38 protein-coding genes and 1 pseudogene are annotated in these 53,151 nt (G+C 71.5%); 24 read left to right on the top strand and 15 right to left on the bottom strand.

Features of this window, described 5'->3' with window-relative positions; translation table 11 throughout:
• Positions 1–925: methylmalonyl Co-A mutase-associated GTPase MeaB (gene meaB / locus BN12_RS06205; protein WP_048550940.1), on the top strand; the 925-nt coding region annotated here is incomplete at its 5' end.
• A gap of 381 nt (positions 926–1,306) precedes the next feature.
• On the opposite strand, the gene BN12_RS06210 is transcribed toward meaB, so the two are convergent.
• The 3 genes from BN12_RS06210 to BN12_RS06220 form a co-directional block, all read right to left on the bottom strand.
• Entirely contained in the window at positions 1,307–2,248 is a 942-nt protein-coding gene (locus tag BN12_RS06210) for an endonuclease domain-containing protein (protein ID WP_048550942.1), read from the bottom strand.
• A gap of 129 nt (positions 2,249–2,377) precedes the next feature.
• Positions 2,378–3,673, bottom strand: a complete 1,296-nt coding sequence (lysA, locus tag BN12_RS06215; protein WP_048550945.1) for a diaminopimelate decarboxylase — start codon at positions 3,671–3,673, stop codon at positions 2,378–2,380.
• Positions 3,674–3,931: 258 nt separating this feature from the next.
• Entirely contained in the window at positions 3,932–7,306 is a 3,375-nt protein-coding gene (locus BN12_RS06220; RefSeq protein WP_162233056.1) for an Ig-like domain repeat protein, read from the bottom strand.
• Positions 7,307–7,541: 235 nt separating this feature from the next.
• Here BN12_RS06220 and BN12_RS06225 point away from each other — a divergent pair, with 235 nt between their 5' ends.
• The 12 genes from BN12_RS06225 to BN12_RS06280 all read left to right on the top strand — a co-directional run bounded on the left by BN12_RS06225 (position 7,542) and on the right by BN12_RS06280 (position 19,407).
• Positions 7,542–8,051, top strand: a complete 510-nt coding sequence (locus BN12_RS06225) for a phage tail protein (protein WP_048550949.1) — start codon at positions 7,542–7,544, stop codon at positions 8,049–8,051.
• 441 nt (positions 8,052–8,492) lie between these two features.
• Positions 8,493–10,172: an FAD-dependent oxidoreductase gene (locus BN12_RS06230; RefSeq protein ID WP_235432315.1), complete on the top strand. Its 1,680-nt coding sequence runs from the start codon at positions 8,493–8,495 to the stop codon at positions 10,170–10,172.
• A 107-nt stretch (positions 10,173–10,279) separates the two neighbouring features.
• A complete protein-coding gene (locus BN12_RS06235) occupies positions 10,280–10,582 on the top strand; it encodes a thiamine-binding protein (protein WP_048550953.1) in 303 nt (100 codons plus the stop codon).
• A gap of 4 nt (positions 10,583–10,586) precedes the next feature.
• Positions 10,587–10,967 carry a GNAT family N-acetyltransferase gene (locus BN12_RS06240; RefSeq protein ID WP_053079965.1) on the top strand — a complete coding sequence of 127 codons (381 nt, stop codon included), beginning with the start codon at positions 10,587–10,589 and terminating at the stop codon, positions 10,965–10,967.
• Between the two features lie 66 nt (positions 10,968–11,033).
• On the top strand, positions 11,034–11,576 hold the full coding sequence (locus BN12_RS06245) for a MarR family winged helix-turn-helix transcriptional regulator (protein WP_048556055.1): 543 nt from the start codon (positions 11,034–11,036) through the stop codon (positions 11,574–11,576).
• 12 nt (positions 11,577–11,588) lie between these two features.
• Positions 11,589–13,382: an acyl-CoA mutase large subunit family protein gene (locus tag BN12_RS06250; RefSeq protein WP_048550956.1), complete on the top strand. Its 1,794-nt coding sequence runs from the start codon at positions 11,589–11,591 to the stop codon at positions 13,380–13,382.
• Positions 13,383–13,655: 273 nt separating this feature from the next.
• A complete protein-coding gene (locus BN12_RS06255) occupies positions 13,656–14,285 on the top strand; it encodes a hypothetical protein (RefSeq protein ID WP_048550958.1) in 630 nt (209 codons plus the stop codon).
• Positions 14,286–14,296: 11 nt separating this feature from the next.
• Positions 14,297–15,280 (top strand): hypothetical protein, encoded by a 984-nt coding sequence (locus tag BN12_RS06260; RefSeq protein ID WP_048550960.1) that lies wholly within the window; start codon positions 14,297–14,299, stop codon positions 15,278–15,280.
• A 37-nt stretch (positions 15,281–15,317) separates the two neighbouring features.
• A complete protein-coding gene (locus BN12_RS06265; protein ID WP_048550961.1) occupies positions 15,318–16,241 on the top strand; it encodes a tetratricopeptide repeat protein in 924 nt (307 codons plus the stop codon).
• Positions 16,242–16,243: 2 nt separating this feature from the next.
• The gene (locus tag BN12_RS25745; protein WP_048550963.1) at positions 16,244–17,326 is read left to right on the top strand and encodes an alpha/beta hydrolase; all 1,083 of its coding nucleotides are present in this window, start codon (positions 16,244–16,246) and stop codon (positions 17,324–17,326) included.
• Between the two features lie 27 nt (positions 17,327–17,353).
• Positions 17,354–18,100: an esterase family protein gene (locus BN12_RS06275; protein WP_048550965.1), complete on the top strand. Its 747-nt coding sequence runs from the start codon at positions 17,354–17,356 to the stop codon at positions 18,098–18,100.
• Positions 18,101–18,156: 56 nt separating this feature from the next.
• On the top strand, positions 18,157–19,407 hold the full coding sequence (locus BN12_RS06280; protein WP_048550967.1) for an ATP-grasp domain-containing protein: 1,251 nt from the start codon (positions 18,157–18,159) through the stop codon (positions 19,405–19,407).
• A gap of 153 nt (positions 19,408–19,560) precedes the next feature.
• On the opposite strand, the gene pgm is transcribed toward BN12_RS06280, so the two are convergent.
• Positions 19,561–21,225 carry a phosphoglucomutase (alpha-D-glucose-1,6-bisphosphate-dependent) gene (gene pgm, locus BN12_RS06285; protein WP_048550969.1) on the bottom strand — a complete coding sequence of 555 codons (1,665 nt, stop codon included), beginning with the start codon at positions 21,223–21,225 and terminating at the stop codon, positions 19,561–19,563.
• Positions 21,226–21,551: 326 nt separating this feature from the next.
• Here pgm and BN12_RS06290 point away from each other — a divergent pair, with 326 nt between their 5' ends.
• Complete coding sequence (locus tag BN12_RS06290) at positions 21,552–22,949, top strand: chymotrypsin family serine protease (RefSeq protein ID WP_048550972.1); 1,398 nt, start codon at positions 21,552–21,554, stop codon at positions 22,947–22,949.
• Between the two features lie 39 nt (positions 22,950–22,988).
• On the opposite strand, the gene glgB is transcribed toward BN12_RS06290, so the two are convergent.
• From glgB to BN12_RS06310, 4 genes and pseudogenes are all read right to left on the bottom strand, one after another.
• Positions 22,989–25,196, bottom strand: coding sequence for a 1,4-alpha-glucan branching protein GlgB (gene glgB / locus BN12_RS06295; RefSeq protein ID WP_048550974.1), 2,208 nt, complete (start codon positions 25,194–25,196; stop codon positions 22,989–22,991).
• Positions 25,193–26,689, bottom strand: a complete 1,497-nt coding sequence (locus BN12_RS25030) for a maltokinase N-terminal cap-like domain-containing protein (RefSeq protein ID WP_162233057.1) — start codon at positions 26,687–26,689, stop codon at positions 25,193–25,195. The genes glgB and BN12_RS25030 overlap by 4 nt, the downstream gene beginning before the upstream one ends.
• Complete coding sequence (gene treS, locus BN12_RS06305; RefSeq protein ID WP_048550976.1) at positions 26,682–28,406, bottom strand: maltose alpha-D-glucosyltransferase; 1,725 nt, start codon at positions 28,404–28,406, stop codon at positions 26,682–26,684. Before treS ends, BN12_RS25030 begins: the two co-directional genes overlap by 8 nt.
• A 7-nt stretch (positions 28,407–28,413) precedes the next feature.
• Positions 28,414–30,448: pseudogene (locus tag BN12_RS06310) on the bottom strand (alpha-1,4-glucan--maltose-1-phosphate maltosyltransferase).
• Between the two features lie 153 nt (positions 30,449–30,601).
• On the opposite strand from BN12_RS06310, the gene glgP reads away from it, so the two are divergent.
• Both glgP and BN12_RS06320 read left to right on the top strand, forming a co-directional pair.
• Complete coding sequence (gene glgP / locus BN12_RS06315; RefSeq protein ID WP_048550979.1) at positions 30,602–33,184, top strand: alpha-glucan family phosphorylase; 2,583 nt, start codon at positions 30,602–30,604, stop codon at positions 33,182–33,184.
• Positions 33,185–34,120: 936 nt separating this feature from the next.
• On the top strand, positions 34,121–34,894 hold the full coding sequence (locus tag BN12_RS06320) for a hypothetical protein (protein WP_048550981.1): 774 nt from the start codon (positions 34,121–34,123) through the stop codon (positions 34,892–34,894).
• 1,098 nt (positions 34,895–35,992) lie between these two features.
• Here BN12_RS06320 and glgX read toward each other — a convergent pair.
• Positions 35,993–38,164, bottom strand: coding sequence for a glycogen debranching protein GlgX (glgX, locus tag BN12_RS06325; protein WP_048550982.1), 2,172 nt, complete (start codon positions 38,162–38,164; stop codon positions 35,993–35,995).
• A gap of 150 nt (positions 38,165–38,314) precedes the next feature.
• Here glgX and BN12_RS06330 point away from each other — a divergent pair, with 150 nt between their 5' ends.
• The 4 genes from BN12_RS06330 to BN12_RS06345 all read left to right on the top strand — a co-directional run bounded on the left by BN12_RS06330 (position 38,315) and on the right by BN12_RS06345 (position 41,717).
• Positions 38,315–38,818 carry a hypothetical protein gene (locus BN12_RS06330; protein ID WP_048550984.1) on the top strand — a complete coding sequence of 168 codons (504 nt, stop codon included), beginning with the start codon at positions 38,315–38,317 and terminating at the stop codon, positions 38,816–38,818.
• Positions 38,815–39,603, top strand: coding sequence for an enoyl-CoA hydratase/isomerase family protein (locus BN12_RS06335; RefSeq protein ID WP_048550986.1), 789 nt, complete (start codon positions 38,815–38,817; stop codon positions 39,601–39,603). Before BN12_RS06330 ends, BN12_RS06335 begins: the two co-directional genes overlap by 4 nt.
• Positions 39,604–39,931: 328 nt before the next feature.
• On the top strand, positions 39,932–40,711 hold the full coding sequence (locus BN12_RS06340) for an electron transfer flavoprotein subunit beta/FixA family protein (RefSeq protein WP_048550987.1): 780 nt from the start codon (positions 39,932–39,934) through the stop codon (positions 40,709–40,711).
• A gap of 49 nt (positions 40,712–40,760) precedes the next feature.
• Positions 40,761–41,717, top strand: a complete 957-nt coding sequence (locus BN12_RS06345; protein WP_048550989.1) for an electron transfer flavoprotein subunit alpha/FixB family protein — start codon at positions 40,761–40,763, stop codon at positions 41,715–41,717.
• 148 nt (positions 41,718–41,865) lie between these two features.
• Here BN12_RS06345 and BN12_RS06350 read toward each other — a convergent pair whose 3' ends face one another.
• Genes BN12_RS06350 through BN12_RS06360 form a run of 3 tightly spaced genes read right to left on the bottom strand, consistent with a single transcriptional unit; the run spans position 41,866 to position 45,224 of the window.
• Complete coding sequence (locus BN12_RS06350) at positions 41,866–42,882, bottom strand: TIGR03842 family LLM class F420-dependent oxidoreductase (protein ID WP_048550991.1); 1,017 nt, start codon at positions 42,880–42,882, stop codon at positions 41,866–41,868.
• Between the two features lie 31 nt (positions 42,883–42,913).
• Positions 42,914–44,347, bottom strand: a complete 1,434-nt coding sequence (gene hydA / locus BN12_RS06355) for a dihydropyrimidinase (protein ID WP_048550994.1) — start codon at positions 44,345–44,347, stop codon at positions 42,914–42,916.
• 28 nt (positions 44,348–44,375) lie between these two features.
• Positions 44,376–45,224 (bottom strand): nitrilase-related carbon-nitrogen hydrolase, encoded by an 849-nt coding sequence (locus BN12_RS06360; protein WP_048550996.1) that lies wholly within the window; start codon positions 45,222–45,224, stop codon positions 44,376–44,378.
• 106 nt (positions 45,225–45,330) lie between these two features.
• Between BN12_RS06360 and BN12_RS06365 the strand changes: the two genes are divergently transcribed.
• Positions 45,331–46,674 carry an aminotransferase-like domain-containing protein gene (locus BN12_RS06365; protein WP_235432316.1) on the top strand — a complete coding sequence of 448 codons (1,344 nt, stop codon included), beginning with the start codon at positions 45,331–45,333 and terminating at the stop codon, positions 46,672–46,674.
• A 98-nt stretch (positions 46,675–46,772) separates the two neighbouring features.
• Here the strand turns inward: BN12_RS06365 and BN12_RS06370 are convergent, their stop codons facing one another.
• The gene (locus BN12_RS06370) at positions 46,773–47,624 is read right to left on the bottom strand and encodes an aldo/keto reductase (protein WP_048550999.1); all 852 of its coding nucleotides are present in this window, start codon (positions 47,622–47,624) and stop codon (positions 46,773–46,775) included.
• A gap of 894 nt (positions 47,625–48,518) precedes the next feature.
• Positions 48,519–49,034 carry a hypothetical protein gene (locus BN12_RS24355; RefSeq protein WP_157635379.1) on the bottom strand — a complete coding sequence of 172 codons (516 nt, stop codon included), beginning with the start codon at positions 49,032–49,034 and terminating at the stop codon, positions 48,519–48,521.
• A gap of 271 nt (positions 49,035–49,305) precedes the next feature.
• Between BN12_RS24355 and BN12_RS06375 the strand changes: the two genes are divergently transcribed.
• The 3 genes from BN12_RS06375 to BN12_RS06385 are packed head-to-tail and all read left to right on the top strand — an operon-like array spanning position 49,306 to position 51,964.
• Complete coding sequence (locus BN12_RS06375; RefSeq protein WP_235432317.1) at positions 49,306–50,493, top strand: cysteine desulfurase family protein; 1,188 nt, start codon at positions 49,306–49,308, stop codon at positions 50,491–50,493.
• Positions 50,490–51,599, top strand: a complete 1,110-nt coding sequence (mnmA, locus tag BN12_RS06380) for a tRNA 2-thiouridine(34) synthase MnmA (RefSeq protein WP_048551002.1) — start codon at positions 50,490–50,492, stop codon at positions 51,597–51,599. The genes BN12_RS06375 and mnmA overlap by 4 nt, the downstream gene beginning before the upstream one ends.
• Positions 51,599–51,964 carry an MmcQ/YjbR family DNA-binding protein gene (locus BN12_RS06385; protein ID WP_048551004.1) on the top strand — a complete coding sequence of 122 codons (366 nt, stop codon included), beginning with the start codon at positions 51,599–51,601 and terminating at the stop codon, positions 51,962–51,964. The genes mnmA and BN12_RS06385 overlap by 1 nt, the downstream gene beginning before the upstream one ends.
• A 158-nt stretch (positions 51,965–52,122) precedes the next feature.
• Here the strand turns inward: BN12_RS06385 and BN12_RS06390 are convergent.
• Positions 52,123–53,151 (bottom strand): aminotransferase-like domain-containing protein (locus BN12_RS06390; RefSeq protein WP_048551005.1); only part of this gene is annotated, 1,029 nt, incomplete at its 5' end.

Here is a 53,151-nt window from a genome sequence, read left to right on the forward strand (position 1 = left end):
GGCGGCCCGGGACGGGTCGCCGCGCGCCGTCGCCCGCCTCGTGTCCCTCGTCGAGGACGGGCACCCGGCGCTGCGGACCGTCATGGCCGCCCTCGCTCCCTACACCGGCCGGGCGTATGTCATCGGCATCACGGGTGCGCCGGGTGTCGGGAAGTCGACGACGACGAGCGCCCTCGTCTCGGCATACCGCGCCCGTGGCCTGCGGGTGGGGGTGCTCGCCGTCGACCCGACGTCCCCGTTCTCCGGAGGCGCGCTCCTCGGCGACCGCGTCCGGATGCAGGACCACGCGCTCGACCCCGAGGTGTACATCCGCTCGATGGCCTCGCGGGGGCACCTCGGCGGCCTGTCGCGGACGACGCCCCAGGCCGTCCGGGTCCTCGACGCGGCGGGGTGCGCCGTCGTCCTCGTCGAGACGGTCGGCGTCGGGCAGTCGGAGGTCGAGATCGCCGCGACGGCCGACACGACGCTCGTCCTCCTGGCCCCCGGCATGGGCGACGGCATCCAGGCGGCCAAGGCGGGGATCCTCGAGGTGGGCGACGTGTTCGTCGTCAACAAGGCCGACCGCGACGGGGCGGACGCGACGGTTCGCGACATCCGGCACATGATCTCGCTCGGCGACCGCACCGCGCCGGGGCTGTGGCGGCCGCCGGTCGTCAAGACCGTCGCGTCGTCCGGTGCCGGGATCGAGGAGGTCATGGAGGCGATCGACAAGCACCTGGCCTGGCTCACGGCCCACGACGCGCTGCGGCGCCGGCGGGTCGAGCGGGCCGCCGAGGAGGTCTCGGCGATCGTCCTCGAGGAGCTGCGCTCGCGAATGGGCGACCTGCGGGCCGACGCCCGGCTCTCGACGCTCGCCGGGAAGGTCGTCGACGGGACGACCGATCCCTACGCCGCCGCCGACTCCGTCCTCGCCGCCCTCACCTGACTCCCCGCGCTGGCTCCCCCGCGGGCTCCCTGCGCTGGCTCCCCGATCCCCACGCCCCGCCCAGGGCGGCCGGCGACGTGGCGGTCTGCCACCCGATCGGGGTCTGTGCACCACCTCGCCCATGACCCACCCGTCCGGCGGCGGCCGGCGGCGTGGCGGTCTGCCACCCGATCGGGGTCTGTGCACCACCTTGCCGATGACCCACCCCTCCGGCGGCGGGCGGCGTGGCGGTCTCCGGCGGCGGGCGGCGGCGGCGGTCTGGCACCCGATCGGGGTCTGTGCGCCATCTTGCCGATGACCCACCCGTCCGGCGGCGGGCGGCGGCGTGGCGGTCTGCCACCCGATCGGGGTCTGTGCACCACTTCGCTTCGTGCTGCGGGCTCAGGCCACGGCGGCGTGATCGGCGAAATACCGCCTCCAGCGATGGGAGAGCGCGTGGGGCACCGGCACGTCCCGTTCGCGCATTGCGCAGCGAAGCCGCTCAAGGGTCTGCTCGGGCGCCTCGTAGAGGTCATCGGAGCGAACGACCTCGAACCGCCACCCCTCCGTCGTCAGCTCGGCCCGGCGGGCGTTGTCGTGCAGCACCTGCTCGGGCGTCTCGTGCCAGTGCCCGTCGTACTCGATGGCGAGCAGCTGCTCCGGGTAGGAGAGGTCCAGGCGGTAGCGCACGGATCCGTCCGGGTGGAGGAGGCTCTCGTTGACGATCGGCTCGGGCAGGCCCGCGAGCACGATGAGCAGCCGAAGGAAGGTCTCCGACACCGAGTCCACCCGGGGCCGAACGAGCTCGGCAGCGCGCCGAGCGTTGACTCCACCCTGCCGGTGCCACATCTCCGCATACGTCCGAAGTCCCTCGACCGTGGTCACCGCATCCGGACCGCGCTTGACGAGCCGGTCCCCGAGAGCCACGAGGTCGACGAGATCGAGTCCCACGGCGCAGTGCACGAAGGTCTGCTCGGGCGTGGTGACCGGGAGGCCGTGCCGGTGGCACGTCGCGAACGGCTCCTTGAAGCGATGGGTGAGTATGCCGTCCGTCCGCGAGTGGACATCCCTGGTGTATGCGAGGTGGATCCGTGAGTCCTTGACGTTCGTCGCGCCCCACAGCCGGGCCGCCGTGGCATGACTGACGGTCGCCCGGGCCGGTGCGACGAGCAGCGCGGCCCGCGTGCGGACGACGATGGTGTCCGGGACCGAGGCATCGATGTAGACCCCGGTGAACATCTTGCGGTAGGCGTCGCTGCACAGGATGCGATGGTGTAGACCGGCTTCGCGCGCCTGAGCGGCGGTGAAGGGCCGAAGGGTGTCGAGGTCGAGTCGCTGCGCCATATGCCAAGAGTGGCGCACGAGCCGACTTTTCCTCTGTCGTTATCCACAGGCTCCGCACACGGTGGTGCAGAGGCCCCGATCGGGTGCCAGACCGCCAGGCGGGAGGGTCGGTCGGAGGTGCGCGGTCGGTCAGGGGAGGTGCTGGAGGGCCAGCTGGGACTCGACGGTCTCCCGGCGGACGACCTCCCGGGCGCGGCCGTCGGTGCAGAAGACGACCGCCGGCCGGACGGCGCCGTTGTAGGTGTTAGCGAGCGTGTATCCGTACGCCCCCGCCGTCGTCATCGTGACGAGGTCGCCGACCCGGGGGTCGGCCATGGGGTAGTCGGCCCGGATGAGGTCGCCCGACTCGCACTGCCTCCCGACGAGGTGGACCGGCTCGCCGAGCGGGTCACCGGCCCGGTCCGCGACGAGGGCCTCGCACCGTTGGCCCGTCATCGCGATATCGGGGTAGTCCCCGATGCCCCCGTCGACGGCGACGAACGTGTGGCCGGTGCGCTTCACCGTCGTCACCGTGTAGAGGATCACGCCGGCCCGCGCGACGAGGGACCGCCCGGGCTCGATGGACAGTGTCGCCTCGCCAGGGAGAACCGTACGAGCGGCGTCCGTCACGGCATCGAGGAACGCCTCGAGGGGGACCTCGGGCTCCTCGAGCGTGTAGCGCACGCCGTACCCGCCGCCGACGTCGTAGACCGGGAAGGAACCGGCTGCTCCGACGGCCCGCACCGCCTCGGCGAAGGACTCCGGCTCGAAGACCTGCGAGCCGATGTGCAGGTGGACGCCGCGCATCCGCAGCGTGGACACGGACTCGATCCGCTCGACGAGGGCCGGCAGCTGGCCGAGCGGAATGCCGAACTTCGAGCCCGACCCGCCCGTGGACTGTGAGGCGTGCGTCGTCGGGTCGACGGCCGGGATGACGCGCACGAGGACGTCGAGACCGCGCGACCCGAGGCAGCCGGCGCGACCGAGCGCGGCGAGCCGCACGACGTCGTCCGGCCCGTCGACGACGACCATGCCGACTCCGGATTCGACAGCCAGCCGCAGCTCCGCGTCGGTCTTGGCGTTGCCGTGCACGTGGATCCGCTCGGCGGGTACGCCTGCGGCGAGCGCGAACCGGAGCTCGCCGTAGCCGGCGACGTCCACCCCGAGCCCTTCCTCGAACGCCAGCCGGTACATCGCGACGGCCGGGAAGGACTTCGACGCGAAGAGCACCTCCGAGCGGGGCCAGCGCTCGCGCATGCCGCCGACGAATCGACGCGCCTGCGCGCGCAGGCCACCCTCGTCGTAGACGTAGAGCGGCGTCCCGAACCGTGCGGCGAGCTCCCGGACGTCGCATCCCCCGATCGTCAGGGCGCCGTCCGACGTCAGCCCTGCCCCGTGCGGGAGCACCGGCCGGAGTCGTTCGTATGCCGTCGCCTCGCGTGTCACGGAGCAAGCGTGCCGTATGCGACGCGACGGACCGCGGCGGCGGGTGCGGAGTGGTGCACAGGCCCCGATCGGGTGGCAGATGGTCGGCTGGGTCGAGGTTGGCGGGTGCGGAGTGGTGCACAGGCCCCGATCGGGTGACAGATGGCCAAGGTGGACGTGATGGGCAGGTCGCCAGGTGGTGCACAGGCCCCGATCGGGTGGCAGATGGCCAGCTGGGTCGAAGGGTCGAGGGTCGGCGGGTGCGGGGTGGGGCGAGGGTCAGTCGTGGCGGCCGGTGGAGCCGCGGCGGCGGCGGGCGAGCCCGAGCGCCAGCGCACCCGCGAGGACGAAGACGGCCGCGACGAGGAGCGGACCGAGGGTGTCCGTCCCGGTGAACGCCAGCGATCCCCCCGATCCCGAGCTCGTCGAGGACGGCAGCGACGGCTCTGTCGTCGACGTCGGACCGGTCGACGACGTGCCGGTGGAGCTCGTCGTCGAGGACGAGGTGCTCGTCGAGGTGGTGCTGCTCGTCGACGTGGTGGTGGCCGCAGCCGCTGTCACGGTGACCGATGTCGGCTCGCCGGTGCCGCCGTCCTTGTCCTGCGCGACGAACGATGCGGAGTAGTCCCCGGCCGTGGCATACGTATGCGTGACAGGCGGATCCGCCGGGCCCGTCACCGTCTCGACGGGGGAGCCGTCGCCCCAGTCGACGGTGTAGGTGAACGACGCCGCGAGGTCGGCCGACGAGGGGTCCTCGGCACCGACCTTGACGGTGAATGGCTGCCCGGCGGTGGCCATGAGGTCGCCCGTCACGGTGGCCGTCGGAGGGGTGTTCGTCACCGTGAGGCTTGTCGTCGCCGTGGAGGTGAGCGAGCCGAGCGTGATCCGGGCCCTGACCGTACGGGTCGACGGTCCGTCGTCGATGCCCAGGGCCTCGAGCTGGTCCCAGGTCACCGTCGGCGAGACACCCGTCGCGTCGGTGAAGTCGCCGTCGTCGTTGAGGTCCCACGCGACGGTCGCGCCGGTCGTGGAGCCACTCGCGTCGAGGCTCAGCGTGCCGCCCTCCGCGACCGCGTACGCGCCGCCCGCGTTCGCCTCCGGCGCGACCCCTTGGTCGAGGCTGTCCTCGCTCGACAGGTAGATGTCGGTACCCGAGTAGGCGGCGAGGACGGAGTGCATTCCGGGAGTGGGTGCCGCGAGGGTCGTCGTGGCGGTCCCGTCGGACGCGACGGTGACCGGCGGTCGGTCGACGCCGTCGACGGTGAAGACGACCGTGCCGGCGTCGACCGGCGAGCCCCCCGCGGTGACGGTGGCCGTGATGTCCACAGGATCGCCGGCTGCCGAGGGGTTGTCGCTGGAGGTGAGCGTCGTGACCGTCGCGAGGCCCTCGACGACCTGCTCCGCGCCACCCGAGCTCTCGGCATACGTCGACGTGCCGGAGTAGCGGGCGGTGAGGGTGTGGGACCCGACGGCGAGCGGGGACGTCGTCGTGAAGCTGGCGGACCCGCTGACGACGGGGGCCGATCCGAGGCTGGTGGCCCCATCGAAGAACTCGACCGTCCCGCTCGTGACCGGGTCGCCGCCCGCGGTGACGGTCGCCGTGAGGGTGACCGACTGGCCTACCGTCGAGGGATTGGGATCGGTGGTGAGAGTCGTCGCCGTGTCGACGAGGTCGACGACCTGGTCGAGGCTGTCGTCGCTCGTCGCGAGGGTCGCCGAGCCGTCGTAGTGCGCGACGGCGGTGTGGGTTCCGGCGTCGAAGGTCGGGACGAGGAGGGTGGCCGTGCCGTCGCCGCCGAGCGCCGTCGGGGCCCCGTCGACCCCGTCGACGGAGAAGGTCACCGTCCCCGTCGTCACGGGGTCGCCCCCGGCGGTGACGTCGGCGGTGAAGGTGACCGGCTGGCCGACCGTCGAGGGGTTGAGGGTCGAGGTCAGCGTGGTCGTCGTCGCGGTCTTCTCGACGACCTGGGTCACCGAGCCGCTGCTCGCCGCGAAGGTCCCGAACCCCCCGTATGCGGCCGTGATGGCGTGGCTCCCGACAGTGAGGTCCGACGTCGTGAAGGTCGCGGTGCCGTCCGCGCCGACCGCCACCGGCGTTCCGAGATCCGCCGCGCCGTCACGGAACTGGACCGTGCCGGAGGTCACCGGATCGGACCCGGCGTTGACGGTCGCCGTGAAGGTCACCGAGGATCCCGACGTCGAGGGGTTGGGGTCCGCGGTGACGGTCGTCTGCGTCGCCACCTGCGAGGTCACCGTCAGGCACCATCCGTCGGCGATGGACCCGGAGTCGCCGGTCGCGTCGTCGTTGACCCACAGGCTCCACTGGCCGTCGGCGCTCGACCCGTCGAAGGTCGACAGCGTCGTCGCTCCGCTCGACGCGGGAGCCGGGGCGGGGAAGGTGTCCGACCCGCCGTCCTCGTCGTCGTCGGTCGGCCGGAACGTGCCGCTCGTGAGGGGCACGGGGACCGCTCCCGCCGCGTCGTCGTCGAAGCCGACGGTGAGGTCGCTGACGGGGTTCTGGCCGCCGGTGTCGCTGAGCAGGAGGAGGTTGCGGCTCGGGTCGGGGCCGCTCAGCATGACATCGAGGTCGATGGGCGCCTGGTGGGAGAGCCCCTTGAGCGTCGCGGTGACCTTCGTGACGGTGCCGGCCTGGCCCGAGACGGTGATGTGGGACGGGTAGGGCTGAGCCGCGCCGACGCTCGGGACGGTGATGGGTCCGGTGTTGCAGAAGGTGTCCCCGTCGGCCACCGTCGCGTTGTCGACGCGCTGGCTCACCGTGCCGTTGCTCGTGAGGAACCCGGTCGCGCCCGAGTAGGTCGCCCGGATCTCGTGGGTGCCCTCGGTCAGGTCCGACGTCGTGATGGACGCGGTACCGGAGCCACCGAGGTCCACCGGTGCGCCGAGCGACGTGGTGCCGTCGACGAACCGCACCGAGCCGCTCGTCACGGGGGTCCCGCCTGCTCGGACGGTCGCCGTGAAGGTCACGGGATCGCCTGTCGTCGAGGGTGTATGCGACGTCGCGACGGTCGTCGTCGTCGCGACGGCCGCGGTCTCCGTCGTCACCGTGAGGGACCAGCCGTCCGTCATCGTGCCGGTGTCCCCCGAGCCGTCGTCGACGACGTAGAGCCGCCACGTGCCGTTGGGGTCGATGCCCGTGAACGCGCCGGCGAGGGTCGTCTCGTTCGACGGGGTGGGCGCCGGGGTGGGGAAGGTGTCGGTGGAGGTTCCGTCGGCGTTGACGTTGTTCGTCGGCCGGTAGCTGCCGGAGGGGATGTTGCCCGTCGGGACCGGCCCGGCGGCCGCGTCGTCGAAGGTGAGGTTCACGTCGTTCGCGAAGGCCAGCGTCGACGGGTCGCCGACGTCGGACATGACGATGAGGTTCTCGCCGCTCGGGGCGACGACCATCGCGTCGATGTCGTTGACCGTGCTGTGGGTGAGCCCGCCGAAGGTGACCGTCACCTTCGTCACGCTGCCCGAGAGCCCGGAGACCGCGATGGTCGAGGGGTAGGGGCTGGCGGGACCCATCTGGTCGGTCGACCCGGTGGCGGGGATGGCGATCGAGGTGGAGTTGCTGAAGGTCGTCGGGCCGTCGGCGGACGCGGCAGGGGTCACGGCGACGAGCCAGCCGACGACGAGGGCGATGACCGCGGGCACGACGACGAGGGGGCGTCGGAGAGAGCGAACGGCCGTGCTCCGACGAGCCGGTGCCTGGGTCCTCACCATCCGCCTCCTCGGAGATGTGTCGTCCCGTTGCGGACGGGGGCTGGTGGACACTCCGTCGCCAGTGCACACTATGTCGGGTTCCGGCCGGATTGACCAGAGTGTGCCGGAGTCATCCCACTGGCTGGCGACGAGCGCGGCTGTCACCGGCCCTCCCAGGAGGTATGTCGTGGACCAGTACATCGGCGAGATTCGCCTGTTCGGCTTCGGTTTCGCCCCGGTCGGCTGGGCGCCGTGCAACGGGCAGCTGCTCGCCATCGCGTCGAACAACGCGCTCTTCTCCCTGCTCGGCACGACGTACGGCGGGAACGGGACGACGACCTTCGGGCTGCCCGACCTGCGTGGGCGCGCCCCGCTCGGGCAGGGCCAGGGCGCGGGCCTCTCATCACGGTCCATGGGGGAGGCGGGGGGCGGGGAGGCAGTGCGGATCCAGGGGGCACAGCTGCCCGGACACACCCACACGGTGGCCGCATCGTCGGCGGCGACGGGCAAGAGCCCCGCCGGTGCCCTTCCCGCATACACCGGCGGCGCCTCCTCGTACGGCACGACGGCCGACCTCGCGATGAGCCCGACGATGGTGGGCGGTGGCGGGCAGGGCCTCCCCCTCGGCACGATGCCGCCCTACCTCGTCCTCAACTGGTGCATCGCCGTGGAGGGCGTGTACCCGTCGCGGAGCTGACCACGGGGACGGCGGAGCTGACCATGTCGTCGCGGAGCTGACCATGTCGTCGCGGAGCTGACCATGTCGTCGCGGAGCTGACCAGGACGACGGCTGGTCGCGCGGAGGTGGTGCACAGGCCCCGATTGGGTGCCAGATCGCCAGGGTGGTGGTGCACAGGCCCCGACCGGGTGCCAGGTGGCCAGGGTGGTGGTGCACAGGCCCCGATCGGGTGCCAGATCGCCAGGGTGGTGGTGCACAGGCCCCGATCGGGTGCCAGATGGCCACACCTGGGGGTCGGTGGGTGTGCGCGGGCGGGTCGGGGTGGTGCACAGGCCCCGATCGGGTGCCAGATGGCCAGGGTGGTGGTGCACGGGCCCCGATCGGGTGCCAGATGGCCAGGGTGGTGGTGCACAGGCCCCGATCGGGTGGCAGATGGCCGGGAGGAGGGAGGATGGCGAGGTGACCCAGCCGGCCGTGCGACCCACCCCTGCGATCGTCGTGCTCGGCGACGAGCACCGGGAGCGCATCGTCGAGGAGCTCTCGGCGCGGTATGCGCGCGACTACGACATCGTCGCGCCCCCGAGCCTGCGCGAGGGCAAGGCGCTCCTGAAGGACTTCATGGCCCAGTGGCATCCCGTCGCCATGATCGTCTGCGAGTACGCCATCGAGGAGCACACGGCGATGGAGGTCTTCGCATGGCTCCAGCCGGTCCTCGCGACGGCGCGCCGCCTCGTCATGGTGCCCACCGACCGGTTCCGCGAGTCGGTCACCGCGATGCGAGAGAGCCTCGCGAACGGCGAGATCGACGGGTACGTCACGATCCCGCGAGGTCCTCGCGACGAGGAGTTCCATGCCGCGCTCATCGACCTGCTCTCGGACTGGGGGTGGTCGGTCAACACTCCCGAGGTCGACGTCGCCCGGGTCGTGAGCGACGGCCCGAGCCCGGAGACGACCCGGGTCCGGGACTTCCTCGACCGGATGGGCATCCCCACCCGGGTCTACGCGCCGGACTCCCCGATCGGCCGGGAGCTGCGGGCCACGGCCGGCCCGGACGCGGCATACCCCCTCGTCCAGGCGATGGGCGGGCCGGTCCTGTCCCGGCCGACCCTCGGCGACCTCGGTGGGACGATGTACGGCTCGCCCGAGGACCTCGACCCCTCCCACGTCTACGACCTCGTCGTCGTCGGCGCCGGGCCGGCGGGCCTCGCGGCGGCCGTCTACGGCGCGTCCGAGGGGCTGTCGACGCTCGTCGTCGACGCGGACGCCATCGGCGGCCAGGCCGGGACGAGCTCGATGATCCGCAACTACCTCGGCTTCCCCCGGGGGATCTCCGGTATGCGACTGGCCCAGCGGGCGCGCGGCCAGGCGACCCGGTTCGGGGCCCGGTTCCTCGTCGGGTGGCCGGTCCGTCGCCTCGAGCTCGCGGCCTCGCCGGCGGGCGCGCACACCGTGCACGTCGGCACGGCGCGGGTCCGGTGCCGGACCGTCCTCATCGCGAGCGGGGTCGTCTACCGCCGCCTCGGGGTCCCGGCCGTCGAGGAGCTCGTCGGGCGGGGCGTGAACTACGGCGCCGCGACGAGCACGGCCCGGGAGATGAAGAAGAAGGCCGTCTTCGTCGTCGGCGGCGGGAACAGCGCGGGGCAGGCGGCGGTCCACCTGTCGCGGTTCGCCCGGAGCGTCACCGTCCTCATCCGCCGCCCGGACCTGTCGGCCACGATGTCGGACTACCTCGTCCGCGAGCTCACCGGCCGCTCCCGGATCACCGTCCGCCCGTGCACCGCCGTCGTCGGTGGCGGTGGTGAGGGCCACCTCGAGTGGCTTCTCCTGCGGGACCTCACGACCGGCGTGGAGGAGCGGGTCGAGGCGAAGGGCCTCTATCTCCTGCTCGGTGCGGAGCCCAGCTGCGGCTGGGTCCCCGAGGAGGTATGCCAGGACGACCGCGGGTTCGTCCTCGCCGGCCGCGACGTGCCCGAGGCCTCGTGGGTCGACGGTCTGCCACCGGTCTCGCTCGGCACGGCCGTGCCGGGCGTCTTCGTCGCCGGGGACATCCGGGCCGGCTCGATGAAGCGGGTCGCCGCAGCGAGCGGCGAGGGCTCGGCCGTCGTCGCCCTCGTCCACGACCACCTCGCTCATCTCTGACGGCGGCCGCCCCGCCGATCGTGCCTCGGAGTGCAGGAGGTGTCGCTGCGGCTCGTGCGGTAGCCGCCCCGGGAGACTCGCCGAGGGCACGGCATACGGTATGGATCATGCTCGTCGCCTTCTCCGTCGCCCCGTCCACCTCCGACGACACCGGGTCGGTCCACGCCGCCGTGGCCGAAGCGGTCCGCATCGTCCGCGACTCGGGGCTGCCGAACCACACCGACGCGATGTTCACGACGGTCGAGGGGGAGTGGGACGAGTGCATGGCCGTCGTCAAGGCGTGCTGCGAGGCGATGGAACGCTACGGCTCACGCGTATCGCTCGTCCTCAAGGCCGACATCCGCCCCGGGTACACCGGTCAGCTGACGGCGAAGGTCGACCGTGTCGAGCAGGTCCTCGCCCGGGACTGAGCAGGTGGCCGGGGACGCGTCCGACTGGACGCTCGTCCGTGAGGTCGCGCTGTCGGACGCCGTCCTCGTCGTCGCCCGCGACGCGACGGGCGAGGTCGCCGGGTTCGCCTCGGCCGGCCCCCCGACCGATCCTCTCGCCCCGGCGGCGTGGGAGCTGTATGCCATCGACATCGTCCCCCACGCCTACGGGACCGGGCTCGCGGCGGATCTCCTCTCGGCCGCCGTCGGCGACCGGCCGGTCCTCGTCTGGGTGCGCCGCGACAACGGCCGGGCGCGTGCCTTCTACGCCAAGGCGGGATTCGCCGCCGACGGGGCGCGGCGAGCGGGTGAGACGACCGGCCGGCCGGAGCTGCGCCTGTGGCGCCCCGGCACGGACGGGACGTGAGCGGGCCGGGTCCGGGTGGTGATCGGTCCGAACGGGGCCGCGGGCGCCGCCGATACGGTATCCGCCGTGTCGCCTCGTGGTCCGCTGCCCTTCGACCCGATCGAGCGGGCCGCCCTGCTGTGGCGGCGCCGCTGGGGGACACGGTCACGGGCGCAGTCGATGGCGACGGCGACGTCCGTCATGCGCGTCCAGCAGCTGCTGCTCACCCGCTTCGACGCGGTCGCTGCCCGGCACGAGCTGACCTTCGCGCGCTACGAGGCGCTCGTCCTCCTCGCGTTCTCCCGCGAGGGCCGGCTGACGATGAGCAAGGTCGGCGAGCGGCTCATGGTGCACCCGACGAGCGCGACGAACATCGTCCAGCGGCTCGCGGCACAGGGCTTCGTCGAGCGGGTGCCGAACCCCGACGACGGTCGCGGCACGTTCGCCGTCATCACCGACACGGGGCGGGAGGCGATGGAGGCGGTCACCCGCGACCTCGAGAAGATCGACTTCGGCCTCGGGATGCTCACGCCGGAGCAGCACGACGCGCTCTTCGCCCTGCTCCGCGAGGTGCGGGTGGGCAACGACGACTTCCTCGACGGCGATGTGACAGATAGTAGGACGTCCTAGTAAATTGGGTCCATGAGCGCGGAGACCCCGACAGCGACCGACCGTCCCGACCCCGACCCCAGCGCCGACCGCAGCCCGGGCGCGGCACGATGGCGCGCGGCATACGACGCGGCGGAGGCGGCCGGACGGGTCCGCGACGCGGACTTCACGACCCTCTCCGGGATGGAGGTCGACCCGGTCTACGGCCCGGCGGACGGCTCGGAGATCCCCGAGTCCATCGGGTGGCCCGGCGAGTTCCCCTACACGCGCGGGCTGTATGCGACGGGCTACCGGGGGAGGCCGTGGACGATCCGGCAGTTCGCCGGCTTCGGCAACGCCGAGCAGACCAACGAGCGCTACCGGATGATCCTCGGCCGGGGCGGTGGGGGTCTCTCGGTGGCCTTCGACATGCCGACGCTCATGGGCCGCGACTCCGACGACCCGCTGGCGCTCGGCGAGGTGGGGCACTGCGGCGTCGCCATCGACAGCGCCGCCGACATGGAGACGCTCTTCCGCGACATCCCGCTCGGCGACGTGACGACGTCGATGACGATCAGCGGCCCCGCGGTCCCGGTGTTCTGCATGTACCTCGTCGCCGCGGAGCGCCAGGGCGTCGACATCGGCACCCTGGACGGCACGCTGCAGACCGACATCTTCAAGGAGTACATCGCCCAGAAGGAGTGGCTCTTCGGCCCCGAGCCGCACCTGCGCCTCATCGGCGACCTCATGGAGTTCTGCGCCGAGCGGGTGCCGGCCTACAAGCCCCTCTCGGTCTCCGGCTACCACATCCGCGAGGCAGGGTCGACGGCCGCCCAGGAGCTCGCCTTCACCCTCGCCGACGGGTTCGGCTACGTCGAGCTCGGCCTCTCGCGCGGCCTCGACATCGAGACGTTCGCCCCGGGGCTGTCCTTCTTCTTCGACAGCCACCTCGACTTCTTCGAGGAGATCGCCAAGTTCCGTGCCGCGCGCCGGATCTGGGCCCGGTGGATGCGCGACGTCTACGGCGCGACGACCGCGAAGGCCCAGTGGCTGCGCTTCCACACCCAGACCGCCGGGGTGTCACTCACGGCGCAGCAGCCCTACAACAACGTCGTCCGCACCGCCGTCGAGGCGCTCGCCGCCGTCCTCGGGGGCACCAACAGCCTCCACACGAACGCCCTCGACGAGACCCTGGCCCTCCCGACCGAGCAGGCCGCCGAGATCGCGCTGCGCACCCAGCAGGTCCTCATGGAGGAGACGGGTGTGACGAACGTCGCGGATCCCCTCGGCGGCTCGTGGTACGTCGAGGCGCTCACCGACCGGATCGAGGCCGAGGCCGAGGCGGTCTTCGACCGGATCCTCGCGAAGGGCGGCAGCGACCTGCGGGCCGCCGACCATGCCGGCCTCGCCGCCGCGATGCGCGAACGGTCCGGTATGCCGGTCGCGCGGTGGCCGATGACCGCCGGCATCCTCCGGGGCATCGAGGAGGGCTGGTTCATGTCCGAGATCGCCGAGTCGGCATTCCAGTACCAGGTGGCCCTGGAGAAGGGTGACAAGAAGGTCGTCGGCGTCAACGTCCACGAGGCGTCGGTGAGCCACGAGCTGGAGATCCTCCGGGTGTCGCACGAGGTCGAGCGGGAGCAGGTCGCCGTCCTCGGCCGGCGCAAGGCGACCCGCGACGAGCAGGCCGTCCGCGCCGCTCTCGCGCGTCTCGTCGAGGAGTCCCGGACCGACACCAACCTCGTCCCGACGATGCTCGAGGCCGCGCGGGCCGAGGCGACGCTCGGCGAGATCTGTGACGCTCTGCGCGGCGAGTGGGGCAGCTACCGGGAGCCGGCCCGCTTCTGACCCGCCCGGCCGCCGCCTCAGGGCCGACTCGGCAGGTGTGAGGTTGTCGTGGTCCCGCCGCGGATCCGGCCACGGAAAGCCGGCACCTGCCGCGGAGCCGACTCGGCAGGCGCACTCCCACGTCCCTCGGGGCCGAGGCAGACGCCCGACCCCTCGGAGCAGTCCGGGGGCGGCGGATTTGAGGTCGGCCGCCCCTCTTTGTCATCGTGGGGGTCGATCGCACGGTCCGGGGGCGCCTCGGGCTGCTGCCCCGAACCCAAGGAAGTGCGACCCGTGGACCTCGCCAAGAAGCTGCTCGGCGCTGCCCTCGCCCTCGTGGGCGCCGCCGTGCTCGTCGTCGGAGTGTGGTTCGCCGCCCACCTCGGCGGCTCCGGCACGGCGACCTTCGAGCTCGGGCGCTCGAACAGCCCCGTCGTCCTCGGCCCGACCGTGCTCAACCGGCTCGACGAGCCGACGACCGTCCGGGTCGTCCCGGCCTCGGGCTCCACGGTGTGGGTCGGCGTCGGGGCGCCCTCGGACGTCGCGGCCCTCGTCGGCACGACGCCGCGGACGCGGGTCACGGGTGTCGTCGTCCGCGACTGGGCCCTCGTCGCCCGCTCCGAGGGCTCGGGGTCGCCGGTCGCGCCGTCGGCAGCCGAGATCTGGCGGCAGGAGCACCGGGCCTCGGGGCCGACGGTCGTCGACCTCGACCAGGCGAGCGCACCCGAGACGGTCGTCGTGTCCGGCGACGGAGGGTCGATCGACCGGATCGAGGTCTCCTGGACCCACCGGGCCTGGTTCGTCGAGTCGCTCGTCGTCGCCGTCGTCGGGTTCCTCGTCCTCGTGGCCGGTCTCGCCGTCCTCGTCGTCCGGCTCCGCCCGGACCGACCCGCGGACGCGACTCCCGAGGAGGTCACGGCATGAGGAGGAGAGGTATGCGGAGCGCCGGCGCGGTCGCCCTCGCCGGGGCCCTCCTCGTCGGCGGGTGCGGTCTCGGTGACCGCGTCGCCGGCGTTCACGACGCCCCGGCCGAGCAGACCGGCGGTGCGCCGCTCAACGAGCAGACCGCCCAGGACATCGCGACGCGCGCCATCGCCGACGCCTCCGCGGCCCTCACGGGGACCGGCGCCGCCGGGGAGGCGGCCCGACGCAGGACCCTCACCGGCTCCGCCCTGTCCGTCGCCGAGGCGATGGTGAGCAGCAAGCAGACGCCGACGCGGTCCGACCCCCTCACCAAGCCGGTCGTCCCCCAGGTCCTCGGCATCGCCAAAACCTCCGGATGGCCGCGGACGATGGTCACGACGACCCTCGACGCGTCGAGCAGGCGGTCCCTCCAGGTCCTCGTCTCGGCCCGGCCGAGCTCGCCGTTCGTCGTCTCCGCCTCCGTGACGATGCTGAGCCGCGCCAGCGTCCCGAGCCTCGGCCGGGTGGCCGACGGGATCGAGGCCCTGCCGGCCACGAGGGCGTCCGGGCTCGTCGTGAGCCCCCAGGGTGCGCTGGGCCAGCTCGCGAGCGCCGTGGCCTACCCGAAGCCGGCCACGCCGAAGAACCTCGCGACGACGGACGCCTTCACGACCGGCCTGCGCGCCGGCGCCGCCGCCCAGGCCAAGGCGCTCGGCACGCTCGGCACGTACGCCCAGAAGCACGTGACCGTGCCGCGCCTGACGAATGCCTACCGTCTCGCCGGCGGTGGCGCCCTCGTCTTCGGCCAGCTGAGCCGCGTCGACACGATCACCCCGTCGAAGAGCGCCAAGCAGCTGACCCTCCCCGCCGACGTCGCGCGGATCCTCGGCCACCGCACGACGACGAAGAAGGTGACCGTGACGTACGTCGAGCCCGTCGTCCTCGTCGTGCCGGCCACCGGGCAGGCCCGGGTCGTCGGCGCCGTCGAGCAGCTCGTGACGGCCAAGGAGTCCTGACCCTGTGCCGCCGCCCGCCGTTTGAGAGGATGACGACATGACGCAAGAACCCATCGCCGGCTCCGCAGGCCGGGGTGCCGTCGACCTGTCCGGGCTGTCCGCATCCTCCCCGTCCGGCTCCGTAGGAGGCGGTCGATCCGCCATCCCCGAGGGGCTCGTCGTCGAGGGCACCGACGCGACCTTCACCACCGTCGTCAACGGGACGCTCCGGGTGCCGGCCGTCGTCGTCATCTGGTCGCCGCGGCTGCCGCAGACCGCCGACTACGTCGACGTCGTGACCCGGGTCGCGGCCTCGCTCGACGGGCGGCTCCAGGTCGTCACCGTCGACGCCGACGCCAACCCCGGCATCACCCGCGCCTTCCAGGTCCAGTCCGTGCCGGTGACGATCGGCCTCGTCCAGGGGCAGCCCGTCCCGCTCTTCGCCGGGGCGCTGCCCGAGTCCGAGGTCCGGGCCACCTTCGACCAGCTGCTGGCCGTCGCCGTCCAGCACGGGGTCGCCGGGCGGCTCGACCTCGGCCCCGTCCCGGGCGGCGACGACGAGCTGGCGCTGCCCCCGCTGCACCAGAAGGCCTTCGACGCCATCGAGGCCGGTGACCTCGAGGGCGCCGCCGCGGCATACGAGCAGGCCCTCGCGGAGAACCCCGCGGACGCCGAGGCCGAGGCGGGGCTCGCCCAGGTCGCCCTCCTGCGGCGCACCGCGACGCTGGACCTCGACGCCGCCCGGGCCGCCGCCGCGGCGGACCCCACGGACATCGACGCCGCCCTCGACATCGCCGACCTCGACCTCCTCGGCGGCCATGTCGAGGACGCCTTCTCGCGTCTCGTCGACCTCGTGCGGACGACGTCGGGTGACGACCGCGACCGGGTCCGCGCCCGGCTCCTCGAGCTCTTCGCCGTCGTGGGCAACCACGACGAGCGGGTCCGCAGGGGCCGCACGGCGCTCATGAGCGCCCTCTTCTGACCGTGCCCGCCCCGCGGCTGCTGGACGACCATGTCCGCTTCGAGGCCGCCCTGCCCGCCGTCGACGGCCACCCCGTCGAGGCCGTGCGCCTCGACGCCGACGACGTCGTCGCGGGGGGCCGCGACTTCGCGCGGGTCGCGGCGGACGGCGCGACGACCTCGTGGCGGCTCGACCTGCCGCGCCCCCCGCTCCAGCGCTTCGAGTACCGCTTCGACGTGACGGCCGGTGGGACGACGCGGACCGTCCTCGACCCCGACAACCCCGCGAGGGTGCCGACCGCCTTCGGCGACCGGTCGGTCATGGCGATGCCCGCGTATGCCGCGCCGGGCTGGCTGTCCGCCCCGGCCGTGCCGGGGACGCGGACCGAGGTGTCGCTCGTCGCCGAGACGGCCGAGCCGGTCCCGATGACCGTGTGGTCGCCGGTCACGGCCGGCACGGACGACGCGCTGCCGATGCTCCTCGTCCACGACGGCCCGGAGTACGACCGGCTCGCCGCCCTGACCCAGTTCTCCGGGGCGATGATCGCCGCCGGGCGGGTGGCGCCGCACCGGGTCGCCCTCGCGACGCCCGTGCTCCGCGACGCGTGGTACTCCGGGTCGCCGACCTACCTGCGCACCGAAGCGGGGGCCGGCCTGACCCATCTCGCCGAGCAGTTCCCGACCCGCGGGCCCGTCGTCGTCATGGGCGCGAGCCTCGGCGGGCTCACCGCGCTCCTCGTCGGGCTGCTGAGCGCCAACGGAGCGGGCACTGTCGGCGGCGTGTTCTCCCAGAGCGGGTCGTTCTTCACCGTGCACCGCGACGACCAGGAGAGCGGGTTCAAGTACTTCGGGAGGATCACGCGGGCGGTCCAGCAGGTCCTCGACGCGCCCGGCACGGAGCATCCCCTCCGGGTCGCCATGACGTGCGGGAGCCTGGAGGAGAACGCCGGCAACAACCGCGACATGGCCGCGGCCCTCGCTCGAGCGGGGCACGACGTGACCTACCGGGAGGTCCCCGACCTGCACAACTACACGGCCTGGCGGGACAGCCTCGACCCCTCCCTCACCGATCTGCTCGCCGCACTCTGGGGGCAACCGCCCTGCTGACCGGCCGGGCTGTGCCAAGGTAGGCCCATGGCAGAGGCTGAGGCGTCGCTCGAGGTCCCGGGGACCGACACATGGCTCACGGTTCGCCGGCACGGCCACTGGGGCCGTCCCGTCCTCGTCTTCCCCAGCGAGGCGGGCCGTGCCGTCGACTTCGAGAACAACGGGATGCTCGAGGCCGTCCGCTGGCTCGTCGACGAGGGCCGGGCCAGCCTCTTCTGCGTCGACTCCGCCGACCAGTGGACGTGGTCGGACAACAGCATCCCCACCGAGGAGCGCGCCACCCGCCAGAAGCTCTACTACACCTGGCTCACCGACCGCGTCGTGCCCTGGATCGCCGACCAGTGCGGCGGGCCGCAGGAGCTCGTGACGACCGGGGTCTCCCTCGGGGCCTACCACGCCGTCCACTTCGCCCTCCAGCGGGCCGATCTCGCACCCGTCGCCATCGGGCTGTCCGGCAACTACGACGTCTCGACCTTCCGGGGGTGGGGAGAGCTCGGCGACGAGACGTACTTCGCCAACCCCGCGGCATACGTCCGGAACCTCCACGGCGACCACCTCGACTGGCTCCGCTCGCGGCTGTCCGTCGTCCTCGTCGTCGGGCAGGGGCCGTTCGAGTGGGAGCCCACGCAGAGCTACCCGCAGACGCTCGCATTCGCAGACGCCCTGCGGGACAAGGGGATCCGTCACGAGCTCGACGTGTGGGGGCACGACTCGGCGCACGACTGGCCATGGTGGCGCAAGCAGCTCGCGCATCACCTCCAACGCTTCGTCTGACCCGCACGACCCATCGGCCGGCCGGTGCCGGCCACCCCGTGGAAAGGACCCTCGCGATGCCGCAGAACCACCTCATCGGACTCCTCCTCGGCGCCGAGGAGGACTGGCCGACCGCCTTCGAGGCGATCGCGCGGCGACTCGGCGTGCTCACCGCGTCCGACGGGTCGACGCACGAGGTCAGCACCGAGCGGGTCACCATCGAGCCGTTCAACCTGCGCGACGTGCCACGCCACGACCTCGTCATCGACCGCCTCGCCTACTGGTACTACCACCCGCGGGAGTGGCTGAAGAAGGTCGCCCTCATGGACGACGTCTACCTCCTCAACAGTCCCTTCACGTTCCAGTCGATGGAGAAGCACTCCGCCTACTGCGCCCTGCTGCGCCTCGGGATGCACGTGCCGGAGACCGTCCTCGTGCCGTACAAGAACCCCGTCGACAACGCCCGCTGGGCGTACACGAGCGCGAAGTACAACCGGGGCTTCGACCTCGAGGCCCTCGCGAACGAGCTCGGGTACCCGCTGTTCATGAAGCCCTTCGACGGCGGGGGCTGGCGCGGCGTGTCCCGGATCCGCGACGCGGGCGAGCTGAACTCGGCCTACGACGACTCCGGCGAGATGCTCATGCACCTGCAGGAGTCCATCGACGGCTACGACGTCTTCGCCCGGGCCCTGACGATCGGCCCGGAGACGATGGTCATGAAGTTCCAGCCCGACGAGCCGATGCACAACCGGTATGCCGTCGCGCACGGCTTCCTCTCACCCGAGACCGGGGCGGAGGCCGTGACGATCAGCCAGACGGTCAACGCGTTCTTCCGCTGGGAGTTCAACTCCTGCGAGATGCTCGTCAAGGACGGGGTCGTCCACCCCATCGACTACGCCAACGCCTGCCCGGACGTCGCCGTCACCTCGCTCCACTACTACTTCCCCTGGGCGATGGCGGCGCTGTTGCGCTGGTCGACGTTCTGCGTCGTGACGGGGCGCCGGGCCCGCACGCAGGTCGACACCGACCCGTGGTTCGCCGTCGCCGACGACCCCGAGCTCGACTACGCCGCGCGGCTGGGGGCCTACCAGGCCCTCGCCGACGACCACTTCGACACCGACCGCTACCGCGAGTTCTGCGACACGACACTGCGGCACGTCGACGAGATGGTCTACGACTGGGTCGGGAGCGACGAGTTCCGCTCGATGCTGCGCAGCACGATCCAGCAGACCTACCCGCCCCACGAGTGGGAGCGGTTCGAGGCGCACTTCGGCGGACTCGTGGGGCTCTGGCTCAGCGACCAGGCCGCCGCCCGCGCCTCGAGCTGACGGGCGACCCTCCCGCCCCGGTCTGCACCCGACCGGCGGCTCCACGGCCCGGACGGAGACGTTGCGTCAGGACGGAGCAACTCCTCCGTCCCGACGCAATTTCTCCGTCCGCGCGATGTTCGGGGCCCTCGTGCCGTGAGCGCCCCCGCGGCCTCAGGAGCCGAGCGCGGCCGAGACGACCTCCTTCGCCTCCGCCTGCACCTGTGCGAGGTGCTCGGGGCCCCGGAAGGACTCGGCGTAGATCTTGTAGACGTCCTCGGTGCCCGACGGCCGGGCGGCGAACCAGGCGCTCTCGGTGACGACCTTGAGCCCGCCGATCGCCGCGCCGTTGCCGGGAGCCTTCGTCAGCTTGGCCGTGATCGGCTCTCCCGCAAGCGAGTCCGCCGTCACGTCGTCGGGGGAGAGGGCCGCGAGCTTGGCCTTCTCCTCCCGGTTCGCCGGGGCGTCGATCCGGGCGTATGCCGGGTCCCCGTGCGCGGCGACGAGCTCGGCATACAGCTGGCTCGGGCTCTTGCCCGTCCGTGCCTGGATCTCCGAGGCGAGGAGGGCCAGGAGGATCCCGTCCTTGTCCGTCGTCCAGACCGACCCGTCGAAGCGGACGAACGACGCGCCGGCCGACTCCTCGCCGCCGAACGGCCCGGACCCGTCGAGCAGCCCGGGGACGAACCACTTGAACCCGACCGGTACCTCGACGAGCCGCCGGCCGAGATCCTCGGCGACGCGGTCGATCATCGAGCTCGACACGAGCGTCTTGCCGATGAAGCCGTCGCTGCGCCAGCCGGGGCGCGCGCCGCCATAGAGGTACTGGATGGCCACGGACAGGTAGTGGTTGGGGTTGAGGAGGCCCGCGTCCGGGGTGACGATGCCGTGGCGGTCGGAGTCGGCGTCGTTGCCCGTCGCGATGAGGTACTGGTCGCGCTTGCCGATGAGCGAGGCCATCGCGTTGGGCGAGGAGCAGTCCATCCGGATCTTGCCGTCCCAGTCGAGCGTCATGAACCGCCACGTCGCGTCGACGAGGGGGTTGACGACGGTGAGGTCGAGACCGTGGCGTTCGGCGATGGCGCCCCAGTAGTCGACCGACGCGCCGCCGAGCGGGTCGGCGCCGATCCGGATGCCCGCCTCGCGGACGGCGGCGATGTCGACGACGTTCGGCAGGTCGTCGACATACGTGCCGAGGAAGTCGTAGCTGCCGACCGTCGCCCGCGCCCGCTCGAACGGCACCCGCCGGACGCCGTCGAGCCCGGCCCTGATGTAGGCGTTGGCCGCGGCGGCGATGACCTTCGTCGCGTCCGAGTCGGCCGGCCCGCCGTGCGGCGGGTTGTACTTGAAGCCGCCGTCGCTCGGCGGGTTGTGCGACGGGGTGACGACGATGCCGTCGGCGAGGCCGGTATGCGGGGCAAGGCTCCCCACACCGGTCACCTTGCCGCGGTTGGCGGTGAGGATGGCGTGCGACACCGCGGGGGTCGGGGTGTAGCGGTCGGCGGCGTCGACGAGGACCGTGACGTCGTTGGCGACGAGGACCTCGAGCGCGCTCGCCCACGCCGGCTCGGAGAGTCCGTGCGTGTCGCGGCCGATGAACAGCGGCCCGTCGAAGCCCTGCTCCTTGCGGTAGTCGCAGATCGCCTGGGTCGTCGCGAGGATGTGGTCCTCGTTGAAGGCGGTCCGAAGGCTCGAGCCCCGGTGCCCCGACGTGCCGAAGACGACCTGCTGGTCGATGTCGTCGGGGTCGGGTCGCAGCGTGTAGTACGACGTGACGAGGTGGGGGACGTCGACAAGGTCGGAGGGCTCTGCCGGCTGTCCTGCGCGCGGGGAGTTCATGGCGTCATCCTTCCACCGCGGCCCCCCTGCGCGCCCGCCACGTCCGGCCCGGCCTGCGCCCCGTGTCGAGCTGGGTCTCGCACGTGCCGAGTTGGTGTCGTCGCGGGACGGTTCCGGGGACGACAACTCGGCACGTGCGGAAGTGGGCTCTGCACGTGCCGAGTCGATGTCGTCGCGGGACGGTTCCGGGGACGACAACTCGGCACGTGCGGGGTGGGGACGAGGCCGCGGGGTGGTATCAGCGGGTCGGGATCGGTCCTCCTTCGTCCTGTCGGCCCCGACCCGGGGCCCGGGCGCCGCCTGGTGGGGCGGCAGATGGAGGGAACATGTCCAGACTCACTCTGGCCGGCGTCGCCGCCGGCATCGGCGCGGGAGTCGCCCTCGCCGCAGGGGTCGGTGCGGGAACCGCCGTCGCGGCGGCACCGCATACGGCCTCGGTGTCCCACGCGACGACGGCGGCCACCGGAGGCGGGCTCTCCGAGCCGGCACCGGTGAGCCGGGCCGCGAAGGCGGCCAAGGGCGCGACCGGCCCGTCGACGCTGAGTCCCAAGGAGGCCGCGCTCATGAAGCGTCAGGCCCCGCTCCTGGAGGCGGCGAACGTCGCCACGACGGCGAGTCGGGCCAAGGGCTCGGACATCGCGGGTGTCAGCATCGACGTCGCCAAGGGTCGCGTCGACCTCTACCGCACCTCGCCCGCCAAGGCCCTGCCCACGGGCATGGCCCGCGCCGGCGTCAAGGTCTCGGTCCACAAGGCCCGGTTCAGCGCGGGCCAGCTGGAGCAGGCCGCGGCACGGCTCGAGGCGTCCGGCAAGGCGCTCGGCGCGAAGGGCGTCACCGTGTCGGCGATCTCCGTGCCCGTCGACGGCTCCGGGCTGCGGGTCACCGTCCTCTCGCCGGCGACGCCGAAGGCCGGAGCGCCCGAGGCGCTGTCGGCGACCTCCGCGAAGTCGGTCCTCGCCCAGTCGCTCGGCGGAGCGGTCTCGAGCGTGACGACGTCGAAGGCCACGTGGAGCCCGAGCAGCGAGTACTACAGCGGCTGGCGCTTCAACGACTACGCCCCGTGGTACGGCGGCGACCGCATCGCCCAGGGCTGCACGACCGGCTTCCCGGCGCTCTACAACGGCACGATGGAGGTCATGACGGCGACCCACTGCGGTGGCTCGGGAACCGTCTTCACCAATGGTCCGCGCGCCAGTGGCCCGAACGTGACGATGGGTGCGGTGACGTATGCCAACGCCGGCACCGACATCTCCGTCATCGACGTCGCGGGCTCGACGAACTACATCAACGTCGGCCCGGCGCAGAACAGCTCGGTCCGCGCCGTCGGCTCGTGGCAGTCCCCCGTCGTCGGGTCGTACATCTGCCAGTCGGGCTCCTACACGGGTGAGGTCTGCGGTCTGCGCGTCGTCGACACCAACCAGAGCGTGTGCACGAGCTACATCCTCTGGTGGTGCACGGCATACATGGGACCGATGGCCGACGTCGTCAACTCGGCAGGCTCCGGCTCGTATGCCGCGGGTCACGGTGACAGCGGCGGGCCGCTCTACTGGTACGACTCCTCCGGCTACGTCCGGCCCGTCGGCCAGGTCCACGGCCAGCTCTTCCCGAACGCCCAGGCCGCCTATCCGGCCTACTACTCCGACCAGATGTGGTGCCCCGCGCCCGAAGGGTGGCAGCAGCGCTGCTCGTCGGGCTTCTCCTTCGCCCACATGCCGGGCAAGTGAGGCCCTGAGAGCCGCACGACCCGTCCGCCTCGCGCCCGCCTACTCCTCGTCGGCGGGCGCGAGGTAGACGGCCGACAGCGCCGCGACCCGGACGACGACCGAGGCGGGCTGGCCCTGCCAGGGACCGGCGGTCGCCTCGAGCACGGTGTCCGCCTGGCTCGGCGTGCCGTACTCGTCGTACCCGCTCGTGTCGAGGATGACCTTCCACCGGCCCTCGCCGGGGACGCCGAGCCGCATCGCCTCCTTGGCGGCGCCGCTGAAGTTGGCCGCGACGACGACGGCCGAGGCCGAGCCGTGGTCGTCGTCGTCGAACCGCACGTAGGAGAAGGTGTTCCCGCCGTTGTCGTCGGCGTCGAGCCAGTCGAAGCCCGACGGCGAGGAGTCCAGGCGCCACAGGGCCGGCTGCGAGGTGTAGATGTGGTTGAGCTCCTTGACGAGGTTGTGGACGCGGTAGTGGGCCGCGTGGTCCAGGAGCCACCAGTCGAGGGACCGGCCGTCGGCCCACTCGCTCGGCTGGGCGAACTCCTGCCCCATGAAGAGCAGCTGCTTGCCCGGGTGGCTCCACATGTACGCCAGGAAGCAGCGCAGCGTCGCGAGCTGCTCGAAGCGTCCACCCGGGATCTTGTTGAGCAGCGAGCCCTTGCCGTGGACGACCTCGTCGTGGGAGACGGGCAGGACGTAGTTCTCGCTGTAGGCGTACATGAGCGAGAAGGTCAGCAGGTTGTGGTGGTACTGCCGGTTGACCGGGTCCTCCTTGAGGTAGCGGAGGGAGTCGTTCATCCAGCCCATGTTCCACTTGAGCCCGAAGCCGAGCCCGCCGCTGTCGGTGGCCTTCGTGACGCCCGGCCACGAGGTGGACTCCTCGGCGACCGTGACGATGCCGCCGACCCGCTTGTATGCCGTCGCGTTCGTCTCCTGGAGCAGGCCGATCGCCTCGAGGTTCTCCCGTCCGCCGTGGACGTTCGGCAGCCACTCGCCGTCCTTGCGGGAGTAGTCGAGGTACAGCATCGAGGCGACGGCGTCGACACGCAGCCCGTCGACGTGGAACTCCTCGAGCCAGTAGATGGCGTTGGCGACGAGGAAGTTGCGCACCTGCATCCGGCCGAAGTCGAAGATGTGGGTGCCCCAGTCCGGCTGGTCGCCCCTGCGGGGGTCCGGGTGCTCGTAGAGCGGCAGCCCGTCGAAGCGGGCGAGCGCCCAGGCGTCGCGCGGGAAGTGCGCGGGGACCCAGTCGAGGATGACCCCGATGCCGTGCTGGTGCAGCGTGTCGACGAGGTACTTGAAGTCGTCGGGCGTGCCGAACCGAGCCGTCGGCGCGTAGTAGCCCGTCACCTGGTAGCCCCATGACGGGCCGTACGGGTGCTCCATGACGGGGAGGAGCTCGACGTGGGTGAAGCCGAGGTCGGAGACGTAGTTGACGAGGTGCTCGGCGAGGTCGCGGTAGGACAGGCCCTGCCGCCACGAGCCGAGGTGGACCTCGTAGATGCTGACCGGGCCGTCATGGACGGTCTTGGACGGGCGGGCCGACATCCACTCGTCGTCCGCCCACGCGTGGGTCGAGTGGTCGACGACGGACGCGGTCGCGGGAGGGACCTCGGTGCGCCGCGCCATCGGGTCGGACTTGGCCCGCAGATGGTCGTCGGCTCCCCGGATCTCGTACTTGTAGACGGCCCCCTCCACGACACCCGGGACGAACAGCTCCCACACGCCGGACTCGCCGAGCAGCCGCATGGGGTGGGAGCGGGAGTCCCAGTCGTTGAAGTCGCCGATGACGTGGACCGCCTTGGCCCGCGGCGCCCACACGGCGAACGACGTCCCGCGGACCGTTCCGAGCGGGCCCGGGTACTCCTGGACGTGCGCCCCGAGGACCGTCCACAGCTGCTCGTGGCGCCCCTCGCCGATGAGGTAGATGTCGATGTCGCCGAGGGTCGGGGCGAAACGGTAGGGGTCGTCCTGCTCGTGCTCGATGCCGTCGGCCCACGCCGCGAGGACGCGGTAGTCCATCGTCGCGTCGGCGTCGGGGCGCAGGGCGCTCCACACTCCCTCGGCCTCGTGCTGCAGGGGGAGCACCTCGCCGTCCTCGAACCGGACGCGGACCGAGTTGGCGAGCGGCCGGAAGACCCGGATCCGGAGCCCACCGTCCTCGAGGTGCTGGCCGAGCAGGTCGTGCGGCTGTTGGTGCCGGCCCTGGGCGAGAGCGCTGATCGCGCCGGCGAGCTCGGTGGAGGGGGTGGACGGTGGTGTCACGGCGTGACCTCCTGCGGATGGGTCGGTCCCGGGGGAGGACCGGTGCGGGCCGGGCGTCCGTCGAGGAGGCGGCGGACGGCGTCGAGGGGGATGGACAGCCAGGTCGGTCGGTTGCGGGCCTCGTAGACGACCTCGTAGAGCGCCTTGTCGAGCTCGAAGGCGGTGAGCAGGGCGCCGAGCCCGCGGGGGTCGGTGCCGGACTCCTCGAGGTACCCGTCGAGGAAGGCCTCCTGGCACGCGGCGACCCAGTCGCGCGCCGACGCGCCCGGATGGGCGAGCTCGTGGGAGCCGCCCGCATAGTCGAAGGAACGCACCATCCCGGCGACGTCGCGCAGCCACTGGTCGGGGCGCGCCCGCTCGGCGAGGGGCCGCAGCGGCTCGCCCTCGAAGTCGAGGAGGATCCATCCACGGCTGGGGGACCGGAGCACCTGGCCGAGGTGGTAGTCGCCGTGGATCCGTTGCATGGCAGGCCAGCTCGCGCGCGACACGGCCTCGTAGACGCGCTCGACCGCGGGGTCGTAGGCGACGAGGGCCGGTGCCTCGGTGACCGCCGTCGCATGCCGGGAGCGCATCTCGGCGACGATGCGGGCCCGGTCCTGCGCCGTCGTCTCCCGCGACCCGAGCGCCTCGGCGAGAGCCCGGTGCACCTCGGCCGTCGCGGCCCCGAGACCGGCGGCCTGGGTCGTGAACGTCTCACCGGCGGCGAGGGCCCGGAGGGCGACCCGCCAGGCGTCCTCGACCCCCGGCAGGAACTCCTGGGCGAAGGCCAGGTCGCCGTATGCGACGTGCTCGCCGTCGGCGTCCGGCGCACCCGAGGGGTCGGTGGGCCAACTCCACGACAGGTGGCCGACGGCCTCGGGGACGCGGTCGCACCCGGCCGCGCGAAGCCCGCCCTGGACCTCGACGTCGGGGTTGGCGCCCGGCTGGAGGGTGCGGAACACCTTGACGATGAGCGGCCGCCGGGTGCCGTCCTCGAGGGCGCAGTCGAGGATGACGGAGGTGTTCGACTGCTCGCCGGACAGCACCTTCGAGGAGACGACGGTCGCCTCGTGGACCCACGAGGGATGCCGCGCCGCGACGACCGACTCCTCGACGGCATCGCTGCGCTGGGAGGAGGCGGCCCGGACCCGGCCCTGGATGCAGGCGAGCAGCTGCGCGGCATACACCGGATCGTGGGGGGCGTCGTAGACCCACCGCTTCCCGAGGACCGAGTGCATCATCGTCCCGACGAGGGCCCGCTCGGCGCCGCCGAGCGGGGCGTCGCGGTAGGTGAGGGGCACCTGGTAGAGCACGGGGTGCGGGCCGGAGTCGTCGGCGACGAGCATCGTCTCGACGCCCACCCGCCCGGCGGGGTCGTCGAACCGGAACGACGCGATCCGCCGCACGCTCGGGCGGCGGCCCTTCGCGGCATACCACCGCTGGTCGCCCATCCACGCGCCGACGAGCTCACCCTTGCCCGGGGTGAGTCGCGCGGTCGTGTGGATCTCAGCCACGGCGCGTCTCCGTCGGGGGGTAGAGCCGCAGCCAGAAGAAGTCCCGGGACCCGAGCGTCATGTGGATCCGGCCGGCGTCGTCGAGGTCGGGGAAGCCGTGCCCCCCGAACAGGTCGACGGTGCTCCACCCAGCGAAGCGCTCCGGCACGGTGATGTGGCCGGCGGCGGGACGGGCGGCGAGGTTGTTCACGCAGAGGACGACCTCGGTCGGGTGGTCCGCGTCGTCGCTCTCGACGACCCGGACGAACGCGAGGATCGAGTCGTTGTCGGCGGCTGCGACGGTGAAGTCACCGAGCCCGAAGACCGGATGCTGGCCGCGGACGGCGAGCATCGCCTTGAGCCAGTGGAGGAACGAGGAGCCCGTCGCCATCTGGGCCTCGACGTTCGCCGTGTTGTAGTGGTACACGAGCGAGGAGATGACGGGCAGGTAGAGACGCCCGGGGTCGGCCGTCGAGAAGCCGGCGTTGCGGTCGGGGGTCCACTGCATGGGGGTGCGGACCGCGTCGCGGTCGTTGAGCCAGATGTTGTCGCCCATGCCGATCTCGTCACCGTAGTAGAGGCACGGCGACCCGGGGAGCGACAGGAGCAGCGCGTGGATGAGCTCGATCTCCGGGCGGCTGTTGTCGAGCAGCGGGGCGAGCCGGCGGCGGATCCCCACGTTGGCCCGCATCCGCGGGTCGGGGGCGTACCAGCCGTACATCGCGGCCCGCTGCTCCGGGGTGACCATCTCGAGGGTCAGCTCGTCGTGGTTGCGCAGGAACGTGCCCCACTGCGTCCCGGACGGGATGGGCGGGGTGTCGGCGAGGATGTCGACGATCGGCGCGGCCTTCTGCTCGCGGAGCGCGTAGTAGAGCATCGGCATGATCGGGAAGTGGAAGCACATCTGGCACTCCGGCGCCCCCTCGGTGCCGAAGTAGTCGACGACGTCGGCGGGCGGCTGGTTCGCCTCGGCGAGCAGGATCCGCCCGGGGTACTCCTCGTCGATCATCGCGCGCAGCTTGACGAGGAACGCATGCGTCTTCGGGTGGTTCTCGCCGTTGTGGCCCTCCTCCTCGTAGAGGTAGGGGACCGCGTCGAGCCGGAACCCGTCGATGCCCATGTCCATCCAGAAGCGGACGACCTCGAACATCGCCTCGTGGACGGCCTCGTTCTCGAAGTTGAGGTCCGGCTGGTGGGAGAAGAACCGGTGCCAGAAGAACTGGCGGCGCACCGGGTCGAAGGTCCAGTTGGACACCTCGGTGTCGATGAAGATGACGCGCGCGTCGGTGTACTTGTCGTCGGTGTCGGACCACACGTAGAAGTCGCCGAAGGGGCCCTCGGGGTCCGACCGGGACGCCTGGAACCACGGGTGCTGGTCGCTCGTGTGGTTCATGACGAAGTCGGTGACGATCCGGATGCCGCGCGCGTGCGCCTCGGTGATGAGCTGGCGGAAGTCGGGAAGCGTCCCGAACTCCGGCAGGACCGAGGTGTAGTCGGCGATGTCGTAGCCGCCGTCGCGCAATGGCGAGGCGTAGAACGGCGGCAGCCAGATGCAGTCGATGCCGAGCCACTGGAGGTAGTCGAGCCGGGCCAGCAGGCCGTTGAAGTCGCCGGCGCCGCTCCCGTTGGAGTCGGCGAAGGCCCGGACGAGGACCTCGTAGAAGACCGCCTTGCGGAACCACTCGGGGTCGTGCTGGAGCCCCGGCTGGCTGAGGGCGAGACCCTGGACCGCCGTCATCTGCCGCTCACCCGCCGAACCTCCGCACGGCGATGATGTGGACGGGCTCGCGCTCGGCACCCAGCCGGACGAAGGCGTGCTCGGTCCACTGCCACGACTCGTCGGTCACGAGGTCGTGGGCGACGAAGTGCTCGCTCCAGTCCATCCCGAGGGCCGGCATGTCGAGGTGCACCATCGTCGAGCGGGTCGAGTGCGGGTCGAGGTTCGCGACGACGATGACGAGGTCCTCGCCCCCGTGGGGGAGACGCCGCCGCTTGGAGTAGCAGATGACGTTCTCGTCGTCGGCGTGGTGGAAGGTGATGTTCCGCAGCCATGCGAGCGCGGGGTGGGCTCGCCGGATCCGGTTGAGCATCGTGAGGTAGCCGGCGAGCGACTGACCCTCCTTGCGGCCCCCCGGCTCGTAGTCCTCCCAGTGCCGGTCCCTGTACTGGTACTTCTCGTTGTCGATCTGCTCCTCGGCCCCGGGGCGGGCGACGTGCTCGACGAGCTCGTACCCCGCATAGATGCCGTAGGTCGGCACGAGCGTCGCGGCGAGGGCGGCGCGCAGCTTCCACGCCGTCGGCCCGCCGAACTGCATGTAGGGCGTGAGGATGTCGTGGGTCGTCGGCCAGAACGACGGGCGCATGTAGGCGGCGTCGTCGCCGGACAGCTCGCGGAGGTACTCCTCGATCTCCCACTTGGCGTTGCGCCACGCGTAGTACGTGTACGACTGCTGGAAGCCGACTTTGGCGAGGGTGTGCATCATGGCGGGCTTGGTGAAGGCCTCCGCGAGCCAGATCGTCTCGGGGTAGTCCTTCGCGACGTCGGCGATGATCCACTGCCAGAACTCGACCGGCTTGGTGTGGGGGTTGTCGACGCGGAAGATCCGCACGCCGTGGTCGAGCCACACCTGGACGACGCGCCGCATCTCGGCATACGCGCCGGCCGGGTCGTTGTCGAAGTTGAGCGGATAGATGTCCTGGTACTTCTTCGGCGGGTTCTCCGCGTAGGCGATCGTGCCGTCGGCCCGCGTCGTGAACCACTCGGGGTTGGTCCGGACGTAGGGGTGGTCGGGCGAGCACTGGAGCGCGAGGTCGAGGGCCACATCGAGGCCGAGCTCCTCCGCGCGGGCGACGAACGCGTCGAAGTCCTCGAACGTCCCGAGGTCGGGATGGATGCTGTCGTGCCCGCCGTCGGGCGAGCCGATGGCATACGGGCTGCCCGGGTCGTCCGGTCCGGCGTCGAGGGTGTTGTTCGGGCCCTTGCGCGCGGTCGTGCCGATGGGGTGGATGGGCGTGAGGTAGACGACGTCGAAGCCCATGCCGGCGATCGCCGGCAGCCAGCCGCTCGGCGGCGGTGCGCAGCGTTCCCGAGGTCCAGTGGCCCGTCACCGGGTCCTGCCGGGCCCCCTCGCTGCGGGGGAAGATCTCGTACCAGGCTCCGGCGAGGGCGCGTTCGCGCTCGACGAGGAGGGGGTATGCCGTGCTCGGGCTGACCATCTCGCGCAGCGGCCGGTCGTGGAGCTCCTCGCGGACCGACCGATCGGTGGCCGGAGCGATCCGCGCGGCCGGCGGGCGGGAGGTGTCGCGCAGCGCCGTCACCGCGTCGAGGAGCAGCCGCTCGGCCTCCGGGGAGCGCTCCACCTCGGCGGCGCAGCGCTCGAGGAGCCGAGCCCCCTCCTCGAGCATGAGCTCGACGTCGACGCCGGCGGCCACCTTGATCGTCGCGTCGTGGTGCCACGTGCCGTAGGGGTCCGACCACCCCTCGACCCGGTAGGTCCACCAGCCCGTGCGGTCCGCGGTCACCGGCGCCTGCCACGTGTTGAGGCCCTCGTTGGTGCACGTCATGGGCACCGGGTGGTCCACGCCGTCCGGGTCGGCGAGGACGACCGTCGCGTTGACGGCGTCGTGTCCCTCGCGGAACACCGTGGCCGTCACGACGAACGTCTCGCCGACGACGCTCTTGGCGGGGCGGGCCCCGTCGTCGACGACGGGCCGGACGTCCTGGACCGGGATCCGGCCGATGGGAGCCTGCGGCGGGGCTGTGCGGGGAGCATCAGTCACACGGCCGACGCTACACGGCGGGACACCCTCACGTCGGGCTCGACGCGATGCCGGACGAGCGGCCGAGGGGCTGGCCAGCGGTGATGCAAGAATCTGTCATTCTTTGCAAGACCATGACATCGCGGACGTCGTTTCCCCCTACGATGGCCGCTTGTGAAGGCTATCCGTCGCTTCAGCGTGCGCACCGTCCTGCCCGCACCCCTTGCCCCGCTCGACGACCTCGCGAGCAACCTCCGCTGGTCCTGGCACCACCCCACCCGCGAGCTGTTCCGCGGCATGGACCCCGACAAGTGGGAGCAGGCCAAGCACGACCCCGTCCGCTTCCTGTCCCGCTTCACCCCGGAGGAGCTCGCCGCCCTCGCCGCCGACGAGGACCTCGTCGGACGCGTCGCGGCGGCCCAGGCCGACCTCGACCATTACCTCACGGCTCCCCGATGGTACCAGACGTTCCTCGCCGAGCACCCCGACGGGGGTCCCGCCACCATCGGCTACTTCAGCGCCGAGTTCGGCATCACCGAGGCTCTCCCGCAGTACTCCGGCGGCCTCGGCATCCTCGCCGGCGACCACCTGAAGTCGGCGTCCGACCTCGGGGTGCCGATCGTCGGCGTCGGCCTCTTCTACAAGACCGGCTACTTCAAGCAGTCCCTCAACAGGGACGGCTGGCAGGTCGAGGACTACCCCGTCCTCGACCCCAACGGGCTCCCGCTCGCCCTCCTCACCGAGGCGGATGGCACGCCGACCCGCATCACCCTCGACCTCCCCGGGGGTCGCACCCTCCACGCCCACGTGTGGCGCGCCCAGGTCGGGCGGGTGCCCCTCCTGCTCCTCGACTCCGACGTCCAGGAGAACGACGAGGCCGCTCGCAACATCACCGACCGCCTCTACGGCGGCGGCGGCGAGCAGCGCCTCCAGCAGGAGATGCTCCTCGGGATGGGCGGCGTCCGCGCCCTCCGCGCCTGGTCGCGCCTGACCGGCACCCCCGCGCCCGACGTCTACCACTGCAACGAGGGCCACGCGGGCTTCCTCGGGATCGAGCGGATCCACGAGCTGACGGTCGCCGAGGGCATGACGTTCGACGAGGCGCTCGAGGCGGTCCGGCCGGGAACCGTCTTCACGACGCATACGCCGGTCCCTGCGGGCATCGACCGCTTCGACGCCGGGCTCGTCGAGCTATACTTCGGCGGCGACCGGGCCCTCGCCGGGGTGCCCATCGACCGGCTCCTCGCGCTCGGCGCGGAGAGCTACGAGGGCGGCAGCCCGGGCGTCTTCAACATGGCCGTCATGGGCCTGCGTCTCGCCCAGCGCGCCAACGGCGTGTCCCAGCTCCACGGGATCGTGAGCCGGGAGATGTTCGACGGGCTGTGGCCGGGCTTCGACGACACCGAGGTGCCGATCACGAGCATCACGAACGGCGTCCACGCGGGCACCTGGGTCGACCACCGCGTCTTCGAGCTCGCGGCGCGGTACATCGGGACGACGGAGGTCGAGCGGGACGACGCGTGGCACCTCGCCGCCACCGTTCCGCGCGACGCGATCTGGGCGACGAAGCGGGAGCTGCGGAGCGGGCTGGTCACCGAGGCCCGGCGGCGGCTGCGGTCCTCGTGGAAGAAGCGGGGTGCCTCGCCGGCCGAGCTCGGCTGGGTCGACGACGTCCTCGACCCCGACGTCTGCACGATCGGGTTCGCCCGGCGGGTGCCGACGTACAAGCGCCTCACCCTCATGCTCCGGGACCCCGAGCGGCTCAAGCGGCTGCTCCTCGACCCCGAGCGGCCCGTCCAGCTCGTCATCGCCGGCAAGTCCCACCCCGCCGACGAGACGGGCAAGCAGCTCATCCAGCAGATGGTCCAGTTCGCCGACCAGGAGGACGTGCGGCACCGCATCGTCTTCCTCCCGAACTACGACATCGCGATGGCGCGTCACCTCTACCCGGGCTGCGACGTCTGGCTCAACAACCCGCTCCGGCCTTTCGAGGCCTGCGGGACGTCGGGGATGAAGGCGGCGCTCAACGGCGCCCTCAACCTCTCGATCCTCGACGGCTGGTGGGACGAGTGGTTCGACGGGCAGAACGGCTGGGCCATCCCGACGGCCGACGGCGTCGAGGACGCCGAGCGCCGTGACGATCTCGAGGCCAACGCGCTCTACGACCTCATCGAGAACCAGGTCGTGTCCCGCTTCTACGACCGCGACGAGGACGGCCTGCCGCAGAACTGGCTCTCGATGATCGTCCACACCCTGAGCACCCTCGGGCCCAAGGTCCTCGCGACCCGCATGGTCCGCGACTACACCGAGCAGCTGTATGCGCCGGCCGCGCGCTCCGCGTGGGCCGCCGCGAGCGACCGGTTCGCGCCCGCCCGGGACCTGTCGGCATACAAGGCCAGGGCCCGCGAGGACTGGGGCGGCGTCCACGTCGACCATGTCGAGTCCTCCGGCGTGTCCGACTCCCCGCAGGTGGGCGACGTCCTCCACGTCACGGCCTACGTCTCGCTCGGCGCCCTCGCCCCGGACGAGGTCGAGGTGCAGGTCGTCTACGGGCACGCGATGCGCGACAGCGACGACCTCACCGAGATCCGGACCGCGGACCTCACCCACACCGACACGTACGAGGCGGGGCGGCACACGTTCGACGGCGACATCACCCTGTCGCGGACGGGGTCGTTCGGCTACACCGTCCGGGTTCTGCCCAAGCACCCGGGCCTCGTCATCCCCGCCAACCTCGGCCTCGTCGCCAACGCCTGACCATCGGGGGTCTTCGTCCGCCTGACTGACCGGCCCGCAGCGCGGTCGAGGTATTCGCTGCCCTTCTCGTGGTGTCCTCGTACCTCGATTCGGGAGGCGTCCGCCGGGTCGAGGTATGCGATGTCCCGTCGGGTGGTCCGGGGCTGCGAGCCCGGGCGAGCCCCGGACGGCGCCCCTTACTTCGACTCGGAGGGTGGCCCACCGGGTCGAGGTAGGCGGTGTCCCTCTGCCGGTGTCTCCTTACCTCGACTCCGAGAGCGCCCGCTCGGTGGAGGTATCCGGCGTCCTTCTCGTGGTGTCGGCGTACCTCGATTCGGGAGTCGCTCGCCGGGTGGAGGTATCCAGTGCTACTCCGACGGTGTCTCCTTACCTCGACATGGAGGGTGGCCCACCGGGTCGAGGTACGCGGTGTCCCTCTGCCGGTGTCTTCCTACCTCGACTCCGAGAGCGCCTGCTCGGTGGAGGTATCCGGCGTCCTTCTCGTGGTGTCGGCGTACCTCGATTCGGGAGTCGCTCGCCGGGTGGAGGTATCCAGTGCCACTCCGACGGTGTCTCCTTACCTCGGCTGCCAGGGTGGCCAGTCGGATCGAGGTACGCCCTACCGTCCCGGTCCTCGTCGTGACAGATCACACGCTGACGCCTCGACGTCCTGTGACGCTCACGCCATGAGTGCCGTCCACAGTGGCATGACAACGCCGCCGGCCATCCACAGGGCGCGTCCTTGGGCTGCGCTCGCGCGGGCTGACGCGCAACGTTGTCGTCATGAGCCCCGTCCGTCGTCTCGACAGCCTCCGTCACGATGCGGCGGCGGCTGCCAAGGCGCACAGCGGTGTGGTGTCACGAACCGCACTGGCTGAGCTCGGGATCGATGCGCGGATGGTGGCACGCGAAGTGGCGGCGGGTCGATGGCGGACGCATGGGCGACAAACGGTGGCCATGCACACGGGAGAGCTCGACGACGTGGCGAAGCGATGGCGAGCGGTGTGGGAAGTGGGGACCCGGGTCGCGGCCGTCGACGGCGTGTCGGCACTCCAGGCGGCGGGGATGACCGGCTTCGAGGAGCCCACCGTCCATGTGTCGGTCGTCCATCGCATCGCCCTGCGATCGCATACGGACCTGCGAGTGCACAAGATCATCCGGCGCGTGCCACAGGAGGTCACCGAGGCCGGCCTGCCCCGTGTCAAGCCCGCGTATGCCGCGGTCCGTGCCGCGCAGTGGGCCTGCTCGGATCGCCAGGCCGCGTTGCTCCTCGTCATGCCTGTCCAGCAGCGCCTGGTGACCGGCGCGCAGCTGCGCTCGGCCGCGACGTCGATCCCGGGTCGCGCGCGACGAGGGCTGGTCCGCACTCTCGTCCGTGACATCGCCGACGGCGCGCAGTCGCTCGGCGAGCTCGACTTCGCCGCGCTGTGCCGCCAGCGTGGGCTGCCCGAGCCCTCACGCCAAGTCGTACGCGAGGGGCCCGATGGGCGGATCTACCTCGACGTGCGGTGGGACAACGGGCTCGTCGTCGAGATCGACGGCACGGCCCACCAGTCGGGCCTCTCGGTGTCCGATGACCACCTGCGCGCCAACCTCGTCACGATGGACGGGGACATCGTCCTCCGGATGGACCTGGTCGGCCTCCGTCTGCGGCAGGAGGAGTTCATGGACCAGGTGGCCCTCGCCTATCTCACGCGTTCCACGCACCACCGTGCCGGGGCGGCGCGCTGACCGTCGCGCCCAGCGGGGAGACACCCACCCCGTGACCACACTGTCCATGGGCTGTACGACGCGCGCTCGCCGGGTCCGGGCCACCTCGACTCGGTGGGCGTCCATGGGGTGGAGGAACCTGGTGACGCCGAGGGGACGGCTGCCATGTCGACGCCGTGGACTGGGCCGTCGGGCGGGATTACCTCGACTCGCCTGGGCGCCTGCGGGTGGAGGTATCTGGTGACCGACGTTGTGATGGGGTCGAGATACCTCGACCCGGGGAGGGCGCCCGCGGGTGGAGGTATCGGGTGACGTTGCGGTGGGCTCTGGATACCTCGACTCGGGAGGGCGCCTGCGGGTGGAGGTATCGGGTGTCGTTGTGGTGGGCTCTGGATACCTCGACTCGGGACGGTGTCCATTGGGTGGAGGTATCCGGCGACGTTGCGGTGGGGTCGGGCTACCTCGACTCGGGACGGCGTCCGTTGGGTGTAGGTATCTGGTGACGCTGAGGGGACGGCTGCCATGTCGACGCCGGGGACTGGGCCGTCGGGCGGGATTACCTCGACTCGCGAGGGCGCCTACGGGTGGAGGCATACGGCGACGTTGCGGTGGGCTCGGGATACCTCGACTCGGGGCGGTGTCCATTGGGTGGAGGTATCCAGTGATGTTGTGGTGCGGTCGGGATACCTCGACTCGGGACGGCGTCCGTTGGGCGGAGGTATCTGGTGACCCTGAGGGGACGGCTGCCATGTCGACGCCGTGGATTGTGTCGAGGGTGCGGGGATTACCTCCAACCGGAAGGGCGCCACCGGGTGGAGGTATCCAGTGATGTTGTGGTGCAGTCGGGATACCTCGACCCGGGGAGGGCGCCTGCGGGGGTGGAGGTAACGAGTGTCGTTGTGGTGGGGTCTGGATACCTCGACTCGGGACGGTGTCCACTGGGTGGAGGTATCCGGCGACGTTGCGGTGGGGTCGGGCTACCTCGACTCGGGAGGGCGCCTGCGGGTGGAGGTAACGAGTGACGTTGTGGTGGGCTCTGGATACCTCGACTCGGGACCACGTCCGCTGGGTGGACGTATCTGGTGACCCATCGGCCCCAGACGGCAGGGCGGCCCGCGCTCAGCGGCCGAGGAGGACGCAGAGCGACGCCGGGCCGACGTCGAGGCGGCGCTCGCGCAGGGGGCCCCGAGCCGGGGCCGGCCGCTCCCAGGTGGAGTCCCACACGAGGTGGTAGGCGTCGCACCCGGTGGGCAGGGGCGGCAGCGTGATGGACCGCTCGAAGGCCCCGCCGTGGAGGACGAGCAGGAGCGAGGAGTTGCCGACGACGCGGCCGTCGAAGAGCGCCTGCAGGGTCCGAGCGCCGCCGAAGCCCCACCCGTCCGTCATCGGCTCGCCGTCGGCGTCGAACCAGCCGAGGTCCCGCGTCCCGTCGGGATGGGCGGGTCGCCCGGTGAAGTAGTGGCGCTGGCGCAGGACCGGGTGCTCGCGGCGCAGGGCGGCGAGGAAGCGGACCGTCTCCAGCATGTCTCCCTGCCACGGCGCCGGGTCCCAGTCGAGCCACGAGATCTCGTTGTCCTGGCAGTAGGCGTTGTTGTTGCCGTGCTGGGTCCGGCCGAGCTCGTCGCCGGCGCACAGCATCGGCACCCCCGTCGACAGCAGGAGCGTGCCGAGCAGGTTCCGCAGCGATCGGCGGCGCTCGGCGAGGATCGCGGCGTCGTCCGTCGGCCCCTCGACCCCGTGGTTCCACGAGCGGTTGGAGTCCGAGCCGTCCCGGTTGCCCTCCCCGTTGGCACCGTTGTGCTTCACGTCGTAGGCGGTGAGATCGGCGGCCGTGAAGCCGTCGTGGGCGGCGACATAGTTCACCGACGCGACGGGCCCCCGGTCGCGCGCGCGGAACAGGTCGTCGGACCCGGCGAGCCGGGTCGCGAGGTCGTGGACGCCGTGGCCCGACTGCGCCGACAGACCGGCGCGGTCGGTCGCCACCCCCTGCAGCCAGAAGGTGCGCACGGTGTCGCGGAAGCGGTCGTTCCACTCGCTGAAGGGGGGCGGGAACTGGCCGGTGCGCCAGCCGTGGATCCCGAGGTCCCACGGCTCGGCGACGAGCTTGACCCGGGACAGGACGGGGTCGGTGCGCAGCGCGACGAGGAAGGGGTGGTCGGGGTCGTAGTCGTCGTTGCGGGCACGGGCGAGGGCGACGGCGAGGTCGAACCGGAACCCGTCGACGTGGCATTCGGTGACCCAGTAGCGCAGGGAGTCCAGGACCATCCGGCAGACGACGGGATGGCGCAGGTCGAGGGTGTTGCCGCAGCCCGTCACGTCGATGTCCTGCCCCCGCGCGTCGAGGCGGTAGTAGGCGCGGCTGTCCAGACCCCGCCAGGACAGCGTCGCCCCCCTCCGCGACTGCTCGCACGTGTGGTTGTAGACGACGTCGAGGATCACCTCGATCCCCTCGGCGTGCAGCCGCCGGACCATGACCTTGAACTCGTCGACGACGCCCTGCGGATCGGTCGCCGCGGCATACGGCGCGTGGGGGGCGAAGAATCCGAGGGTGTTGTATCCCCAGTGGTTGGTGAGTCCGCGACGGACGACCTCGGGCTCGCTGGCGAACGCATGGACCGGCAGCAGCTCGACCGCCGTGACGCCGATCGAGGTGAGGTGACGCAGGACGGCCGGATGGGCCAGCCCGGCATACGTGCCCCGGAGCGCCTCCGGCACCTCGGGATGCCGCATGGTGAGGCTGCGGACGTGCGTCTCGTAGATGATCGTCTCGCTGAACGTGCGCTCCGGCGGCGCGTCGTCGCCCCAGTCGAAGGCGCCGTCGACGACGACCGACCGGGGGACGAAGGGCGCGCTGTCGACGTCGGAGCGGACCTCGTCGTCGCCCCGCAGGTGGACGTCGACGACGTGGCCGTAGACCGCGGGGTCGTAGGTCACGCCGCCCTCGAGCGCCCTCGCATACGGGTCGGCGAGCAACTTGCTCGGGTTGTGCCGCATGCCCTGCGTGGGCTCCCACGGCCCGTCGACGCGGAAGCCGTACCGCTGCCCGGGACCGATCCCCGGCACCCGGCCGAACCACCAGCCGTGCGCCCGCTCGACGAGGGGCACCCGCCGCTCGGACCGCCCCGCCGCGTCGTGCGGCTCGAAGAGGCACAGGTCGACGGCGTCGGCGTGCCCCGCATAGACGGCCACGTCGGCGCAGCCCTCGAGGAGGGTGATGCCCGGGCGTGGCGGCAGGTCGCGGGAGTCGGTGGAGGGGCCGGCGCCGGACGGGGAGGGCGTCAGCGGGCTCATGGCGCCACAGGATATGGCTCGCCTCCGCCGGGCGTGGGCGCATTCCACGGACGGACGCTCGGACCCTCGTCGAGTATGCCGTCGGCCTGCCCGGGGGTCACTCGGCATCTCGGCGATCCGGAACCGCTGGGGGTTGACTACGGTTGAGGCATGAGCGACCCCACAGCCCTGCCCAACTTCCCGCCGCCGCCCGACGAGCACCCGCTGCGTGGCCGCGTCCTCGACTCCCTCCTCGACATGGGCCTGCAGCCCGACATCGACGCGGACGGGGACGTCGCCTTCGTCGTCAACGAGCAGCAGCTGTTCATCCGCTGCATCGAGTCCGAGCTGACCGTCATGCGCACCTTCGGGCAGTGGCAGATCGGCGAGGAGGTGCCGCAGGACACCCTGGCGCAGCTGACCGCCTGCAACGAGGTCAACCTCACGATGAACCTCGTCAAGACCGGCCTCGCCAACGGCACCCTCGTCGTCACGACCGAGCACCTCGTCCGAGCGGAGGAGGACGTCTCCGGGGTCGCGAACATCAGCATCCAGGTCGTCCTCGCCGCCGTGCACCTCTGGCACCAGCGGATGCTCGGCGAGAACCCGTTCGAGCAGGGACCCGACGGCGACGGGGCACCCGATGCCGGCCCGCAGGGAGGCGGCGACCAGTGACCGACCTCGTCCGGTTCGAGGTGGAGGACGGCATCGGCACGATCCGCCTCGACCGCCCGCCGATGAACGCCCTCAACAGCGAGATCGCCCACGGCGTCATCGAGGCCTGCGACGAGGCGTCCACGCGGTCCGACGTCGGCGCCGTCGTCCTCTACGGCGGAGAGAAGGTCTTCGCCGCCGGGGCCGACATCAAGGAGATGGCGGCGCTGTCGTATGCCGACGTGGCCCCCCATACGGTGCTCCTCCAGGACTTCGCGCGGGCCATCGCACGCGTGCCGAAGCCGACCGTCGCGGCCATCACCGGGTATGCCCTCGGCGGCGGCTGCGAGATCGCCCTCGCCTGCGACTTCCGGGTCGCGGCCAAGCGCGCGCGGCTCGGCCAGCCGGAGATCCTCCTCGGCGTCATCCCGGGGGCCGGGGGGACGCAGCGACTGGCTCGCCTCATCGGTCCCGCCCGGGCCAAGGACCTCATCTTCTCGGGCCGCTTCGTGTCGGCCGACGAGGCGCTGGCCATCGGTCTCGTCGACGAGGTCGTCGACTCCGAGGAACCGGACGCCGTGTATGCCGCCGCCAAGGCCCGCGTCGCGGCCTACGCGACCGGCCCCCGCCTGGCGCTGGCCGCCGCCAAGGAGGCCGTCGACAAGGGGATCGAGGTCGACCTGCAGAGCGGTCTGGAGCTCGAGCGGGCGCTCTTCTGGTCGCTGTTCGCCACCCGCGACAAGGAGATCGGCATGACCTCCTTCATCGAGAACGGCCCCGGCAAGGCGGTCTTCGAGGGTTCCTGACCGAAGCCCGCTGCCCGCTGCCCCAGATCGCCGGTCCCCGACCCGCGCCCATGTCGCTGGGCCCCGAGCAGCTTTATCGGGTCACCCCGGAAGACTGAGCTTCACCCGGCAAGCGTTGTCGGGTGAAGCTCGGTGTTGTCGGGTGACCCGATAAAGCGAGACGGGGCGGAGGGGCGAGACGGGGCGGGACGGGGACGACTCGGGAGGAGGAACCCGAGGGATGGGAGGGTGGCGGGCATCACCCTCGGACGGCATACGCATCGGCGCGGACCGCTGAGAGGATGGGCAGGATCGTCACCACACGACAACCGAAGAGGGATCACCACGCATGAACATCGTCGTATGCGTCAAGTACGTCCCGGATGCACAGTCCGAGCGGACGTTCGACTCTGACAACACGACCGACCGGGTGGGGGTGGACGGGCTGCTCTCGGAGATCGACGAGTACGCCGTCGAGGAGGCCCTGAAGATCGTCGAGGCGTCCGACGGGGAGGTCACCGTCGTCACGATGGGTCCGGCGCAGGCCGCGGACGCGGTGAAGAAGGCGCTCCAGATGGGCGCGCACAAGGGGGTCCACGTCAGCGACGAGGCCCTCCACGGGTCGGACGCGCCGGCGACGTCGCTCGTGCTCGCCGAGGCGATCAGGAAGATCGGGGCCCCGGACCTCGTCATCACGGGGATGGCCTCGACCGACGGGATCATGAGCGTGGTGCCGGCGATGCTCGCCGAGCGGCTGGGGCTGCCGCAGGTGACGTTCGCCTCGGAGCTGACGGTCGAGGGCGACACGGTGACGATCCGCCGTGACGGGGACGTCGCCTCGGAGACGATCGTCGCCTCGTTGCCGGCGCTGGTGTCGGTGACCGACCAGATCAACGAGCCGCGGTACCCCTCGTTCAAGGGGATCATGGCGGCGAAGAAGAAGCCCGTCGAGCAGTGGGGCCTCGCGGATCTCGGGGTCGACGCCGGCCAGGTGGGCCTCGACGCGGCCTGGACCAAGGTGACCGAGTTCGCCAAGCGTCCGCCGCGGGAGAAGGGGACGATCGTCGTCGACGAGGGGGACGGCGGCACGAAGCTCGCCGAGTTCCTGTCCGCCCAGAAGTTCCTCTGAGCACGTTCTGTCGAGCCGAGCGCTTGCGAGAGTAGGGAAGGAAGCATCCATGTCCGAGGTTCTCGTCCTGGTCGACCACGCCGACGGGGTGGTCCGCAAGTCGACGTTCGAGCTGTTGACCCTGGCGCGCCGGCTCGGTGACCCGTCGGCGGTGTTCGTGGGGGAGGGCGGCGAGGCGGCGGCCGAGTCCCTGGCCCGTTACGGCGCGGCGAAGGTGTACGTCGTCGCCGACCCCGACGTGACGGCATACCTCGTCGCGCCGCAGGCGGAGGTCCTGGCGCAGCTCGTGGAGCAGGTGTCTCCGGCGGCCGTGCTCGTCCCGGCCAGCTCGGTCGGCAAGGAGGTAGCGGCGCGGCTGGCCGTCAAGACCGGTTCGGGTCTGATCACCGACGCCGTCGACGTCCGCGCGGGCGGTGAGGGGGTGGAGACGACGCAGTCGGTGTTCGCCGGGTCCTACACCGTCACCGCGACCGTGACCCGGGGCACGCCGATCATCGCGGTGAAGCCGAACTCGGCGACGCCGGAGGAGGCGTCGGCCGCGGGCGAGGTCGTGCCGGTGGAGGTGTCGATCTCCGACGCGGCGAAGGCGGCGCGGATCACCGACACCCAGCCGAAGAAGGCGACCGGTCGGCCGGAGCTGACCGAGGCGGCGATCGTCGTGTCCGGTGGTCGTGGCACGGGCGGTGACTTCGGCCCGGTCGAGGCGTTCGCCGACAGCCTCGGCGCGGCGGTCGGGGCGTCCCGTGCCGCGGTCGACGCCGGCTGGTACCCGCACTCCAACCAGGTCGGGCAGACCGGCAAGCAGGTGTCCCCGCAGCTCTACGTCGCGGCCGGCATCTCCGGTGCGATCCAGCACCGGGCCGGGATGCAGACGTCCAAGACCATCGTCGCGGTCAACAAGGACGAGGAGGCGCCGATCTTCGAGCTCGTCGACTTCGGCGTCGTCGGCGACCTGTTCAACGTCCTGCCCCAGGCCACCGAGGCCGTCAAGGCCGCCAAGGGCTGAGTCGGGACGCCGAAGGGCCCGGTATGCGACGGCATACCGGGCCCTTCGGCGTGCGCGCGTGCCAGGCGCTCGCGCCCCCCAGGGGTCAGCTCGTGGCCGGCGTCTCCTCGTCGGCGGACAGACGGCTACGAGTGCCGAGTCGAGGCCGTCAGGCCCGGGCCGTCACGGCGTCGCGGAGCGCGGGGATGACCGTCTCGCCGTAGACGCGGAGGGTCTCGTCCTTCGCGTCGTGCTGGAGATAGCCCGCGAACTGGTCGACGCCGAGCTCCTTGAGCGCCGCGAGCTTGGCGATGTGGTCCTGCGCCGTGCCGAGGACGCAGAACCTGTCGACGATGTCGTCGGGCACGAACGTCGTGTGGGTGTTGCCGGCCCGTCCGTGCTCGTTGTAGTCGTAGGACTCCCGGCCCACGATGTAGTCCGTCAGCGCCGAGGGCACCGCACCCTGGGTGCCGTACTTGGCGACGATGTCGGCGACGTGGTTGCCCACCATCCCGCCGAACCAGCGGCACTGGTCGCGCATGTGGTCCCGGTCGTCGCCGACGTACATGGGCGCCGCGACGCAGAAGCGCACCGCCTGCGGGTCGCGGCCGGCGTCGGCGGCGGCCTTGCGGACCGTCCCGATCATCCACTCGGCGATGTCGAGGTCGGCGAGCTGGAGGATGAAGCCGTCGCCCACCTCGCCGGTGAGCCGGAGAGCGAGGGGGCCGTATGCGGCGACCCAGACCTCCAGGTGGCTGCCCTGGCTCCACGGGAACCTCAGGGTCGCGCCGTGGTACTCGACCTCCCGGCTGTTGGCGAGCTCCCGGATGACGTGGATCGCCTCGCGCAGCTCCTTCAGGGTCGTCGGACGGCCGTTGGTCACCCGGACGGCGGAGTCGCCTCGCCCGATGCCGCAGATCGTCCGGTTGCCGTACATCTCGTTGAGCGTCGCGAAGACGCTCGCCGTCACCGTCCAGTCGCGGGTCGCCGGGTTGGTGACGAACGGGCCGACCATGACGCGGTGGGTCTGGGCGAGGATCGCGCTGTAGATGACGTACGGCTCCTGCCACAGCAGGTGGGAGTCGAAGGTCCACACGTGGCTGAACCCGTGCTCCTCAGCGGCCTTGGCGAGCGCGACCGTCCGCCAGGCGGGCGGGTTCGTCTGCAGGACCACTCCGAAGTCCACGTGGACTCCTCTCGTCGATGCGACCGGGGGCTCAGGTGAGGTACTGGGACAGGCCCCGCTTGACGTAGCGCCCGTCGCCCGCGGAGCCGACGTACTCGCCGTCGTCGACGACGACCTTGCCCCGGGAGATGACCGTGTCGACGTGGCCGTCGACCTCGAAGCCCTCCCAGGCGGAGTAGTCCATCGCCATGTGGTGCGTCCTGCCCACGCCGATGCTCGTGTGGCCGCTCGGGTCGTAGACGACGATGTCGGCGTCGGCGCCGGGCTGGATGACGCCCTTGCGGCCGTACATGCCGAACATCCGGGCGGGCGTCGTCGAGGCGATCTCGACCCACCGGGGCAGGCTGATCCGGCCGTCGACGACGCCCTGGTAGAGCAGGTCCATCCGGTGCTCGACGCTGCCGATCCCGTTGGGGATCTTGGAGAAGTCGCCCCGTCCCAGGTCCTTCTGCTCCTTCATGCAGAAGGGGCAGTGGTCGGTGGAGACCATCTGGAGGTCGTTGGTGCGCAGGGCCTGCCACAGCTGCTCCTGGTGGCCCTCGGCCCGGGCGCGCAGCGGCGTCGAGCAGACCCACTTGGCGCCCTCGAAGTCGCCCCACTCCTCGCTGCGGGCACCGAGCTGCTCCTCCAGGGAGAGGTAGAGGTACTGCGGGCAGGTCTCGCCGAAGACATTGCGGCCCCGGCCGCGTGCCGCGGCGATCTGCTCGACGGCCTGCTTGGCGCTCACGTGGACGACGTAGAGCGGCGCGCCCGTGAGGTCGGCGATCATGATCGCCCGATGCGTCGCCTCCTCCTCGGCCTGCCACGGACGGGTCATCCCGTGGTAGTAGGGGGTCGTGTGCCCCGCCTCGAGCGCCTGCTGGACGAGGACGTCGATCATCGCGCCGTTCTCGGCGTGCATCATCATCATCGCGCCGTTCTCCGCGCCCCTCTGGAAGGCCCGCAGGATCTGTCCGTCGTCGGACAGGAAGACCCCCTTGTAGGCCATGAACAGCTTGAAGCTGGTCACCCCCTCGCCGATGAGCTCGTCCATCGCCTTGAGGCTGTCGTCCTGGACGTCGGACAGGATCTGGTGGAAGCCGTAGTCGATCGCGCAGTTGCCGTCGGCCTTCTCGTGCCACAGGTGGTACTGGTCCATGACCCGCTGGTCGGGGTACTGGACGACGAAGTCGACGATCGTCGTCGTGCCGCCCCAGGCGGCGGCGCGGGTCCCGGTCTCGAAGGTGTCGCTGGCGAACGTGCCGCCGAAGGGCATCTCCATGTGGGTATGCGCGTCGACCCCGCCGGGGATGACGTACTTCCCGGCCGCGTCGAGGACGGTGTCCACGCTCGCCTCGAGGTCGACGCCGAGCAGGGTCGAGCCGGGCGCGAGGACGGCGGCGACCGTCTCGCCGTCGACGAGGACGTCCGCAGCGGCCGTGCCGGTCGCGTTGACGACGGTGCCGTTCTTGATGAGGGTTGTCATGGCATACCTCCGGGTCCGCTGGACAGGCTCAGGCGTCGGTGATCACCGAGTAGGTGTCGGGGCGGCGGTCGCGGTAGAACTGCCAGTCGTCGCGCATCTGCCGGACGAGGTCGAGGTCGAGGTCGCGCACGAGCAACTCGGTCTCGCGGTCGGAGCCGAGCTCGCCGACGTAGTTGCCGCGCGGGTCGACGACCTGGCTGCGCCCGTAGAAGTCGACCGCATCCTCGCCGTACTCGTTGTCCTCGAGACCGACCCGGTTGGGGGCGAGGACGAAGTAGCCGTTGGCGACGGCCGCGGCCGGCTGCTCGATCTCCCAGAGCCGGTTGGAGAGGCCGGGCTTGGTGGCGTTGGGGTTGAACACCATGTGCGCGCCGTTCAGGCCGAGGGCGCGCCAGCCCTCCGGGAAGTGGCGGTCGTAGCAGATGTACATGCCGACCCTGCCGACCGCGGTGTCGAAGACGGGGTAGCCGAGGTTGCCGGGGCGGAAGTAGAACTTCTCCCAGAACTTCTCGACGTGCGGCAGGTGGTTCTTCCGGTACTTCCCGAGGACCGTGCCGTCGGCGTCGACGAGGACGGAGGTGTTGTAGTAGATCCCGGTCTGCGCCTCCTCGTAGACCGGCAGGACCATGACCATGCCGAGCTCCTTGGCCAGGTCGGCGAAGCGGGTGACGATCGGGCCGTCGGTGGGCTCGGCATACCGGTAGTACTTCTTGTCCTGGGTGATGCCGAAATAGGGACCGTAGAAGAGCTCCTGGAAGCACATGACCTGCGCGCCCTGGGCCGCCGCGTCCCGGGCGAACTTCTCGTGCAGGTCGAGCATGGAGTCCTTGTCGCCGGTCCAGGTCGTCTGGCTGATGGCGGCGCGCACGACGGTCATGAAGCCTCATCTCCTCGCGATGCTCTTTTTGTTATTCTGCGGAGTGTACATTTCCGGGGCGTCGATGACCCCGATCGCTGCGTGGTGAATCCCGAGAGGGTGGCCGGTGGTCTCGATCAGCGCCCAGGTGGAGGAGGCGACGCCCGTCGGCATCGCCGGGGCGCTGTCGCGGATGATCACCTCGGGCGAGCTGGCCCCGGGCACCCGGCTGCCCACCGTCCGCGACCTGGCCGCCGACCTCGGGGTCTCCCCGGCCACGGTGTCGCTGGCCTGGCGCACCCTGCGCACGGCCGGTCTCGTGACGAGCCGGGGCCGCAGCGGGTCGTTCGTCCGATCGGGGACACGCGCGTGGTTGCCGAGCCGCTACCGGGGGCTCGACGGCTCGTATGCCGCGCGGCTCGACCTCTCGCGGGGCACCCCGGACCCGCTGCTCCTGCCGTCCATCGGCGAGGTGCTGGAGCAGGCGGCCGTCGAGTCGCGCCGGTCCGAGCGCACCGGGACCTACCTCCGCAAACCCGACATCGCACCCCTCCACGACCTGCTGCGCGAGACGTGGCCCGGACCCGTCGAGTCCCTCACCGTGACCAACGGCGCCCTCGACGGGATCGACCGCGCCCTCGGTGCTCTCGTCCACTTCGGCGACCGGGTGGCGGTCGAGTCCCCGACCTTCCCGCCCTTCCTCGACCTCCTCGAGGCCCACGGGCTCGCCCCCGTTCCCTTCGACCTCGACGCCTGCGGACCGAGAGTACCCTCCTTCCGGGTCGCGCTCCGGCGGGCGCCGGCCGTCGTGCTCCTCCAGCCGAGGGCACACAACCCGACAGGCGTGTCGACGACGCCGGAGCGTGCCGAGGCCCTCGCGGGCGTGCTGCGCCGGACCAGGGAGGCGGACCGAGCGGTCGTCGTCGAGGACGACCACGCGTGGGCCATCTCGTCCGCGCCCATGGTGTCGCTCGGGCGCTGGCTGCCCGACCGGGTCGTCCACGTCCGCAGCTTCTCCAAGTCCCACGGCCCGGACCTGCGGATCGGGGCACTCGGAGGGCCCCGGGAGATCGTCGACCGGATCGTCTCCCGTCGCCTCCTCGGCCCGGGCTGGACCTCGCGGCTGACCCAGTCCCTCCTCTGGGGCCTGCTCACCCACCCCGACGCGCTGGCCACCGTGGAGCGGGCTCGCGAGGCGTATGCCGCGCGTCAGCGGTCGTTCTCGGAAAGCCTTGCGCGGCAGGGCGTCTCGATGCCGGTGGCGGACGGACTCAACGCGTGGCTGCCCGTGTCGCTCGAGCAGTCCGCGCTGACCCACCTCGTGGCCGCCGGCATCCTCGTCGCACCGGGCTCGCCGTTCGAGGTGACGAACCCCGCTCAGGGCAGGGAGCACGTGCGGGTGACCGTCGGCGTCGTCGCCGAGGGGTTGGCCGACGTGGCGGCCCACCTCGCCGAGGTCGCCCGGCGATAGGTGCTGCCCGACGGTGCCCGGCACCGCTCGGTCGGCGGCCTCCTCGGCCGGTCGACGAGCATCGACCGGACGGACGGCCCGGCGCCCCACGAGATCGGTCAGAACTCCTCGTAGACGGCGGGGTCCTGGCCGGCGATCCGTCCGTCGGGGCGGGCGAGGGTCGCGATGGCGGCCAGGTCGTCCTCGTCGAGGGTCCAGTCGAAGACGTCGAGGTTCGCCCGCTGCCGCTCGTCCGCCGTCGACTTGGGGATGGGCAGGGTGCCGAGCTGGACGTGCCAGCGGAGGATGAGCTGGCCGACCGACACCCCGCGCCGGGCCGCGACCTCGGCGAGCACGGGCTCGGCGAGCAGGTCGCTGCGCCGGCCGAGCGGGCTCCAGGCCTCGGTGATGATCCCGTGCGCGGCGTCGTACGCGCGCTGCTCGGCCTGCGGGAAGTAGGGGTGCAGCTCGATCTGGTTGACGACGGGGGCGACGCCCGTCCGCTCGACGATCGCCTCGAGGTGCTCGGGGAGGAAGTTGCAGACGCCGATGTCGGTGACCAGGCCGCGCTCCCGGCATTCGACGAGCGCCTCCCACGCCTCGATGTAGAGGCCCTGCCGTGGGTTCGGCCAGTGGATGAGATAGAGGTCGAGATGGTCCAGTCCGCTGCGGTAGACGCTCTCCTCGACGGTCTGGACGGCCTCGTCGTGGCGCTGGTGCCGTCCGGGCAGCTTGGAGGTCACGATGATCTCATCGCGAGGGACGGCGCTGCGCCGCACGGCGAGTCCGACGGTGCCCTCGTTCTCATAGTTGAACGCCGAGTCCAGGAGCCGGTACCCGTTCGCCAGGGCCCGCACGATGGCGTCGACCCCGCCGCCGCCCTTGACACCAGCGGTACCGAAGCCGATGGCGGGCAGGTCGAGGCCGTCCGGGCCGGCGCCGTTGTCGCTGTGGAGGGTGGGGATCGTCATCGTGCTTCTCCCGACTACTGGGTGCTCAGGTGCGTTGGTTACAAGTCTCTCAAGAAGGGCAGGCAGATCGTGCGTGAGTGCGTGTCGTTGGATCGTGAAGAACGGAATCAGCCGCCTCGCTGGAGCTGGTGTCGTGCAACCGAAGTTGTCAGCCTCCAATATGGAACACTGAGCTCATCCGAGATGAGTCACTCATGACAGAGCATGCTTCCTGAGGCTGGGCACCCGCTTGGCGTCTGAGGACCACGACCTTGAGATCGCCGGGGGCATCCATATCCCTACCCGTGTAGCTGCTCGCCATCTCGACGCATCTGTCAGAGAACCCGGCCTTCGTATCCAGCCAATCACCCACAAACTCGACACGATGCGGCTGTGAACAAGGCGTGAGGATGTTGCCGGTCACGTCAGCACATACCCGCAGCGAGGCGTTGACCTGACCCGAGATCAGGGCCACGTGAAGGTCCTCCGCAGTTGCACCCTCATTCTTCGCAAGAGTTCCTGGACTGACGAGGCACGTTGCGTCGACCTCCCGAGTCGTGAGGTCCAGACGCTCTAGTCCGGGATCAAGCTGCAGCGCTGCCGCCGCGGCTTCCGGGGTGCAGGTCGACGTGCGAAGCACCAGACTCGTCGACGCGTTGCTGCAGGATTCCGGTGACAGATGGGCTGGATCCACGCACGTTCCCGGTTCAGGGAGTCTGAGGGAAGGGGTACTTGGCTCCGGTCTTTCCGACGAACCACTCTGGATGGACGATGTCGACCGCGCGTCACCCGCCGTTTCCGAATCCTGGGACTCTAGGGTGACCCAAGCGATAATGACTCCCGCAAGGGTGAGGGGAACGACGATGACACCGGCGATGGCACCTGTTCGCGTCCAGTTATGGGGTCGCCGAGCCACTAGTCGCCAACCGACAAGGATGTAATGAGCACGTTGGTGACATGGCTGGAGCAGTTATCGTCTGCAACGGCGGAGACTTCGAGCACCACAGCTGCTGCACCGGCAAGTTTCGTCTGCAGGCGCGCAGTTTCCTTGAAATCGAATCGTCGTACCGCGACCTCACGTCCGTCAACGCGCAGGGCCGCTTGTACCTCGACGTCCGAGGTCGGCGAGTCGATAGCCTGAGCCAGTTCGGCTGTGAGGGTCCCGGAATACTGGGAGAACCGCATTTCCATGCTCTCGGGATCAGAGCTGCTGGATGAACAAGTGACGGAAACTTCCATAGCAGGCTGTTGCTTGCCTGTGTCCGCGGGGGCGTAGCTACCCTCGACCCAATCGCCGGGGTTGAAAATGTCGTCCCGGGTAAGGTTGCGCGGAACGCCCGCTGTGCCAGTAACGACTGGGGGCGTCGTCGAGTCCGTTGATCCGGGGTTGTCATCGGTTACCGTGTCTGAGTCGGTGTCCGTGGTTGACATGGGGGGCTCGTTCGTCGTCGAAGTCATCAGGGGAGAGCTCGTTGAAACTCCCGAGACAGACGGGTTGTCGGATGCTCTGGGAGCACGTGAGACGGAGCAACCGGCACAGATGGCGACGAAAACAAGCGAAGCGCCGAACCAGCGCCAGCGAAGTCTACAGAACATGCGAGTAAGACCCCCGAACGACCGACAGGCACCAAGTGCGGCAATTCTGCCCGTATGTGGGATGTTCGCGCCAGCGTCACGTGGGATCAGACCTAGGATTCTCCGGGTGACGGCATACCTCGACCATGCGGCGACGACCCCGGCCCGAGCGTCCGCGCTCGCGGCCTTCGCCGAGGTCGCGGCGATGCCCGGCAACCCCTCGTCGCTCCACGCGGCCGGTCGAGCGGTGCGGCGGGTCGTCGAGGAGTCGCGGGAGTCGCTCGCGGCGGACCTCGGCGCCCACCCGACGGAGGTCGTCCTCACCTCCGGCGGCACCGAGGCCGACAACCTCGCCGTCGCGGGGGCGTTCCGTGCCCGACGGGCCGCCGATCCGCGCCGGAGGAGGATCCTGCTCAGTCCCATCGAGCACCACGCTGTCCTCGACACCGTCGAACACCTCGTCCGCGCTGCCGGGGCCACCGTGACGTGGCTCGACGTCGACCGGCAGGGCCTCGTGAGCGTGGCGGGGCTGCGCGAGGCGATCGCGACCGACCCCGGGTCGGTGGCGCTCGTCTCGGTCATGTGGGCGAACAACGAGATCGGCACGGTGGAGCCCATCGGAGAGCTTGCGGCGGTCGCGCACGAGCACGGGATCCCGCTGCATACCGACGCGGTCCAGGCCTTCGGGCACGTGCCCCTCGACGTCCATGACGTCGGCGCCGACCTCGTGTCGGTGACGGCGCACAAGCTCGGCGGGCCGGTCGGGTTCGGGGCGCTCGTCGTCCGCCGCGACATCGCCCTCGAGCCCCTCACCCACGGCGGCGGCCAGGAGCGGGGGCTGCGCAGCGGCACGCTCGCAGCCGCTGGTGCCCGGGCGTTCGCCGTCGCGGCCCACGAGGCCGTCGGCTCGCGAGAGAGCGAGTCCGCCCGGATCGTCGGCCTCCGGGACCGGCTCCTGCGCGGGGCCGTTGCCCTCGACGAGGGCATCGCGGTCACCGGCGCGTGGCAGGCCGGCGACGGCCTCCGCCGCCTGCCGGGGAACGCCCACGTCATCGTGGAGGGTGCCGACGGCGAGTCGCTGCTCCTCCTCCTCGACGCCGCGGGCATCGCGTGCTCGACCGGATCCGCCTGTGCCGCAGGGGTGTCCCGGCCCAGCCACGTACTCACGGCCATCGGGTATGCCGACGCCGAGGCGCGCGGCGCCCTGCGCCTCACGCTCGGGCACACCTCGACGGACGCGGACGTCGACGCCGTCCTCGCCGTGCTGCCGGACGTCGTGACCCGGTCGCGCGCCGCCGTCGGGGTCGGCGCATGAGGATCGTCGCCGCCATGAGCGGCGGGGTCGACTCGGCCGTCGCCGCAGCCCGGATGCTCGAGGCCGGCCACGACGTCGTCGGCGTCCACCTCGCGCTCAGCCAGAGCGCGGCGACCCTGCGGGAGTCGGCCCGGGGGTGCTGCACCATCGAGGACGCCGGCGATGCGCGGCGCGTCGCGGACCGGCTCGGAATCCCCTTCTACGTCTGGGATCTCGCGGACCGCTTCCGCGCGGACGTCGTCGAGGACTTCGTCGCCGAGTACACCGCCGGCCGGACCCCGAACCCGTGCCTGCGCTGCAACGAGCGGATCAAGTTCGCCGCCCTCCTCGACCGGGCGCTCGCCCTCGGCTTCGACGGCGTCGCGACGGGCCACTACGCGCGGGTCGTCGAGCGGGCGGGCGGTGATCGGGAGCTGCACCGCGCCGTCGACGACGCCAAGGACCAGTCCTACGTCCTCGGGGTCCTCACCGCCGAGCAGCTGGCCCGCGCGCACTTCCCCCTCGGGGCCTCGACGAAGCCCGAGGTCCGCCGGGAGGCGGAGGAGCGGGGCTTCTTCGTCGCGAGGAAGCCGGACTCCCACGACATCTGCTTCATCCCCGACGGCGACACGCGCGGTTGGCTCACCCGGCGGATCGGCGTGCGGCCCGGGGAGATCCGCGACACCGACGGCGAGATCGTCGGCCACCACGACGGGGCATACGGCTTCACCGTCGGGCAGCGCCGACACCTCGGTCTCGACCGGTCGACGCTCGACGGCCGGGCCCGCTTCGTCACCGAGGTCGACGCCGAGCGCAACGTCGTCGTCGTCGGGACGGCCGACCTCCTCGGGGCCGACGAGCTCGAGGCCGACCACGCGCGGTGGTGCGGTGGGGTTCCGGAGGGCGAGCGCCGGTTCGGCGCCCAGATACGCGCCCACGGCGAGGAGGTCGGTGCCACGGCCCGCGCGGACGGCGACCACGTGACGGTCCGCCTCGACGAGCGGGTCCGAGGGGTCGCGCCCGGGCAGTCCGTCGTCCTCTACGACGGGACGAGGGTCGTCGGATCGGCGACGATCCGCCGCGCCCACGCCCGACGACACGCGACCGCGGGGTCGCCGCCGTGGTGATGCGCCACGAGACCGCCGCGCTGCGGCGGGTCCGCGCCCTGTGCCTCGCGATGCCGGAGACGCAGGAGCGGCAGAGCCATGGGGAGGCGGCCTGGTTCGTCGGCGGGAAGCGGCAGTTCGTCATGTATGCCGACCGTCACCATGACGAGCGCGAGGGCTTCTGGGCCGCCGCACCGGAGGGGGTCCAGGGCCAGCTCGTCGCCGAGGCCACGGACCGCTACTTCCGGCCGCCGTACGTCGGCGGGCGCGGCTGGGTCGGCGTGTGGGTCGACGTCCCCGACGTCGACTGGGACCGTGTCGAGGCGATCATCCAGGACGCCTGGCGTACCGTCGCGCCGCCGACGATCCGCCGCCTCGCCGACTGACCGCATACCCCGGCCGCGCGCGGTGGATGGTCCCCGTCGGAGTGGTGCACAGGCCCCGATCGGGTGGCAGATGGCCAGCCGGGGTGCTGGGTGGCTGGCTGGGCGGGGCGGTGCACAGGCCCCGATCGGGTGCCAGATGGCCAGGGCGTGGGTGGTGGTCACCCGTGCGATCCGGACGAGACGAGGACGGCCGCGAGGGCGCGGACGGCCGCGTCGGCCTGGGACTCCGGCAGGCAGGCGTACCCGAGGACGAGGCCGCGGTGGTCGACGCGCGCGCAGTATGCCGAGAGGGGGCTCGCCGCGAACCCAGTGGTCTCGAGGCGACCGACGAGGTCGAGGTCGTCGACATGGCGGGAGAGCCGGAGGACGACGTGCAGCCCCGCGTCGACGCCTGCGAGCCGGGCATCCGGCAGGTGGCGGGTGACGGCGGCGACGAGCGCGGACCGGCGGGCGGCATACGTTCGCGCGGCCCGCGCGTGATGCGCCGTGAGGGCGCCACGGGCGACGAAGTCGCCGAAGGCCGCGCCCACCGTCTCCGGAACGACGAGCCCGCGCGCTTCCAGCTCGAGCCGGAGGCGGTCCCGCAGGTGGGGCGGGGGGACGACCCAGGCCACCCGGAGCGTCGGGGCGAGGACCTTCGACGCCGTCCCGATGTAGAGGACGTGGTCGCCGGCGCCGGGCAGCGACCGGAGGGCCGGCAGAGGGGACACGTCGTAGCGGAACTCGCCGTCGTAGTCGTCCTCGACGATGACGGCACCGCCCGACCGGGCCCAGGCGAGCAGCTGGGCGCGCCGCGCGACGGGCATCCGCGCGCCGAGCGGGTACTGGTGCGACGGGGTGACGTAGGCGGCCGCCACCTCGGCCGCCTCGACCGTCTCGGGGTCCAGCCCGTCGTCGTCGACCGGGACCGGCACGACCTCGACACCACACTCGCCGAACGCCGTCGCCGCCTCGGCATACCCGGGATCCTCGAGGGCGACCCGGCGACCGCGCAGGCCGAGCGCGTCGGGGAGGGCCCGCAAGGTGGCGGAAACGCCTGGCACGACGATGATCTCGTCGGCGGACACGGTGACCCCGCGCGTCCGGCGCAGGTGCTGGGCGAGCGCCGCGCGCAGCGCCGTGTGCGGGGGAGCGCTTCCCGCGTCGTTGCCCGGCACGGCCTCCGCGGCCACCCGCCACGCGCGTCG

The organism is Nostocoides japonicum T1-X7, assembly GCF_001046855.1.
Lineage (GTDB): Bacteria > Actinomycetota > Actinomycetes > Actinomycetales > Dermatophilaceae > Nostocoides > Nostocoides japonicum.

What these genes read in the sequence shown, in the direction of transcription:
- pgm (WP_048550969.1), bottom strand. Translation starts at nt 21,225, where the DNA reads ATGAACTCCCCGCGCGCAGGACAGCCGGCAGAGCCCTCCGACCTTGTC.
- glgX (WP_048550982.1), bottom strand. Translation starts at nt 38,164, where the DNA reads ATGAGCCCGCTGACGCCCTCCCCGTCCGGCGCCGGCCCCTCCACCGAC.
- BN12_RS06250 (WP_048550956.1), top strand. Translation starts at nt 11,589, where the DNA reads ATGAGCGCGGAGACCCCGACAGCGACCGACCGTCCCGACCCCGACCCC.
- BN12_RS06330 (WP_048550984.1), top strand. Translation starts at nt 38,315, where the DNA reads ATGAGCGACCCCACAGCCCTGCCCAACTTCCCGCCGCCGCCCGACGAG.
- BN12_RS06210 (WP_048550942.1), bottom strand. Translation starts at nt 2,248, where the DNA reads ATGGCGCAGCGACTCGACCTCGACACCCTTCGGCCCTTCACCGCCGCT.
- BN12_RS06280 (WP_048550967.1), top strand. Translation starts at nt 18,157, where the DNA reads ATGCCGCAGAACCACCTCATCGGACTCCTCCTCGGCGCCGAGGAGGAC.
- BN12_RS24355 (WP_157635379.1), bottom strand. Translation starts at nt 49,034, where the DNA reads ATGTCAACCACGGACACCGACTCAGACACGGTAACCGATGACAACCCC.
- BN12_RS06275 (WP_048550965.1), top strand. Translation starts at nt 17,354, where the DNA reads ATGGCAGAGGCTGAGGCGTCGCTCGAGGTCCCGGGGACCGACACATGG.
- BN12_RS06320 (WP_048550981.1), top strand. Translation starts at nt 34,121, where the DNA reads ATGCACACGGGAGAGCTCGACGACGTGGCGAAGCGATGGCGAGCGGTG.
- BN12_RS06260 (WP_048550960.1), top strand. Translation starts at nt 14,297, where the DNA reads ATGCGGAGCGCCGGCGCGGTCGCCCTCGCCGGGGCCCTCCTCGTCGGC.
- treS (WP_048550976.1), bottom strand. Translation starts at nt 28,406, where the DNA reads ATGACGGCGGTCCAGGGTCTCGCCCTCAGCCAGCCGGGGCTCCAGCAC.
- BN12_RS06345 (WP_048550989.1), top strand. Translation starts at nt 40,761, where the DNA reads ATGTCCGAGGTTCTCGTCCTGGTCGACCACGCCGACGGGGTGGTCCGC.
- BN12_RS06235 (WP_048550953.1), top strand. Translation starts at nt 10,280, where the DNA reads ATGCTCGTCGCCTTCTCCGTCGCCCCGTCCACCTCCGACGACACCGGG.
- BN12_RS06290 (WP_048550972.1), top strand. Translation starts at nt 21,552, where the DNA reads ATGTCCAGACTCACTCTGGCCGGCGTCGCCGCCGGCATCGGCGCGGGA.
- BN12_RS06265 (WP_048550961.1), top strand. Translation starts at nt 15,318, where the DNA reads ATGACGCAAGAACCCATCGCCGGCTCCGCAGGCCGGGGTGCCGTCGAC.
- BN12_RS06360 (WP_048550996.1), bottom strand. Translation starts at nt 45,224, where the DNA reads ATGACCGTCGTGCGCGCCGCCATCAGCCAGACGACCTGGACCGGCGAC.
- BN12_RS06370 (WP_048550999.1), bottom strand. Translation starts at nt 47,624, where the DNA reads ATGACGATCCCCACCCTCCACAGCGACAACGGCGCCGGCCCGGACGGC.
- hydA (WP_048550994.1), bottom strand. Translation starts at nt 44,347, where the DNA reads ATGACAACCCTCATCAAGAACGGCACCGTCGTCAACGCGACCGGCACG.
- BN12_RS06340 (WP_048550987.1), top strand. Translation starts at nt 39,932, where the DNA reads ATGAACATCGTCGTATGCGTCAAGTACGTCCCGGATGCACAGTCCGAG.
- mnmA (WP_048551002.1), top strand. Translation starts at nt 50,490, where the DNA reads ATGAGGATCGTCGCCGCCATGAGCGGCGGGGTCGACTCGGCCGTCGCC.
- BN12_RS06385 (WP_048551004.1), top strand. Translation starts at nt 51,599, where the DNA reads ATGCGCCACGAGACCGCCGCGCTGCGGCGGGTCCGCGCCCTGTGCCTC.